Origin of the sequence: Pseudoalteromonas sp. PPB1, from assembly GCF_015356275.1 — a bacterium.
GTDB classification, from domain to species: Bacteria; Pseudomonadota; Gammaproteobacteria; order Enterobacterales; family Alteromonadaceae; genus Pseudoalteromonas; species Pseudoalteromonas rubra_D.
The window spans coordinates 1-57,671 of sequence record NZ_JACEQV010000017.1 but is presented as its reverse complement, the minus strand read 5'-3'; the positions used below and the strand labels follow the sequence as shown (position 1 = coordinate 57,671).

Here is a 57,671-nt window from a genome sequence, read left to right as displayed (position 1 = left end):
TGCGCGCGGACTTCATTTTGCTCAGGCAAGTCGCGAATAAAGCGCATTACTTGAGGGAGCTGATGAAGGCGCAAAAAAAATGGCCAGTCAGAAGGCGTTAATGGCCGCAGTAGCAGGCGGGAAGTGTCAATCATGGTGAAATCCTTTTATTGTTCGATGTTATTGGGTTTGGAGTAATTTTCTGATAGTGACGATTTGATTAATGCTGTCCATGTTGTCGCCGTGCACACAGAGGGTGTCTGCTTTGAGTGGCAAAGTCTGACCACTTGCTGTGGTTACTGTGCCATGGGCCAGCAGTTGCTTTACCTGTGCCAGTACGTTTGCCTCGTCGTGGACCGCATTGGGTAGAGTTCGCGGGCTAAGTTGCCCTTGATCTGTGTAAAGTCTGTCAGCAAAGGCTTCAAATAGTAACTCTACGCCAAATTGCTCCGCAAGGCGTGTATGATGCGCTTGCTCAGCCGTTGCTAGCAGCATTAGTTTGAGCTTAGCAGGGTACTCGGAGAGCGTTTGGATCACCTGAAGAAGCGTCGCTTCGTCGCGCATCATGTCGTTATACAAGGCGCCATGAGGTTTTACATAGCTCAAAGTCATCCCCTGCACTCGCGCCATTCCCTCCAGCGCCGCAATTTGGTAATGCAGTGTGTTACGCAGTTCGGTGTTACTCAGGGTTATGGAGCGACGTCCGAACCCTTGCAGATCGGGATAACCTGGGTGGGCACCAATACCGACATGATGTGCTTTGGCCAGTGCGAGTGTGTTTGCCATTACAGTCGGGTCGCCTGCATGGAAGCCGCAGGCAATATTGGCCAGATCAATGTGCGGCATAACATGGCTGTCCAGTCCCATTTTCCAGGCACCGTAGCTTTCGCCCAGATCGCAATTTAGTAGCATAGAATACTCTTATTTTGGGTTTTTTCAGACCTTAACATGGATTGCAGCGTCAGGGTTAGGGCTTCACGTCCAATCAAGTTCACGTCTTCTGATCATAGTTACAAAACCAGGCTGGAGTGTGTCAGCTGATGACCAGGTTTAAATCAGCTTTGTCCGTAACCAACAGATGTTGTGGGCTATTGATAATACACAGCTCAGGGGCTGCCCGGGTAATTGCAAGGTGAGCTGTGAGACTGGTTGTCCAGAAGACGGGAAGTTTATCGTTGGCTATGGGAAGCGGTTCACCAAAGTTTGGTTTATTCAGGTTGTTAATGCCGATGTCGCTTGCTTCACCGAAGTGCAGAGGGATGCCATGTGGTACCCGGCTGACTGAACCCGCCTGAATGGCTTTGATCAACTCAGGTTTACTCATTGGGCGCATGCAGACTACTTTATTGCCACTAAATGGCCCCACCTGGTTACTCTCTATATTACTGATATACATAGGTAAGGAGTGCGTTGGGTTGGCCAGTGGACTGGATATACCGAAGGAGTTGAGCACATTGTCAAAGGCGAGGTAACTGGCTAGTGCAAAAGTGACCAGGTCGTCTCGCCATAGCTGTTTGATATCTGAGACTTCCTCAGTAAGCTGGCCGTGTTTTAGGATCCGATAGCGCGGAATATCGGTACGAATATCAATGTCCTGACCTAACTGGTCGAGATGATAACACCCTGGTGAAATACTGCTTGCTAACAAAGGGCAGCAGTCAGCGTTGTGATGACAGTAAGTCATAAATTCAAACGCATAGGCTTCAGGCAGGATCAGAACATTACACTGGGCGAAGCCGGGAACAAAGCCGTTAGTTGGGCCGGAATAGTCCCCGGCCCGGATCATAGCGCGAATAGCGTTAGGTGCAGTGAGTGATGCCTTTGGGTCCATACATGTCCTCATCAGGTAACAGGCTGATTCAACAACATCTCACTCAATATTATAGGCAGCTACGATTAATCTGCCTGTTTGTCTATGGTAACGGGGAGTGTTCCTTTGGCTTTTTCATGACCTAAGATGACTTTGGCAAGCGCGGTATACGCCGGTCCGCTGACTTCACTGGCGGTTTCAACGTCAACATTATAGGCATAACTTGCCAGTACAGCCTGGCTGTAAGGGGCAAACCGGGTGATTTCATAGGGGGCACGCAAACTGATGAACACGCTTGGTTTGTGCTGAGACTGAGCAAACCGTAATAAACCTTGTAATGCGTCAGGCTGGGCCTTGGCTGCCAGAGAAAACTGCGACAGTGTAGCCAGGTCTTCCATTCCACCAATTTCTACTGCGCTTTGCGCGGGCGTGGCATGACCGGCAATGACGAAGTCTGCATTTTTTATATCTGCTTCTGCCCGGGCAGGGTCGAATCCTTGTAAACTGGACAGAGTAACCGTGAGCGGATGAGTTGCATGAGCTAACAAGGCTTGTTTCAGAGCCGTTGCTTTTTGTTTGTCCGGCATAATCACATGAATTCGCTGATTTGCTCGGGGTGCCAGTGGTAACAGCTGGTGATTCTTCACTTGTGTTATGGCCGCCAGTGCCAGCTCAGCCTCCAGTTTACGATGCTGTGGATTCCCCAGTACAGACTGAGCTATAGCCGAGGACAGCTGACGCTTTTGTGCTAAAAAACGGGCTTTGAGCGTTTGTATTCTCAGGTTAGATGTCCTTAGTTCAGAGATGCTCAGTTGCGCTGTGGCTTGTTGATAAAGTGCATCCATAAATTGTCTGAATGCGCTGATATCCTCTGTGCTGCGTATCGCAAAAGGCATCAGGGCGATGTCTACACCCGCAGCAAAGATCTCTATGACGGCCTGCTCGGGCTCGAAAAAGTCACTGATCCCGGCCATATCCAGTGCATCTGTGATGGTGACACCCTGATAGCCCAACTCTTCTCTTAATAGGTCATGCATAATTTTGCGTGACATCGTCGCCGGGCGCAGCATTTTTTCATTACGTTTGTTGAGTATTTCTGTACTATCCAGCGCTGGGTACTGGATGTGCGCCGTCATTATCATACCCGGTGCGTGGTGTTTGATGATGCTGGCAAACGGCGCAATGTCTTGCTGCTGTATCTGTTCCAGGCGATGATTTACGCGGGGTAAGCCGGTGTGACTGTCGACATTGGTATCACCATGCCCCGGAAAATGCTTGATGGCAGATATCACCCCCTGTTGCTCGAATGCTTTGACTTGTGCGGCACCCAGTTTTGCCACTATGTGTGGATCTTCGCCAAATGACCTGACATTAATGACCGGGTTATCCGGATTGGCGTTGACATCAACGGTTGGCGCGAAATTGACATTGATCCCAAGCACGGACAGCTCTTTACCTATGACTGACGCAACCTCCTGCGCATAGCGTGTACCATGCTGAGCGTAGCTGGCTCCTATGCTCATGTTGCCAGTGAAGGAGGTGGCCTCAGCACGATTAATTCTGGCAACCCGACCACCTTCCTGATCAATGGCGATAAAGGGAGGTTGCTCTGTTGCATGGTGGATCTGCTGCGTCAGTGCGACTATTTGTTCAATTTCCCGTACATTTTCGGCAAACAGGATCACGCCGCCAATCTGATAGTCATGCAGTATCTGCTTGAGCTCCGGTGGCAGGGTAGTCATTGGCTCCCGACATTTTGCCCCTTTGCCTTGTTGACAAAAGTATCGTAAATCGAGCATTAATTTTTGGCCGATCAGGGTACGTAATTCAGGTGCCGATTGAGCACTATAGCTTGGGGCTGTGAGGGTCATGAGCAAACCTATTAAGAGTATGCGAAACAAGATATTCATCATCAATATGCTAATTTATCTGGCACTCTATCACGCCTCAGCGCTAATATGGAGCCGATTCAGTTCAATATGTTATCGGTTTTTATCAGGTGCAGGTGAACGCACATTGAATGCCGAGACAATAATAAAAAAGGAAGGACGATGAAACACCATACGCTTAACTATGTAGAGTTTGCTGCTTCTGATTTACCGGCGACGCAGGCATTTTTCGAATCGGTTTTTGGTTGGCAATTTCAGTCATACGGTCCGCAGTACGTTGCGTTTAGTGAGTCTGGGCTGGAGGGGGGCTTTTTCCAAAGCGATCTCTCAGCCAGCCAGGCGCAAGGTGCCCCGCTACTGGTATTGTACAGTGATGATTTAGTACAAACACAGCAAGCCATAGAGCAGGCTGGTGCTACCATCAATAAAGCGATATTTAGCTTCCCCGGTGGCAGGCGATTTCATTTTATTGAGCCCAGTGGCAATGAATTGGCGGTGTGGAGTGATAAGTAAGCCTCAACTGGCTATGCCCACGTCCAGTTTTGCAAACCACTCAAGAAATTCAGCGACCGCTTCGCCTTTGAACAAGCGACCATGCTGAGGTGCCATAATGTCGATGTCGAGCTCTCTCACGCGGGCTATCCAGTTTGCTTTAGCGCGATTGGATGGCATCCAGCGACGATGGAAATACTCCATATGCTTAACGTGAGCCGCAAAATCGTCCACAAATATTGGAGCGTTGGTTTTTTCCAGCGCCGCACCTACATCACCACTCATCAGTATTTTTGCCAGTGGGTCATACACATGAAAATTACCTGATGAATGCAGATAGTGTGCCGGGACGAGTTTCAGGCTGATGTCATTCAGACGGATTTCGCCGCCTTCGTCTTTGATCCCCTGGTATTTGATATTGCTCATACCAAAGTGGCGGATAAACCCTTCCCACAGCCAGGGCGCATGCAGTGTGGCATCTGGCAGGGCTTTATCCCAAAGTCCCAGCGAGGATATGATGTCGGGATCCTGATGTGAGGCGAATAAGGTGGTAAGCTCTTCCAGCTCAATATGTTGCAAGATGGCAGCCAACATGGGTGAAAAGAGCTCTGTGCCTCCCGGGTCAAGCAGTACTGCTTGCCCTGTGCCTTTCACCAGATACTGGTTAGTATCAATGATCTTTTCTGGTTTGCCTTCGTCACGGCCAAACATCAACCAGGAGTGGCTCGGAGCCTGATGGAGTTGTGTTGCTTTCAATGCAGGGCGCCTCTTAGAGTATGGATTTCGTTTAAGTTTACAGTGACTGACTGCTTAATTGTTTTGGCTGCACTGGCAATAAAATCAGAGACCGACTGTAGACTGTCGCTAAATTCTCCGGCGTTTGATGCCTCAACCCGGCTGGTCACGGCAATGTATTCCGCACTGCGCATTTGCTTATTGATCTCTTCAAAAAAGCTCTCCAGATCCTGTAAAGCGATTTCCAGTTTTTTGGTCTGGTATTGCCGCTCTTGTTTTGCTTTATGTTGCAAAGCAACAACTTGAGATGTGGAGACGAGCATTGCTGCATTATTAACATGCATATCGAACTGGGTACTTCGGACTGCCTCGAGCGCAATTTTGAACAGCTGATTAGATAGCGTGGAGATATGCGTAGTGGTCTTGATGGTTTGTTCCGAAAACTCATCAATGAAGTTTGTAATGGGTTTAAAGCCAGAGGCCGAATCACCTGCTCTCAGCGCGACCACGCGGGCATTCTTGGCGGTAAGAGAGAGGTTTTTAGCTTCGGCCAAAATCGCGTCAAGATTTGCAATGATACGCGCAACGCGAATGAAGCTGTCTACTATATTGTCGTCGCTCAATGCGAAACTCCACTGTCTACGGGCTGCTTTCAAGACACTAGAATAAAAATCGCCGAAATTCCAGAAATCAGCATAATTGAGCGTTTAGTTTTTGTCTTTGCCAAAACATTAAACTCTATCATTAACAAAGGCTTCAAAAACTTCAGTTGCAGTACCAAAGTCTTGTTATTGCGACTACGCTTGATAAGAGCTGTATTTAATAGATGACCGGAGTCTGAGTGAAAACCTCTGCCTTGCAATATTTTGTAAGCCTGTGTTTGTCTGTTGTGGGGTGGCAGGCGAGCGCTGCGCCTCACAGTACTTCAGTGCTTGCGTCTTCAGCTGGTGGTACAACTAGCCCGATGATTCTGGCGCTAGTCGTCGGCGGCCTGATGGCAGCAATGGCTGGCACCGTGATTTGGTGGTTGAGTCGTCGATCGGACCAGAGACGCCATAATGGTCATGATGAAGCACACCACTTTTACCTCGAAGCATTTCAGGCCAACTCAGGCTTTGAATTTGTGTTTAGCTCTGATGCCAGTCTGATTTGTATGAGTGACGGGCTGACAACCGCGCTTGCTAAAAGTCACAAAGCGCTATTTGCCTATAACCTGCATGAATTGCTGGAACCAGATAGCTGGGCACGGCTGGCAGCCTGGCTAGAGGAACCAAAACCTGGTCAGGTGATTAAACTGACCCTGGTTAGCGCGCACAGTGAGCGTGTCACAGGACTTTTTGAGTTACAAAGCTCTGAGCACCGCAATTTGCACCTTGCCCGGTACTTACACCTTTCGCCTCATCTGGGTCAGGCAGATACAGACAGCGAACTGCTGGCAGTGACGCTTAGCTCCATCGGTGATGGTGTAATATGTTGCGATATTGATAGTCGGGTGATTTTTATGAATCCGGTTGCTGAGGCGGTACTTGCCTTACTTACCGAAGAAGTGAAAGGTAAGCCCATTACTGAGGTGATGCCGTTATATCATGAAGGGAGTGAAGGACCCATCGAAGATCAAATGGCCGTGTGTATGCGCAGTCAGCAAACGGTTAGCCTGCCGGATTCTACCTGCTTTCGAAATCACCTTGGGCTAGAGTTTGCCATTGATGATTCCTGTTCCCCGGTATACAACAATTCAGGCAAAGTCATTGGTGCCGTGATGATTTTTCAGGATGTGACTGAGTCAAGGGCACTCAAGCGCAAAATGAACCACCTGGCCCACCATGATGCACTGACGGGGTTGCCTAATCGTTTGCTGCTTCAAGATAGGCTTATCCAGGCGTGTAAACGGGCGTTGCGTAATCGCCATCAGTTTGCGGTTGTGTTTATGGATCTGAATAAATTTAAGAAAATCAATGACTCTTTGGGACATGATTTTGGCGATTTACTCCTGAAACACATTGCACAACGATTAACGGATTCTGTTCGGGCATGCGATACCGTGTCCCGGATGGGCGGTGATGAATTTGTATTGTTGCTGGATGCCATTGAAGATAAACGTCATGTACGAAGCGTGATTAAAAAAGTGCTTGATGGCGTGTGTGGTCAGTATGAGATCAAAGGCGTTGAAGTACAGGCTGCGCTGAGTGCCGGCGTTGCGCTGTATCCTGACGACGGCGATAACGCTGAATTACTGATGAAACGTGCTGACAGCGCGATGTATCGGGCAAAAAGGTCGGGCAAAGGCGGGATGCAGTTTTACTGCTCTAAATTGGATGATGAAGCTGAGCAAAATCAGGCTCTGGAGCAGGCTATTTTAGACGCTTTAGCGGCAGATAAGTTTGTACCGCATTTTCAGCCTGTTGTCTGCGCATCAGATGGTCGGCTTGTGCAGGTGGAGATGTTGGCGCGGTGGCATAAAGAAGGCACGCTTGTCGAAGCAAATCGATTTATCAATGAAGTGAGCGAAGTCGGTTGCCTGATGGCATTGCAATCTAAACTCTGGGAGCAAGCATTTAAGCACTTTGCCAGTTGGCAAGCAACAATCCCTGAACTCAGGCTGAGTATCAATGTGTCTGTGAAAACACTGCAACAGGATGAGGCATTGAGCGAACTGAACAGGCGCCTGATTGAACATCAATTGCAACCCTGGCAAGTCGAAATTGAAATAATGGAGCAGCAACTCACATTGCTGGGTACGGAGGCTGATAACGTGATAAACCATTGGCAACAGGCTGGCTTTACAATTGCCATCGATGATTTTGATGCCAGCCACACGAGTATTGGACAGTTACATGAGTTAAAAATCGACGCCTTGAAGCTGGATCCGGGATTACTATCTAGACTGGTCGACGAGGAGTCGCAGAGTTTAATAAAATCTGTATTAGTGATGGCAAAAAATATCAATGTTACTTGTTGTGCTGAGGGAGTTGAGTCAGCTGAGCAGGTAAAGGTATTGTCCGAGATGGGCTGCACCCTAATGCAAGGTTACCATGTTGGCCGGCCTGTCAGTGCTGAGCAGTTGACTGACTATCTGGCCAAGCTAAACGTACATTAATTCGAGCATACATCGACCATTTTCAATCCTTAAGGTTGTCTTAATTTTCTAAATTTAACCTGCACCTAAGTTAACATTACGGAGCAGCGTATGACAGCCCTCGTTCAAAATCTCGGAACCGAATTTGCCCCCCTGCAATTGAGCTGGGCTGAGCAAAACTCCTCTTTACGAGCAGCGTTAGAAAGCGATATTCACGCAGGTTTTCGTAAAGCATTTGATGCGCAGATCAAACATTTTTACCCCCTATTGAGTGAGTTTCGGCTGACATGCGGTCATTGCTGTTTGGGGTTGAGGCTTGCTGGCAAACATGAGTTGTTTGTCGAGCAGTACTTGCGACAAGATATTGAGCAGGCAATTCAGGCACATTCTGTTGGCCAAGAGTTCAAAGGTCAGCATATGCGCTTTGAGATAGCAGAGCTGGGCAATCTGGTCTCGACGAATCGTAAAGCGAGTTTGCTGCATTTTATCATTGTCACTCAGGCACTCACGGCCTATGGCGTTCGTTACCTTACCTTTGCTGCCACCAGCCAGGTTAGAGCTTTGCTGTCTTTGCTAAAAGTGCCTGTACACGTGCTTGCAGATGCTGCGGACGATATCGCCGTTGCAGCGGACTATGGCTCTTACTATCAGCAGCAACCCAAAGTGTGTGTTGTGGCTTTATCAGATGCAAAGCTGCTTATTCGGGAAACAGCGCTTTTCAGACGTTATGCAAATCAGTACCGCAGTGAAACTGAATATTTGCTGGAGGGGCTACGTCATGCATAAGTTTTTAGATAAGACCCCACACAGCCAGCAACAGGTTATTCTTGAAGATGAACATGGCACATGGACAAAGCACTTGTTGCAGCAGGCGAGCAACGAACTAAGCGGTGTCTTTGAAGAGCTTGAAGGAGAGTGTGTTGCATTTCAAATGGATAACTCAGCTGCCTGGATTGCCGTTGATTTCGCTTTGAATGATAGCAACAAAATTGCTCTGCCATTGCCGTTATTCTTCACCCGGGCACAGTGTGAACATGCGTTGCTAGAATCTGGTGCCAGTTGGTTACTGAGCGAGACGTTGAATTCAGATAATGTCTTGAGTAAAACGATTAACGTATGTGGTCGCACTGTTTATGTCTACCAGCTTAGTAGCAAGCCAGCAGCATATTTTGCAGGCACTCGCAAGATCACGTTTACTTCAGGCTCGACAGGCACGCCGAAAGGTGTGTGTCTGTCGGACCTTACTATGCAGCAAGTTGCCAGTAGCCTGTGTGAACGATTGGTACTGGAGAACCCAAAGCACTTGTGTTTATTACCGCTGGCTGTGTTGTTGGAAAATGTGGCTGGTGTCTACGCTCCCCTTCTGAGTGGCGGGCAGGTGATTACGCCTTCGTTAAACACACTTGGCTATCTGGGAAGTCAGCTACAAGACCCAGAAAAGATTTTGATGTGTATTAGCCAATTCGAGCCACACACTTTGATTTTGGTGCCTGAGTTGTTGCAGTTGCTTGTAGCGGCCTGCTCAGCTGGGTGGCAGGCTCCTGAGAGTTTAGTATTTATAGCAGTTGGCGGAGCGCGGGTCGATGAAAGCTTGCTCGTTAAGGCCAGGAATAGCGGTTTGCCAGTCTTTCAGGGATATGGCTTATCCGAAGCTGGCTCCGTCGTTGCATTGAGTAAAGTTGCGCCACTATCTGAGGGCGTGGGAGACGTCCTCCCCCATCTTAAATACAAGATAGAGCAAGGCCAGCTTTTCCTCAGAGGGCCCCTGTACTTAGGGTATCTGAATGGACCTGAACATTCTCCTGAACATTGGCTGGCAACCGGTGACCTGATCAGGCAAACAGAGAGTGGACTGGATATCTATGGGCGGCTTAAAAATCAACTTATTCTCAGCTCTGGGCGAAATGTTTCACCGGAGTGGCCAGAAGCGCTACTACTTAGTCAACCGGGAGTAGCTCAGGTTGTGGTTTTTGGTGATGCGAAAACGCACCTTGTGGCCTTGATTTATGCCGCCTCTCAGCTCAGTGATGATCAACTGGAACAACACATCTCTTTAATAAACAGTCAACTACCTGACTACGCCAGGATCGGAACCTGGCACAGGTTGGCTCAACCCTTATCGACAAGTAATGAATTACTGACATCAAATGGTCGGCCGAAACGTGACGTGATCGCACGTTACTATCGCACTGAATTAACCGCGCTCTACTGCGATAACGCAGAGCTGCAGGCGTAACAGCCAAAGATGATATTGGAGAAAAGTACATGAGTAATTTTTATGAGACATTACAGAGCGCAACGCAAATTGAACGTGAATATTTACTGAGCGCTCCGATTTTTAAAGCGGTATTTGAAAGTGAGATCTGCATTGAGCAGTATGTTGGATTCCTGGAGCAGGCTTATCACCACGTTAAACACACTGTACCACTTTTGATGGCGTGCGGAGCTCAATTGAGTGACGATAAGGAGTGGTTACGAGAAGCTATTGCACACTATATCGAGGAGGAACTGGGTCATCAGGAGTGGATCTTAAATGATATTGCGGCATGTGGATTCGATAAAGAAGCCGTTCGTCATAGTCAGCCGGGGTTTGCGACAGAAATGATGGTGAGTTATGCCTACGACAGCATCCAGCGTATATCGCCATTGAGCTTTTTCGGGATGGTCAATGTGCTGGAAGGTACCTCAATCATGTTGGCTGATAAAGCTGCAACACAAATTCGCAACAAACTGGGGTTGCCTCAAAAAGCCTTTAGTTATTTGACTTCCCACGGTGCGTTGGACCTAGAACATATCGACTTCTTTGCAGGGTTAATGAATCGCATAGAGGATCCACAAGAACAGCAAATGATTATTCATGCTGCAAAGCGATTTTATTGCCTGTATGGCGCCATTTTTCACGCTATTGACACTCAGGTCGGGTCTTTCGTAAAGGAGGCAAGCTAATGACATCTCAAAAATTAGCGGTACTCACAGGCGCCACGGGTGGGCTGGGGCGAGTGTTTGCACACCGTCTGCTTAAAGATGGCTGGCGCTTGCTTTTGGTTGCACGTCAAAAAGCGCCATTACAGGCGATGGTCGCGCAACTTGGGCCGGAGCATCAGGCCATTGCTGTAGATCTGAATAATGCCGAAGGTGCCTGTCAAGTTGCTCATCAGGCAGCTCTAATGGGCAATGCCAGTCTGCTGGTTAACAATGCAGGTGTGAATCGGATGGTCGCCTTTGAAGATATGAGTCAGGCTGAATTAACACGGCAGCTACAGGTGAATTTGGTTTCACCTGCATGTTTGACGCACGCGATGCTCGATCAACTGGAGGCAAATCGAGGAACAGTGATAAACATTGGCTCAGCGTTGGGTGCCATTGGGTTTCCTTATCAGAGTGTTTATTGTGCCAGCAAGTTTGGATTACGTGGTTTCAGTGAGGCTTTGTCTCGAGAATTGGATGGACGAATTGCAGTGAAGTACTTGTCTCCACGCGCTGCGGATACCGCGATCAATGACGAGTCAGTACGTTTATTGAACAAAAAGCTTGGTAACAGAATGGATTGTCCTCAGCTTGTTGCGGATGAGTTTATGGCGCTGCTGAAGAGCAAAGCTAAACGCAAAGGGATTGGGTTTCCTGAGAAGTTTTTTGCCAGGCTCAATGGCTTTGTGCCTGAACTTGTAGATGGCAGTATTATTAAACAGCGGTCGACTATCCGCGCGCATTTCGCGGCACAATCCGCAAAATTCTCTTCACGTTTGGAGGACTCTTTATGAAATCGACTTTTATCGCACTCGGTGCTTCTGTGGTTCTATTTTTCTGTGCTAAAAGCCATGCCGCGCTTGCAGACGACATAGCGCTGTTACAACAGAGTTGGGCTAAAGTTAATTATGAGCTTAAAGATGATGCGCAGGAAAAAGCATTTAAAGCCCTGATCAAAGACAGTCAAAAGGTTGTGACAAGTTATCCGGATGATGCAGAAAGCCATATTTGGCATGGCATTATTCAGTCCAGTTATGCGGGCGCAAAAGGGGGGTTGGGAGCGCTGGGGCTGGCGAAGCAAGCTAAAGTCGAATTCGAACAAGCGATAGCGATTGACCGTGAGGCGCTGAGTGGTTCTGCACTGACTAGCTTGGGTACCTTATACAGTCAGGTGCCTGGGTGGCCGATAGGGTTTGGAGATGACAGCAAAGCACGTGAATTGTTTGAACAGTCATTAGCAATTAATCCATACGGCTTGGATATCAATTACTTTTATGCCCAATTCCTATATGATGAGCGCGAATACAGCACTGCTCTGTTACACTTACAGAGGGCGCAAGCTGCGCCGAAACGTCCTGGCCGTGAAAACGCGGATCTATACCGTCAGGCAGAAGTGACCGAGCTATTAGCGCTCGTCGAGAAAAAGTTAAAGCGTAAAAAATGAGATTATTATTAGTTGAAGATGATGCCCTGCTTGCACAGGGTCTCGTCCAGTCACTGAAGAAAGAAGGGTATGCTGTCGAACATGTTGACAGCTGCGCTGGCGCATTGGCATCAATTGAAGTGGTGTTGCCCGAGTTAGTAGTGCTCGACTTGGGGTTGCCTGATGATGATGGTTTGAGTGTTCTTAAAGCACTCAAACAACATAAAGAGCAGGTAGGTGTATTGATCCTGACTGCCCGGGATGAATTAGACGATAAAGTGGCTGGGTTAGATCATGGTGCTGATGATTATCTTGCAAAGCCTTTTGAGCCACTAGAGTTATTTGCCAGATTAAGAGTTGTTGCCAGACGATTTGGAAAACAGCAGGACAGTCGTTTGAGTTGTGATCAGGTTACCCTTGACCTTGCTAGTCACCATGTTGAATTTGAACAACAAACCTTGCAGCTACCACGCAAGGAATACATGTTGCTAAAAGCTCTAATGGAAAACAAGGGACGGGTTTTGGCTAAGAGCCAGTTGGAAGACAAGTTGTATCATTGGGGCGAAGAACTTGGCTCAAATGCCATAGAAGTACATATTCATCATTTGCGCAAAAAACTACCAAGTGGGTTTATTAAAACGCTACGAGGTATCGGTTATGTAGTGGGTAGTTGAGTGTCGTTACACCCTGTTCATCGGCCTATTTCCATTAATCGCAAGCTAACTTTGATATTGGTCTCCTGTCTGATCCTGTCAACTTTCTGGGCGCTGTTGAGTGGCTATCAAGCCAGTATGGAAAAAGCAGAACAGCAACTTGATGAACAGCTTAGAGAAATGGCGACGTTACTCTTGGAAACAGAGCTCACACAGACAATTCCCACTCAGGAGATTTATTTTCAAATTTGGCAGCATGGCGTGCTGCTTGCTGCAAGCGAGCGGCTTAGTAATACTGAGTCTCGAGTTGACCTTTCATCAGGTTGGCAAACACAGAATATTGCTGCGATGCGACTACGTACTTATGTCATAGAGCGAAGAGAGCGTGTGGTATTGGTGGCCGAGCCCGTAAATAAACGTTTTTCTCTGGCTGAAAGTCTGGTGCTGTCGGCCATGATGCCGTTAGTGATCATCATGCCTATACTGGCTGTATTCATAGCTTGGTATATCTATCGTGCGCTCCGGCCTTTAACTCAATTATCATCAGAACTAAAGGTACGGCGAGCCGATGATTTTACTGCATTAAATACGTTTAGTCAGGATCGGGAAGTGGCCCCAGTGATAGCGATGATGAATGCGCTATTTGCTAAAGTTGAAGCTGCTTATTTACGGGAAAGATATTTTGCCTCTGATGCTGCACATGAGTTAAAAACGCCCATTGCAGCACTCAAAATTCATTTACATAATCTGGCAGGGGGTCCCACTGAAAGCAGTCTAAAGGGGATAACGCAAAGTACAGAGCAGCTCAATCATATTGTTGAGCAGATGCTGACACTGGCGCGAACTGAACCTCAGGTATGGCGCAGGCAATTTGACCCTATTGATACAGAAGCCGTGACTCAGCAATTGGTGGCACAAATGTATGATAAAATTGCTGATAAAGCGCAGCTGATCAGTTTGCACTCTGAGCCGCATTCCATTTTGGGCTGTCAGTTCACCCTTTCAACTTTACTTGGTAATCTTTTGAGCAATGCCATCAAATATACACCCCCGCAAGGAGAGATCCGCATTGATATCACGCGCAATGCACACCAAGTTTTATGGCAAATACAAGATTCGGGTCCAGGCATGACTCAGGCCCAAATTGACCGTGTATTTGACCGTTTTTATCGGGTTGGAGGCGATTCACACCCAAGCGGAGAAAAGGGCGCAGGATTAGGGATGGCGATCGTAAGGCAGATCTGTGAGATTTACGATGCCACACTGACATTGTCAGACTCTGAATTAGGTGGTTTGAAGGTCTCTCTGGCGTTTAAAGGAGCACAAAATGAATAACACGCATTTGGCACTTGCACTGTGCATGGTGTGTGCTCCAACATTTGCATTGGAAACTCGTAGCATTGTGCTTAAAAACCACCTCTTTAGCCCTCAATCAATTGTTGTACCAGCAAGAAAAAAGATTCGCCTGGTAATTGAGAATCAAGACCCCGCAGCAGAAGAATTTGATAGTTTTGATCTTAATCGGGAGAAAGTACTATTTCCAGGCAGAAAAAGTGTCATCTACATCGGGCCGCTTGAACCAGGTGAGTATAGTTTCTTCGGTGAATTTGCTCCTAATACGGCGAGAGGCATAGTTATCGCGAAGGAGGATAGCAATGCTCCTTAATTCTGTGGTGATCACATTGAACCAATGTTTGCCTGTAGCCGTGGTTTGCGTACTGCTTTGTGCAACCGGGAAAAGCGTTTTATCGGTAAAACAAGGCGCTTTGGGTACCTTACTAGGGGGCTTGGGTTGTATGGCCTTATTGATTCTGGCTGCAGATATTTCAGTGTGGTGGGATTATCGTGGGCTGGAGCTGATTCAGATTCTTATGCTGATAACGTTATTTGTTGGTTTAGCAGGCCATTATATCTTTGATCTTGCTTGCGCCAGGGTGATGAGCCTGGCTGCTGCACTCACTTTATACTTAAGTAACTTCCTGACTTATTTTAATGGCTACTGGCAGATGGATGAAGCCTTTGCGTTAATGCTGGGTGCTGTTTTGGGGGTCAGTATATGCGCCAGTTTCGCAGTATTGTTGTATTTTTCTTTACTCTGGGCGACGCGAAAAATGTTGTTACTGGTGACTGTGTTTGTCGCCTTACACAGCGCCAGTAAATTGGTATTCGCCAGTGATTTGGCTGCCCAGATCGATATCATCCCGGCTTATACAGCGTTGTTGGATATGCGAACTTGGGTGGATGAATACAGTGTTGGAGGTCGGATCCTGAAAGTACTATTTGGCTATGAAGCCACGCCAAGTTTGTGGTCGATATTGGCTTTGGCAGCGGGAACGGGAGTTTTTTGGTTTGTTTATAACTGGAGGCAGGGCAGTGAAGCATAATATGATGCTAAAGGCCATTATGATTGGATGCCTTGCCGGGCTTGTGGTCAAGTCAGGCCATGTTAAGGCTGACGATATGGTCGTTGATAAAGTATATCATCCTTACGTGCTGCCTCTGGAACGTGAAGTTGAATGGCGGTTATTATCCCGACAAAATGATACTGGGAATGTACTGGCGCAGCGTCTGGGATTAGGCTGGAGTTTGACGGAAACCATGACTGTTGAAGGTTACGCAATTGGTGAACGAGATCCGGATGATAACTTCGATATGGCGGGATATGAAGCTGAGGTACGCTGGCAGCTTGTTGAACAAGGGCGATACTGGGCTGATTGGGGGCTGTTGTTTGAATATGAAAAACGTCATAAAGAATCGGCTTATGAAGCGACAGTAGGTCTTTTGTTTGAGAAAGAGTTTGGCCGTAACAGTCTGACACTTAATGCTTTTATTGCCAGAGAGTGGGGCAGTATGGTCAGTAATGGGTGGGAGGCCGAGTTCCGTGCTCAATATCGCTATCGTTGGATAAGTGCTTTTCAGCCGGCAATTGAAGTTTATACCGGAGAAGACTTTGTGGGAGTGGGGCCTGCTGTGATTGGGTTACACCGTTTTCAGGGTCAAAAACAGCTCAAGTGGGAAATTGGCTTTGTCACAGAATTGAGTCAGGTGAGCAAAGATCATAGCTTTAGGCTGGCATTAGAGTTTGAATTTTAAAATGGTGTGAGCAGGCTATACTCAAAGAGCAAGTCTGACAGGCATGTTGCCAGGAAAAGGGCTTGTGAGGAGCAAGCGAGTGAACACCAATACTTTATCAGATCAGCTGGTGATGCAATGGAACGAGCTTTTAAGCCGGGTTGCCGAACTATTGGAAGTTCCGGTGGCATTGATCATGAAGCTCAACGGGCCGCATTTGAGCGTGTTCAACAAAAGCCTCAATAAAGAAAACCCGTACGAAATTGGTGACAGTGAGTGCTGGGAGCGCTCAGGGTTATATTGTGAAACCGTCATAAAGGCAGAAAGCGAACTCTGTGTGCCCAACGCTCTGGCAGACCCTGTCTGGGACCACAACCCAGATATTAAGCTCAACATGATTGCTTATCTTGGCTTACCCATAAAAAATGTTGATGACTCTGTCTTTGGCACAGTCTGTGTTCTGGACAGTAAAGAAAATACTTTTGGCACTAAGGCCAGAGCCATGCTGAGTTCCCTTAAGCACCTGTTTGAGCTACAACTCAGAATGCTGTCACAGCAAAAGGAACATGATCACAAAGAAGCTTTTAAAGAGCAAGCCCTGATGACCATGGGGCTAGCCCATGAATTGAATACGCCACTGGGGGTTAGTGTGACTTCGGCATCCATGTTGAGTGAATCAGCAGAGCAGCTTAGCCGCTTACTGCAACAAAACCCTGTGCTTTTACCTGAGGTACAAAAGCAGGCAGCATGCATTCACCAGGCTGCTGACTTATTATCACGTAATCTCCATCATATTGATGACAAAATAGACAGGCTTAAGCAGTCAATTGTTCAGGGACATGATGGTGTAACCAGGGTATGTCGCATTACCGATGTATTTAAATCACTGGAAAGTGTTTGGGAGTCTTCTTTGGCGATGCACAATGTTGTGCTGAATATTGACGTTGAGCAAAGCGCTGATGTGCTCCTGTATCTAAAGCCTGCCAGTCTCATCGAGGCGTTAAATCATCTCATTACAAACGCAATTGAACATGCATTTTCAGGGGTTGATCGGCCAACGATTACAATCGCTGTAAAAGTAAAACAAGCTGAGCTTAAGCTCAGGTTTAGTGATAATGGGGTTGGGGTTGAGTTGGTTCATCCTGAAGACATATTTGCCCCCTTTTATTCGACCAAAAAGCAAGTGGCTGGCTCAGGACTGGGTCTGGCTCACGTCAAACGCATTGCTATGAATGATCTTGGTGGGACCGTTTATGTAAATTGCAATCAAAGTGGGTTAGGTATCATGTTGCGCTTTCCTGTGACCCATGCACAATCAGAGCCCATAGAGGATTAAAATCAGAGCCCTTTTTGCGCTTTGACTGTTGAGATAGCCAGAGCAAGTTGCGCAGCAAGCCCAGCATGCTTTTTGTGCATCACATGGTAGGCTTTGGAGCGAAATAAGTGGTGCACATGTAAATGAGACAGTGAGTCTGGGAGCGGCCACTGAGTAGAAACCACAAATATTGCATAGTCAAACCGATGTACGTTCAGCAGCTCGGGCAACTTGGCCAGGTTGTTTATATGGTAAAAGGTGTTTCTGTTCGCGTGCGGATACTTATTGAGCAAAACACGTTTGGACTGATCGGTTGCGACTATGGTGCTGGGCGTTGCCACCAATACTGAGTTATCGCACGGTACATTCGCAACACATAAGAGGACAAATTCCACTTCCGTTAAAGCAGGCCCGACAGCAATAACATCTTTAAAAGGGGCGAAAATCTCTCGTGCCAGGATCACATCACCATCGGTGTGTTGTGCTGTAATTTCGTGCAGTACGCGGTGTGCTGGCATGGCTACAAAATTGGCCTTAATTCCTGCCTGGTTGTAAGCGGCCTGGATTAAAGGCAGGGCCTGATCGCGCACACTTGGATGTTGAAGGTAAGAGATTGTTAATGGTGTGGCAAATAGTGATGCACTAAAAGTACACAAGGTGATAACTTTGGCTATTAGGCTAAAAATTTTTTTGAGCATAAAAAACGCCTCGCGAGAACTTCGCAGAATTATACCCAGTTTGGATGCAAAGCATAGTCTCCAAAGGTGTTATATCAGGTTAAATTAACCACAATTTGCCCTCGATCATAGTCCCACCAATTAGCTAAAATAAAAAAGGTACACCCTTGTCTCCTCTGCCTTGAAAGCGACTTGTTAGTGTCATTAAGAATTAATAAATATGATTAAAAATTAGTTGACTTAGAGGGGCAGCCCGATAAGATGAACGTAGACAGAATTTGGGTCAGTGTTTATAAATCTCCATTACGTTGTTGTATAAGTTTTTGCTTGTAGTAGTACCGTCCTGAAGTTTTATCACCGGCAAAATTTAGGTCTATGCGCCCACATGGGCATAGGTTTGCCAGTTTTTTGTATAGAAGGATCCTTTGCAACAGGGCAGAGGTTAGCTTTTAAGGATTGGCATCATTTTAATATTCAGGATTTACTATCATGTCTAATACTTTAACAGGTACCGTAAAGTGGTTTAACGAATCAAAAGGCTTTGGTTTCATCGCTCAGGAAAATGGCCCAGATGTCTTTGCACACTTCAGTGCTATCAAAGGTGACGGCTTCCGTACACTAGCTGAAGGCGAGCGCGTTGAGTTCAAACTGACTCAAGGTCAAAAAGGCCCTCAGGCAGAAGAAATCGTTAAGCTATAATTTATGGCTTAAAAGAAAAAGCAAGCTATGGCTTGCTTTTTTTGTGCCTGTAATCCGCCATATCATACCCTTCAGCTGGCGGGTTGTGGTAAAATCGTATGATTACTCCCTGATGTGTTTTATTCCATGGATCAGACCCAATTCTGGCAGCTCATTGCCATCGATAACCAAACCAAAGATAAAGCGGCTCAATTAAAAGCCAGGCTCGAGACGCTCTCTGATACTGATGTCGCCGACTTTGATAGCCACTACAGTAAACAGCTCAGACGTTTATGGCACTGGGATATCTGGGGGGCTGCTTATGTCACGTGCGGTTGTAATAGTGAATATGACTTTCTGGATTTTTGTAACTGGTTACTGACTCAAGGCGAAGAGCTGGTAGACCAGGTGTTGGCCGAGCCAGATAGCCTGGCAAACATTGATGACATGCCCCTGCGCGACAATTTGCCCTATCCGTATTGCGACGAGTTAGATCTGACAGCAGGACTGCTCTACGAGCAAAAAACCGAGCAGGAATTGCCATATCACAACACCGTGAACTATGCGCCACAGGGTAAGCAGTTTAAAAACAAGCCCAAAGTGTTAAAGCAAACCTACCCACAATTGTTTGCAAAGTACTGGCAGGGGTAATGCGCCCCCGCTCAGACTTGGTTTTTTGGTTGTTTTTGATATCTGTACCAGTGATAAAGCGTCGGTACAGATGCAAAGCTTGCTGTACCTGGCCTATGATGGCCGCTTCAATGTATGATCACATTAACTTTTGTACACCAAACGCAGGGTTATGTTTGGTGTTTAAGTTCTAAAAAAGCAAATAGTTTCCCTTCCATGAAAACTTCGGGCCCGCTTAACTTTCTGAAGTATCAATTAACTTTTCAATCAAAGGACGCATTTATTTTTGTATAACGGAACAATCTTCTGATTGTTCGTGTAATACCAGCATACAAACTAACTAGGTTTTGAGCTTGTCTGTTTAGTCTGAGCGTGATTGAGGTGCGAGCGCGAATATGAAATTTTAACAGGTTGTTTGTTTTTTGTTTCATTTTCGGTGTTTGTAAATTACGCTTTTATGACGTAATACGTTAGGTTTGAACACCCTATAAAAAGAAGTAATTACTTCATAGTGTTAGCGCTATAGCCGGGTCACAAACTTACAAGGGAAGTCTATTTTTTAAACTATGTGTATTCAGGGAGAGAGTGAATGCCTATTAACAAAGTCCCCATGGTGGCCTTTTTGTGCTGTTTCAGTTGTCTGAGTTACGCTGATACACAATGGGTCGACAAGCACACATTACTAAATCAACAGCATCTGTGGCAGGAAATTGAGGAAGTATTGCAGGCGCAAGTCCGGGTAGAACCCTTGGCGTTGAAGACTGGACCTGCCGAAAAAGGGCTTACTTATCAGCACGTAAAAACTATAGGAGCAGCCAAACGGTTCGAGCATTATCAGGTTCTTTATCGAGAAAAGCCAGTGGTCGATGGGCAATTTGTACTCGTCAGGAACAGTGCGGGCCAGATCCTACAGGGCCTTGGGGCTGCATTGAGGGTGAAAGAGGTAAAGAAGGCTCTGGATGGTCAGTACTTTCATAGTTCCCTGTTGGAAATCAGGCAACGACTGCTTGCCGATCCAAACATAAGCCCGGAGACTCAATTTAAGGATTTCGGCCGAGCTTATATGGTTTGGCAAGGCCGCTTGATTGGTGTGTTTCAGGTCACGGCCACTTCGAAAAAGGGCATACATAGACTCACTATCAGTGCTGATACACTCAGCGTACTTCAATCTGAGCAGGGGGTTGATCATTTTTCTGATGAGGGCCGATATGTGGCTGCTGGTGGCATTGGTGGCAATGAAAAAATGGGGGCCATATGTTACTCACCGCAACCGGCGACCATGGAGGCTTGTCTTGGATATCAATACGATGAAACGACCAGCGCTTCAACTGAACTGTTGTTTAATGATGTAAGTGATACAGATAGCCCACTCATCTTCGCGGAATTCGACGGTTATCCTTTTGTGGTGAGAAAAGAAGGTGGAAGTTGTTTTTTGGAAAACCCGTATGTGCAGACTATTGATTATAGTGCGCACAACACGAACCCCTTTAACTACAATTGTGTGGGGTATTACGAGTATTTTGACGGTGCAGATGTAGATAAAGACTATTTTGACTATTTTAGCTACAGCCCATTAAATGATGCCCACTTCTACGGTGGACTGACCATGCAGTTTTTTCATCTGCAGTTAAATGAACTGTTTCCCGAACAGCAAGCCGCCTGTGTGAATGATGGATTCTGTCTAAAGGTACTCAAACAAAGAGTAAGAAACAATACTTTGGGTATGAACAAGGCCTACTGGGACGATACTTATGCTAATTATGGCACCGGATATTATGGCTACAGTCATTACTCTCATACTACTTTAAGTGTGGTTGCGCATGAGGCTGCGCACGCATTAACACACTGGAATAGCCAGCTAGGAAATAGTGGGGAAGCTGGAGCCTATAATGAAGCGTTTTCTGATATTGCCAGTGTAGCAGTATTGGATTATTTACAGCGTAAAGCTGCGGGTAGCTTTAGCTCATCTGAGGCATTTATAAAACAAGTGTTAGATGGCTCGGAACGCCCACAAACAGATAAGAAATGGTGGATCGGCTGGGATTTACGAGTCCAAGATATGGGGGAGCGTTACTTCGCTCTGCCGTCCCTTGATGGCAGTAGTATCGATCACCTTAGTGCGTTTCGCGCAAATATGTCTCACTATGACGTGGGTGGTATTTTTAGAAAAGCATTTTATGAGCTGGTAAAAACTTATGGTTGGACAATAGAAGAAGCATTCAAACTATTTTTAAACGCTAATGTATCATGTCTGCCCTCTAGTGCTAGTTTAGATGATGCTGCTGCGTGTCTTATGTTGGTTGCAGATTCAGGGGTTGTGGGTAAGCCTGAAGAGGCAGCGTTGAGGAATGTTGATGGGGCATTGCACTTGGTGGGACTGGTGGCGCAAACGTCTGAAATTTCCAGCTTGGCAGTTACTGCTGTACCACAGTACGATGAATTTAGATATTTGATTGAGACGCTGCCCATCTTTGAAATAGAGCATATTGCCGTTGAGTGGGGGGATGGAACTACTGAACAATGGGAGCGTAACGCAGGTGATGCTATTTACCCGTTTTTACAAAGGGTTCATGCTGTTGAGTCCGATTTGCTTTTTCGCTTTAAATTTAAAGTGGTTAAAAGGAATGGTGAGGAGCTATTTGCCTTCCGGGATTATTATTCACGTCCATTAGGCATGATTTGCTCACCTTGGATTGGGGATAAAAAAACGGACCTAGTGAATGATGTGACCATCAACCAGCAAAGTCTGTTGTTGGAGCCACAAAGTTACCAAGAGATTTTTGATCAGCCTCTTACTCTGTACGTTGAGCAAGAGAACTCGATTGAGTTAGGCCTCGGTTCAATTGGGCAATATGTGACCGTATTGTTGGATACTAATCGCAATGGGGTATTTGAATCGCAAGACGTTTATTTTGAAGGCCAGATAAAGAGTGATGAGCGTATATCATTAACTTTCCCTGGTGGAATATTGCCAGGCAATATAATGATGCGTGTGACTGTTGGAGATAGCTACAATCATATATATAGCTGCGGTGGCATCACTAAAGGCCAAGTTTTTGACCTAAAAATAAACGTTGTAAAGTCAAGGAAACCTACTTTCTCTGAATTTGACTTTGAAATCAAAAATGAAAATAAAGTTAAGTTTATTAATGCTCTGACGCCAAAATATTCAAATAATTCTACTGAATCAAAGCTGTCTGAGAGCTCAATTGACTCAGTGCATCTCTATTTTCCAAATGCGACTTCTTATATTTTTAGACCTCGAGCTTATTTTGACCTGAAGTCTGGAATGAATCGGCGTCTATATCAGCGTTCTGAGTTGATAATGTTCTTAAATCGTCAAACAAAAAAAGCCATACCTAAAGCTAATGTAGTTCTTCATCCGACTTAACGCGATTACTTGCAGTAGGGTTCTATTTGCATATCGCAGACGGGACCTGAGCGTTTGCTCAAAACACTCTCCATATTAAGGGAATAAAATATGAAACCTCTCTATTTATCCATTGCACTGGCATTGGGGACGGTATCCGTCATGCCTGAAGCTTTTGCAGGTCTAATCAAAGCCAACAGCAATGTCGCATATCAACAAGACATGCAGAACAAAAATGCTCGCTTGAAAGCGCGGCTAGCGCAGCACGGTCTGAGTAGAAAAAATCGACCTCATTTGTTTTCTCTGATTGAGCAAAGGTTGGAACAAAGTTCGTCAAGTGCCGAACATTTTGGTCTTCGTTCGTTACAGAACTGTACGTTTGGTAGGCCTGATTTGTGTTCTTTTTTTAAACATATGGGGGTGGAGCCAGCGACAAGTCCGTCTACAGGTGAACAATTTGTTGTACTCTCTGCCTTGAATAGTAAAACGGTGTCGACAGATTACACATTGATAGACCTTCGTCTGATCAATGAAAAAGGCGAGCAACTCACCGAGTCTGCATACAATGAATACTTTGGTGATGGCATTGAAGCTAAGCGTAAATCTGTTTACTCGTATGCTAAAACACAAAATATTCTGTCAAAACTTATAGCGTCGGAACGCATTTTTGCTGATGGCTGGATCACGGTAGTATACAAAGACTCTAATAACAGGCAGGTTGTGGAAGATCGTAACGTTGTGGTGGAGTATTCAAAAGAGACTTTGCTCGCTAAATTAGGCTACCTTAGCCAGTCTACGTCAGCTACACCTAGCGCTGCAGATTTTCCAATAGCCCCTATGGCGGCGCAAGGTGGTTTTCAAACTAAAATTGAAATGCCCACTGACAACCGCTCTGAAGCAGGTGCGGGCGTGCCGGATGGCAGGATCGTGATGTGTCTCAATCGGAACTTTGGGGATTGCGATTATGAAAATATCTATCCGACAGGAACTCCAACCAGTGAAACCAAACTAAAGGTGCCGTTCAAGGGGAGTTTCCGTGTAGTGGGTAAAGTATCTCGTATCTACTTGCCGGACTTTACTACGCTAGAGGTAAAGGAGATAAATGGCGAAATCACACTAGTTGAGCACCCCGTAGTTGACCAGCCAGTTTTCGTGAATCATGGCACAAATATATTTATTCAGACAAAAGAGGGCGGAGGTGCAGTGCCGATTGGGGGGTCTAATTATCAAGCTATTAGCGGCTTTTTTGCTAGAGAGTTAACCCTCAAGTATGAGAAGTGGAATGGTATTGATAGAACAGTTATATCCTGGGATATCCCACAAAATGAAGGTGTATTCGGAGATGCTACCTTATTTGGTAGATATCAGGATACCCACTGGATTATGCATTTTGCACTTGATCACGTAATTCGCCCTGGGAGACCGCCGCTAACGGCTTCTTTTGTTATTGGCTCCTCAGATATGGATAGTGGTTGGCAGGATATAGGTCATCCCCAGATGCAAATTGTATATAGTTGCCTGGCCGAAGGCACTTTGATCACCTTACCAAATGGTAAGCAGCTTCCAATAGAACAGCTTGAAGTGGGCGACCAGGTGTTGGGTGCCAGTGAGTTTTCACCTGCTAACCATCTAGCACTGACAATTGAGGATATTTCTGTTGGTGTTGAAACCATCCCTATGGTTCAGCTGAGAACTAAGTCAGGTAAAACACTGTTATTGACTGAGTCTCACCCTGTTGTGATGCAATCTGGTAAAGCTGTCTGGGCGAGTAAGGTTGAACAGGGTACGCAGATCTTAACTGAAAATGGGCTAGAGATGATCACTCACATAGAGGAGGTCGAGTTTACCGATAAGGTATATAACCTTCGTCTGGGTCGCGGTAATGATGATCCGGATTATCAGCCAGATGAGTCCTTCAGCATGTTTGCAAATGGCCTGCAAGTGGGTGATTTGGCAATGCAAAGTGAGCATGAGTTTAGCAATGAGATCGAAACAACTGAAGATGTGCTTAATCGTTTGCCTCAGGCCTGGCATCAGGACTATCTGAACAGTCTGAAGCAGTAGTCATGGATTGACAAATACTAAGGCCCATCAGGGCCTTTCATGGAGATATGATTATGAAAATACGTAATGTGGTTTCGATTATGTTGTTATTTGGGGTCGCCCTGTTATTGATAAAGGCACACGCTCTCGATATAGCTGTCCATGAAGTAGAGAAACGAACAAACATTGATCAGAGTAACGACCTAGTGCCGCTGGGAACGGCTTATCAGAGCAAAGGTAAGCGATTTTTAGGGCTGCAATCTGTGCTTGGCAGACGAGTTGAGCATCTGGGTAATACGCATATAGATTTCAGAGTAGGTGTTGACTTGAGCTATCAGCAAGCTCTCAAGCTTGTTGATGGTAAGGTTGATGCTGGCTTCGAATTGCCTGTGGTACGAGCGGATGCAGGTGCAAACTATGCCAAAGACATCAGTGCTGACAGGTATACGGGTACTTACACTGTCTATTCTTCAATTAAACCTAAATCGAGTATGTTGATTCCCAACAATGATTCGGGCTACCAGCCGACACTAGCCGCAAAGGAATTGGCGAAGGCATATCCCGGGAACAAGGCAAGTAACCTGGGTGATGGGTTTGTGCATGGTTTTGCGTATGGCTCAAATGTCGTCATTAATATGAAAATTGAGTACCGAAATGAAACAGACAAACGCACCATTGGGGGCTACCTGAGTGTTGACTGGATAGGCACAGTGAAAGTTGACGGTGAACTTCAGAAAATAGCTGAAGATAAGAGAAAATCAGTTAAGATCACTATAAGTGGTATCCAAAGTGGGGGAGATCCCAACAGGCTGCTACAAGTCATACCTAACGGTATTATGCACTGCACATTGTTCAACCCTGAACCCTGCTTTAACTTGTTTGAAGCGGCGATACATTATCTGAAAACGGACTACATCAATCAATTTAATTCATTGGATGATTACAATATTACTGACGTATATACAGCCAGTTATCTGGATTCTGGTGCAGATCTCCAACTGCTTATTCCTGATAACGGTTACACACCCGGTAATTACCTGACGCGATTAATCGTCAAGGAGCTGACGGCACGCTGGATAGATGAGCGATTGGTTTATCGGCGTGCAAAAAATCTGCAACGTTATTACGCAGCACAGTTTTCTGCGCAACAACTTGAGCAGCTGCAGGATATTGAGACTAAGAGTCGTGCTAACGCCAACCTATTTGCCGATTTGGTGGACTACTGTGAGCGTAACCCTGAAGGCAATCACTGCATTGATTACGAGGCCGATAATCTGGTTTATTTGCGTGATTATAGCACCATCAGTGACGTATTAAGATAAGGATATCCCATGAATATACTCAGATTTTTATTGGTTTTGTTCGTATTGCTTGTGTCTTTAGGTCTGCCAGTTCTGGCGTTAGCATCAGAGCAAAATACAAATACACACCAGCAAGCCAGGTTTAGCGAGCTGGGTGACTTACTTACGGTAGAGCAGGCTCAAGGCCGGTTTGCCTGGTTGAGTAAGTGTTACGATGGATTATTGGTTGAGCTGTGGGAGCGAATGCATGGCACGACCGATATTGTCGGTAAAGAGGAAAAACTTCGTCAGCTTAGAGAGTTATGGCTCTCTGACGCTGCGCTAGCCGCGGGGAAAGCTCAGTACCTGACCTTTGCAAACGTTGATTTTACCAATCCTTATCAATGGTATGCAGGTACCAGCGCGGGCGAAGCGTGCTCTATCTTGCCCCCAGAATATGAGCCGGTTGCCCTTAAAACGACAGTTTTGCCGAGATCATATTGTGATAATCGCAGCTATGATCACGAATGGGAGTGGATCTCTGAAGTAACAGTGGATGATTTTATTCACCAGTCTGAGAAACATGAACATAGCTTGGTTTCGGGAAAAGTGATTGTACTCAGAGCAAATCAGGTAGCGAAAGTGACCATTAAGCCGGGAAACAAACAGCCGGAGTTTCCTTCTTATGTAGCTGTTCGGGTATGGCTAGACTGGAATCACAATGGTCAGTTTGAGCAATCTGAAATGGTGTACCGTTCGGCATCATCAGGCGTTTTCAAGTTTTTGCTGGATGTGCCCACAACAGTGCCTGAAGGTTTGACGTTGATGCGTATTGCAACCGATGCTGGCGGAGGCTCGGATAACGCGTGTACTCGAATTCATTATGGTGAAGTCGAAGATTATCTGGTGACGGTTCGTTAAGGAAGATGATATGAAACCTATTTACTCTGCATTACTGACGATAAAGTTGGCGGTTGTAAGTGTTTGTACATACAGTACTGATACTCAGATGACCCATAACAGTCTTACAGGCTCTGTCATTTCGGGGCTGATCAATGATCATATAGAAGTAGGCACGGCTTATGATAGCCAAAAAAAGCGCTTTTTGAATGTACAAGCTGTCAGTGGTGTTGTTGACGAGAGCTTTGGTAATACCGAGCTGCAATTTAAAACCGGTATCGACATGAGTTACGACGATATGCTGACTATGCTTAATGGCAGTGTTGATACTGATGTGAATTTCCCTGTGGTGCGTGTATCTGCCGGGGCCTCTTTGGCAAAAGAAATGGCATCCAGCACGTATTCAAGCTCCTACACATTCAGTGCTTCCAGCACCCCGAAAAAGCGTGTGTTTTTGCCTGTGAATCAAAACACAGGATATACCCTCTCACAGGTTGGAGAAAAAATAGCGCACAATCATCAGACTCAGTTACAAGACTTGGTTGGTGATGAGTTTGTGACTGGTATTGAGTATGGTGCAAATGTCCTGGTCAATTTAAAGATTGACTATGGGAGTAATAAAGATAAGTCAGATATTGGAGGGTATCTGGATGTTGACTTATACGGGGGCGCATTTAATGTCGGCGGGCAACTTAATTACTTGCAGCACGATAAAAAATCGTCGGTCAAAATAACGGTGAGGGCGGTTCAGCAAGGAGGTGATCCCAAACAGTTGCTGAGTGTCATACCCAATAATATCATTACCTGCTCTTTGGATAACCCACAGCCCTGCTTTGATATGTTTTATGAGGCAGTTAAATATGCGAAAACGGGATTTAATGGTCAATTAACGTCACTCAGTGATTACAATGTGGTACGTTACTACACAACTCGATACGACAAATCCTCATTGCCATTACGCGCGCTGGTACCAGAATATCAGATAGTGAGAAATGCAACCAAGTGGTTGATCAGCGAACTGGAAGATGACTTCAAACAGGCTATTTTGGATGAGCAACAAGCTGCCAGTTTGCTCAACAGCTATTATGCCTATTTGCCTGAAACACAGCGCCTGGCTGTAGAGCGCATCAAGAGTCTTGCCTATGACAATGCGTGGTTTTCCTTCACCGCAGCCCGGTTTTGTCGTGATAACCCCTTTGGATATGCTTGCGAAAATAAAGTTCAGGAAATGAAAAACGCCTGTATGCAGCGCGGGAAATCTTGCCCAGCGAGCTACGATATAACTGATTTGCAGTTGCCTACCAGCGATGCTCAGGATTGGAAACAATGTGAGCTGGCGAGGCAAGAGGCTGTTCGTTCTGGTGCTGTGTCACAAGCGCACAGTGTTCTGTTTCGTAATTTGCGATGGGCACCGACTTTCATTGATTCAGCTGCACCTGCACGTGGGATTTTGAACTGGCGATTGTGTGAGGGGGCATTAAGCACTTATGGTATGGCTTTTCAGCAATAGAAATATCGTGTGTGTCTGTTAGCAGGCACACGCTTTAAAGCTTAACTTCGTCAAAGATTATGGCACCTTTGATGGTGAAATAACAACCAATGTGGACTGATTAGATTCAGGTTTATATTCGTTTACATTGGCGCGTATATCGATTTTTTTGTAATTTTTATGTTAAAGTGAGTTTGGCGTTAGCTGGGAAATGAACACGGTTTTGGTGTTGTGAATGCTTCAATTTCACTATCAAGGAGTGACTATGTACAAAGTAATGAGCGGTCTTTTATGTTTTTTGACGTGCACTGTATTGGCAAGTGACGCGCAGTACTTTTGGCGGTTTGGTGACGGTGCTGTATCTCATGATGCTGAGCCTGAGCATCAGTACGAACAACCGGGGATTTATACTGTGACCCGGGAGGTGTATCAGGGTGGCAAATTATTGGAGTCCTCACAGAAACTGGTTGATCTTATCACGCCAAAAATCTCCGGGTTGGTGATCGTGCAGCCAGAGCAAGTCGTGCAGGGCACAAATGTCGAGTTTCTGGCAAACTTGACGTCTAGTGAGCCGCTTGATTTAAATTTTCAGTGGTTTGTTGCGGGCGAGCCCATCGCTTCGGGTTCACAAACGGGCAAGTTAACTACTCAGTTTGCTGAGTCAGGTACTGTCGAGTTGTCGGTTGATGCAATGTGGCAGCAAACTGTCGTGTCGAGTGCAAGCACACAGCTATCAGTTCAAAAGCCTGAAAGTGAAAAACCTGATGGAGAAGATGGTGATGGCTCCGATGGGAGTGACAAAAACCCTGATGGCGATAACTCAGACGGTGGAAGCGATAATGACAATGGCCAGACACCAGGAAAAGAGGATGGCAGTGACAATAAAACGCCTGACACTGGAAAGTCTGGTGACGGGGGCTCTGGCGGTAGTCTTCATTTCCTGATGTTAGTCCTCGCAGGTGCCAGTATTATACGCAGGCGTCTTTAGTTAAACAGTCCTGTCAACTCGTTTAGCTGCCAACACTTTGGCAGCTAGCGACTTTCCCTTCATTATTCACTTAAATTACTTTGTCATCTTGAACTTCTATACGCTTCTATAAGCAGCATAGTATTACTTTGCTGATCTGAGTGGTTATCAGGCACATGCATTGTCGGATGGAGCGACCCGACACACCAACAACAGACAGTTACCCTTGTTATCGGCTGACTTGTTCTTGAGTAGTAAGCACTTGTGATGTGGAACGGTTTCATTTCTTTATTGCTCTGCACGACAAGAAACTACTATTTACTGATTTTGTGATCGCTGTAATTCCCAAGCACAGCGCGCGCTGCTCATTTATCAGCAAGAGAGATTGTTATCTTTGCTGGCTGGCAAGGACCATGATGTGTCAGGCAAATGCCGCCCAGTCTCTGAATTTAAGCCTGCATAATCTCAAACTATTGCATTTTTTAGTCACTGTTGGGCTAAGTTGGGGTCCCACGATATAGTTATTTTGTAACTGTAAAAGTCTAGTCCTCTGTGGCAACTGTTTGAACCACTTGTATATTTGCTGTACACTGCCTTCTCTGTACCTTTTATGGTTAATTTCTTTTTGCTAATTGTAATGCAAGGGTTAAAATGAACGTCAGGACTATAGTTTCATTTCTTATTTTTTGGGGAGTTGTGTCTTCTGCACTGGCCTCAAAAAGTGTCTATGCCGCAGGGTATGCGTATAACGCAAATGCGGGTTTTTCAGTCTCTTCATTTCCGAATGCAAGTAGTGACTTTTTAGTTATTAGTGGCACACAAAAGCTTGAACGGTTAGAGTTTTCTCAATTCAGTCAAGCCGGCAAGCCCTTGACTATCAGAGTGGCTGAAAACAGCCCCCTTGAAACTTTGGTGATAACAGCACCACATATGAAGCTAAACAGTAAAATTTCAGTCGTTGGAAAAATGATTGATGTGGTGTTTGCGACCAATTCCACCAGTTTAACTTGCCAAAGCTGTAGTTTTGATAATATGGGGCGGGTTACCCTGTTAAATGGTGCTTTTTCGGGTACTAACCTTAACTCTGGCAGCACAGGTAAAGTTGACATCAATAATCTTTTTGCACCAGGGGTCCAGTCTCTCGAAATAATCGCGAAAAGCATTGTGACCGCAGGCGTAATTGATACAAACCTGAGAGCAGAGCGTCACCCCAGAGGCGGGTTTTCAGTATCACCAGAGGGTAACTACATTATTGGTGCAGGTGGCATCAATCTATATTCGGGTGAATTTAGTATTAAGTACAGTAACCTGGATATCCTGACGGCAAAAACGACCACATCATCTTATGTTCCGGGTGGCACATTCAAAGCAGCTAGTATTGGTATCGTAGCAGCGGGCCCGGTATCCATTTCCTCACAAACTGAGCTAAATACGCTATCTGATGCACTAGCGACCAGTACCAGGTTAAACGACTTCTATGCGCCGAATGAGGGAATATTCATTCAGGTCGCTCAGAGCAACAGTGGAAATGTATTCTTATCTGGTAAATTGTATTCTGATAACATTGTAACGGTTAAAAACCGTAATACAGTCTCTGTTCAGAGCTCTTCTCATGTTATGGCAAGCACATTCAAGGTACTGACTGAGGGCACTTTTTACAACTATGGTCGAGTTGATAGCAGGGCCATAGAACTTAAGGGGGCGAGGGTAATTAACAGCGGCCGACTTGTTGGGCAGCGTATTGAAATCGATAGTGATGGCGACGTATACAACAGTTTTGGTGGCGTTATGCAAGCTGGAACCATTAAAGCTACTTTGACCAATGGTATCTTTACTAATGGTTCTCGTACGACACGGTCTTACACACCTTCTCCATTAGCGTTAAAAACACCGACTTTAGACGTGACCAGCGCTAAACATGGCCTATATCAAAATGCGACCTTCAGTGGTTCCAACAGGTCTAATCTTAGTGCTTCTATTCACGCTAATTCTTTGTCAATCAGTGCGAAAGCTATCGAGAATATAAATCCTTATTCATTGAAGAAAGGGTCAGGTGAAAGCTGGGATTCAGGCATAAAGGTTAGCACCATACAGGCTAATCAGGTACGAATGTCAGCAGAGCATGCCCTGGAACTGAAAGCGAAATATTACATTCGTAACTCCTCTGCCATTATGGCACTCAATCAGGCGGGTAATTTTGACGTAAATACGCCTAAATTCTACAACGAGCGTTACAGACTGGAAGCAACGACCTTCCTTGTGTCACAAATGTCTTACGATGCGACCGATAATGCCACCTACAAAGAAGTACAAGTTGGTACTGAATCTAAAATAACGGCGTACTCGCCCCCAGGTCGCATTATTAGCTATGGCAAGTTGAAAGTCAGTGATGGTAACAATACAGATTCCGATGAGCAATTGGTAAATGCTTTCTCATATTTTGAAGTATTTGGGCAAAGTCACTTTCATCAGCTTGAGTTGAAATCAGTGGGACTTGAACTAAGCAGAGATATTGCAACTGCTGCGGTGACGAATATGCGGCTATGCATGCTTGGAGTCCGATGTAAAACCGATACAATAACAACTTATGCTGAAGCTGAAACCCTGCTTTCGTTGCAAGGTAATGTATATGGTCTGAATGAGCAAATGCTATCAGAGACCGACTATACGCAAGAGAATATCAATGTTCAGGACCAGATCAGAAGAGAAGCGATTGATAAATATAAGGCCCAGTTTATTTGGGATAAGTCGAGTACTCATTATTCTCGGGTAACTAGTATCAAAGCTGAAGGTGACTGGCTCTCTGGTACTTACAAAGTATGTAACGGAACTAAGTACATTTTTTATGTTGGTGTCGAGGTTCCAGCTTGCGTTAATTCTTCTTTTGGAACTCGAATTTCTAAGCTCGTAGAAGAAGAAATTAAAGATAACTATGTTGGCACAACTGGCAAGACACACGCACAGATAAAGCAAGCATCCATCAATTATGTTGACACACTACCTAAAGATAATCCGACAGCCATAGAAACAATGGATAGTAAATCGTATCAGTCTTACGCATTTAGCGCCGATTATAAGACCATAACGATCGTATACATAGAATATGGCAAAACATGGACTCCTGGCTCTGGTCAGGGCTATATCAAGTATAACCGTCGGCTCAGCAAAGAATTACCATTCTCTGATCTGATTAAGCATTTATAAGGGACTTTGAATCGTATGAAAAACAATAACTTCAACCCTGAAAAGCCTATATCATTGTGGCAAAAGTGTGTCGGTTACTTAAACATTGCATTATTAGTTGGTCAGCTCGGTTTACCGACGCTTGCGCAGGCTTTCACCTTGTTCGATGCTCAGCAAGCCGCAGCTGAACTTAATGCTGATCCGGCGTTTACTAAAGTCAGCAATTCGGACAGCCAATTTGTTAAATCAGACTATGTAGTAGAGTCTTCACAGGCGCGCTCCGCACAGACGATCGAAACATTTCATGCAAAGTTGGTTGAACACAACAAGAGTGGTCTGAATCCGCCAAAGTACATTCCTATTGCTAATGACTCGATTACGGTTATTTTTCCGCACTATGAGTTGACCAAAAGAGTGGGTGACAGATTTGTGCAATCGCGCATGGTGCGAACACAAATCTATAACCAGCTTAACCGTACTTTGATCAATGGCTCGTATACCAATGAGACACAGCAAATTAATGACTTGTACAACAATGCATTTGAATTTGCAGGGTCAACTGCGACTAAGTTTGGCGATAAAGTTACAGAAAGTAACCTGAAGAGCTTCAATAAAAACTTCATCTGGCCAGAACTTCAGACTATCAATGGCGAAAAGGTATTGGTGCCAGTTGTACACCTGACTCAGAGTACCGTTGATAATCAGAGAGTTGATGGCCATGTAACAGAATTTGGTGGTTCAAGAGCTGAGTTCAGAAGCATTACAATTAATAGTGGTACGCTTAAAACTCAGCGTGACACCTTTGTAAAGACGGCCAAAGACCTTACCGTGATGCCCAAAGCAGAGATCCGCGCAGATGGCGACTTAAACCTATTTGTGGGGGGCACATTACAAAATTTGTCAGGTCGTCTTTCTGCGGCTCAAAACGTCGATATCGTGGCTGGCCAGTACGTACAAAAAACAGTATTGCACCGTTACAACACAGCTTATGGGCAGGGCACCCGACTCGGACAAATTGCTTCCGTAGATGGTCAGAATATTCGTATTCAAAGTTACGGTGACATAGTTGTTGAAGGTGGAGAAATCAATGGTAACACCATTGGCTTACGTGCCGATGGCAACATTATTTTAAAGTCTCAACAAACCACTTATTCAAGCAATAAAGAATATAAAGGCTTTAAAGAAAGCGCCTCAGAGGTAGAACATCTAACCACTAAGCTCTCTGCAAAAGACAGTATTTATCTGATGGCAGCGGGTGCGATAGAACTCAAAGCCGCAGAGCTACATGCTGACGAAGGGGTTATCGAGATTCTGGCTGGCCAGGGTATCTTTATCTCTAACGAATTTAATCAGTTCCAGAAACAATCCAGTGCCAAGTGGGGTAAAACCACGGAAGAAGAGCAGGAATTCCAGACCATTGCTATCCGCTCAGCTCTTGAGGCAGGGAAAGGCGTAATGATCGCCTCGGACTTTGGTGATGTAACGTTACAAGCAACCCAAATCACGTCAGGTACTGGTACCACTATTGATGCGCGTAATGGCAAGGTTAACTTGTTACTGGCGAAAGAGCAGGATCATTATTTCTACAATAGAGTTAAAAAAGGTACATGGAAAATAAAGACCGAAACCATTCAGGATACGGTCGATACCGCGGTATATAACGAGATCATTGGTGGTGTTAAGGTTCATGCAACGCACGGTGTGACACTGGAGCTGGGGCAGTATGAGGGGGAGACGCTCCAACAGACCCTAAACAAATTTAGCGGTAACGAAAGTCTAAGTTGGATGTCAGACTTGCACAATGATCCAGAATTTGCAGGAAATATTAATCTTGTATATCAAAAACTAGTCGAAATTCATAAGCATGATAAGACTAGCAGTTTGAGCCCGGCGGCCATGGCGATTGTAGCGATTGCAGTGTCGGTTGCAATGGGACCTGCTGGTGCTCAATTGATCGGTACTAGTGGTTCTATTGGTGCTGTTGGTTTTGTTAATGGTGCAGCAATGCAGGCTGGTGCCCTGGCGTTAGCGACACAGGCAGCAACAAGTATTGCTAATGGTGAAGGTATCGACGGTGCCATAAAGAATATTACCTCTAGTGAGGGACTGCGTTCGTTAGCCGTTTCAATGGCAACTGCGGGTGTTCTTAATAGTGAAGTATTCAAAAGCTCATCATTCTTTGCTAACGCTGACCTAGGTTCACGCTTCTTCTCGAGTGAGTGGGCAATTGATATTGCTAATCAGGCAACACAGGCTGTGGTTACTTCAACGGTAAGGGCAGGTATAACTGCAGCCATTAACGGAACAAGCTTTGGCGATTCTTTCAAAACCTCATTGATGCAGTATGGCGTTGATCAGCTTGGCGAGTATATGGCCAGTGAGATCAAAGGTTTGGCTAGTGAACATAATTGGTCAGATGCAGTTCGCTATATTGCACATGCAGGAGCCGGGTGTATTTATGGTGCAGCTTTGGCTGAGGCAAGCGGCTCGACAGCAAATGGTGTCAGCTGTGCTTCAGGTGCCGGTGGAGCAGTCGTTGGTGAAATCATCGGCGATGCCCAAAAGAAGAAAATAGAAGAGCGAGAACAGCAACTTTCAAAGCTGTTGGAAGGTGAAGCTAACTTGATGCTTGCCAATTCTAATTTGATGGGGCAAGAGGCTGAGATTGCAAAAAGCAGTATCTATTGGAAAGAAACCCTGCTATTTCGGCTGAGCTACATAGACTTAAAGCGGCAGGTGTTGACCTGGCAAAATTGGGAGCGGGTTTAGCAGCATTTGCTGCTGGTGGTGATGTTGATATTGCTGCTAGTGCCGGAAAGAATGCAGCAGAGAATAATGCATTGTTCTTGATATTTATTCCTGTTGTTTTAAAGCTAATTGATACGGCTTTGCTAGTTAATGACTTTGTAGAAGTTGCTCAGGTCTATGATGATTTCGGCCCGGAAGCTGGAGATAAAGCTCTTGCAGACACGCTCACGGCAATGGGAATAGGACTGGCTATCAGTCAGTTAGTGCCCGGATCTAAAGTTTTTGAAAAAGCCCTGGATAAGCTAAAAGCAGTTGGGCAAGATAAAGTTGCGGATAGCTTATATGCGATGGCCCAAGGTCGTCTTGATGGAGCATCGGGTTCTTCTAGAAAAACTATGGAAGAGCAGATAATAGAAGCCGGGCTGGTTGCAAAAAGTGCTGCATCAATAAAGTGGAAAGGGTTTTCGAAAGGGCAATTGAAAAAGCACTATGAAAAGCATGTAAAGAAGCAGAATGAGTTTGGCGATATATCTCAATCTGAGTACTTAAATCTTGCAAAAGACTTTGCGAAAGAGTCTGGCAATTTTAGAGAGGCAAATGTTGGTAACTTCGTAATTAAGCACGACCCTAGCTCAGGAAGAGTATTGGTGGGTCATGCGAAATCCCGAGAAATTAGGACATTTTATAAGGATGATGGTAGAGATGCTGACGCATTTAAAGCAGCAATAGAATTAGCGAAATCGTTATAATATGAAAGAAATAGATCGAAATAGAGGCATAAGGATAGTGTGTGAGAATGTATTAGCTACACTCAGTACTGAAGACAGGGAATCACATATTATTGATATGTGGGGAATTGATGAAAGTGATGAATGCTTCTCGCAGTTATCTCAACAATTACAAAGTGTAATTTTATCTTGTGAAGAATTTCCCACAGATGTAGACGAAAAAAAATACGATGAACTTATTCTATTAAGCTTATCCGGTGAATATATCGGTGTAACGAATGAATATCTTGAGGAGCAACTGTTACTGTTCACGTCAACTAAGTACAAAGTGCTTGGTTATGTTGAAGAATTAAATACATGCCCCTGTTGTGGTTTTAAGACACTGGCGGAATTGGGTCACTACGAAATATGCGGTCTTTGCGAATGGGAAGATTCTGGGGCTGTAGATTTGGATGACTATAGCACGCCCAACAGACAAACACTGAGAGGTGCTAAAGAGAAATTTTTGATGAGTAAAAAGAGTCTACCTCTAAACAAGTGGGCTAAATAGGATGTTTCTCAGAAGGAGTTTTTAAGAAGCATTCATTCAGAGCGAGGAAGCGTCTTTTGAGCATCTATTTTAGGTGGTGTTACAAGCCGCACATCAAAATGATCTAAATGTTGGCAGAGCCTGTATCACCAGGTTCTGCCATTCTCAAAGTGTAACTCCCCCATAAACTGCAACAGTTCTTGAGTAGAATTTCCATTAACAAAAGAAGGAAGTGTAACTCCCCCATACCCTGCCAGTCTCTGATTGCGCTGGGCGTATTTATTATCTTTGCTTTTACAGTGCTTTGCTTTTACAGTGCTTTGAATACGCGGTTCATTTGCTGATCGGCCTGACGGGTTGTTTCTGGCAATCGGTATTTTTGGGTGAGTTTGAGGAACCATTCTTTGGCTGTGCTCAGACTAACTTTGTTACCAACAGAGACACAGGCTGGCTTAATGTGTTCCTGAGTCCGAAAAACTGCTTGTTAATCGTATATCAGCGTTACGTTTGCTCCCCATGTTTTAACTAAGGTCTCATACGTGCCTGTGAGGCGTGTTTTAACACATCCTATGGTAGGAATATCTAGAGCAAGACCAAGGTGGAAGGCCAAATCAAAACGCCTTGGGGAGCAAGGACCTGGGCGTCACACACTATCATTTCTGGTTTATAAGATAGTTGCTCGAAAGCAGACTGCAATGGAGGTAACTCGCGGAATGAGAACAAGCCTGGAATATACGGAAAACGTACACTTTCGGTGACTACCTGAATTTCAATGATGTCCGATGTGCTGGCGTCCAGTACAACAATCGCCCTAACCAACAGATTCGTTGCGCCGTCATATGCTACGTCCGTTCCTGCAATGGTAGTGATGGAGTCAAATTGATCTTTACTTATAACCTGAGTGGCGAGCGTTTCTTGTAACGCTCGAGCTTCGGCTTTAGAGCAAGGATGCTCAATTTGCATCGTAACAACCTTATTCTTTATATTACTTTGCAGTTTTAACGTATCTTAGTTTGTTATTTATAGAGCAAAGTGGACAAACGGGTCGAGTAAAAAAGTGTTTACGCCGCAGTGATATAGGTAAGCTGACTGTTATTGGCTTTCACGAGGCGCGCTTAATTCGCTCAGGCTAAAAGTTCACGAACTTGTCTTTTGGAGCAAAAATTATGGCACTAGATTATGAAGTGATAAGAGGCGTTAGTTGTATGGTTGTCCGTGAAAATCGCAAGTTTTTTGTCAGTTATGACAGTGGTGCACACGGCTCTCGCCCCACCGTTCAACAAATTACTGAACGGGATTTCAATGCGGTGAAAAGTGGCAGCCTGAGTGTTGAAAATGTGATGAAGCGTTATCATTATCAATGAGGTGTCTTGGAGGCTTAAACAGTCTGCTGTGGAGCTGGTGCCTAACGTCAAGCAACTATTATAAATTGGCCAATGTTTTACCTGATGTGCAACCGTTTGAGCGTTATTCGAATGATTGAAAATGAAGCGCGGCAGCGATCTTATAAAGGATAGCTGCCGCGCTTAATTCTAATTAGTATGTACTAATCATGGCTATTTATTGGTATAGATAGCTCTGTCGGTTATCCACAGCCAGGTATTTTCTACGCTGTGTGGCGTGCCGAGATTTTCAGAGAACACCTGATTCTGGTTGTCTTTTACAATAAAGTAACTGGATGAGCCATCGCTCTCTTGCGCTTTATATTTTAGAACGACCTCACCATTGTCTGCTGCTGCAAGCGGAGCGGTCGGTTCGTTGAGAAGCGATACTTGCTCTAAGCCATTACTCTTCGAGAAGCGCCAAACTTTATCATCATGTTCAAAAGTAAACCATTGACGATTAGGCGAGTGATAGTGGCTCAGGTCAGTACTACCGGTGTTATAGCTACTAACAGCCAGTTGTGCATGAGACTCGGAATCAAAGAAGTACAAGCTGTAATTCGGGTCAGTGTTAAATTGGTCGAATGGAGAGGTGAGGACCACATAGTAGCCATCCATAAACTCGATTCGACGTGCGCCCGACAGGTCAAGTGCTACATCAGTCCACTCACCACCAATGGCTTTAAATTTGAAGCTTTCAAAGTGACGTACTTGCGCTCCATCATATTGTTGACAGCTATTTTGATAGTAAACCGTACCTGCATTATTCACGAAAAAGCCATCGCTATATGCATCGCACCAGTAGGTGTAGTCAGGCCAAGTTAAAGCGGTAAGTTCGTCATCGGAAATACTATACAGATAAGGCAGTGCATTCTCTTTTTGCTCGTGAGATGTTCTGAGCAATAAGTAGTTGTCAGACGCAGAAGTCAAGAAGTAGTTGGCGATGATGTTTGCGCTTAAGTCAGCCGTATCTACCTTATATGTCGTATACTGTTTCTCTGTTTGATTAGAGATACTGAAGTAGAGCATATTGTCTTTACGAACAATGGTGCTGTCCACTTCAAAGCCTTGAGGAACGTTGAGTAGATCAATCGAATGCGCTTCACTAATACTAAACTGTGAGATAAAACGTGAATCTTCCGTTTGTCTGTAGTAGTAAATGTAGTTGCCATCCATTGAGTGTACTGAGCTGGCGTCGAAGTCTGCTGCTTTTTCCCATGCGTCATTTTTATTGATCAATCGCAGGTTGACAGCACTCAGTGAGGTAGAACCCAGTTCATCTTCTGCCTGAATGTGCGCTTTGGTAGCTGTAACAGGTGGTACTTTAGTATATTGCAGCGAATTAGTGTCCGAGGTGTGAACAATTTCGTCTTCGAGTTTCAGCGATAAACGGCAGTCTCCGTTATCATCACTGCACTTAGCAGCAAAGGCTAAAGTGCTTTGCGCATCAATGGTGAAATTGTCCGCAGCAATGAGATCTTGCCCATTAATTGTGAACTCTTCAACAACAGGTCGATTATTTGGGTACATAGGTAAAGACAGCAATGCTGTTTGGCCATTCTTATCTTTAATGGTTGCCAGCAGGTGAGTCTCTTCTTGCATTTCGAACGCAGGGAAGGTGAAGCGCTTAGATGAGGTATCTACTTCGACTTGTTTTCCGTTGTAAGATACAAGGATGCTAGCCAGTTCAAATTGACTTGTAATATCAAAACGCAATGTTGCGCCATCATCGATGATAATTTTGTTGATATCCTGCACAGTGTCGAGGTAACCATAAGATGCCGTGTTCGCACTCACGTGTGCTCTTAAGGATATATTGCCGTTGATCGTAACTAAAAGCATCTGAGAGCTTGCTGTACCATCTGCAAAGTTTGCTTTCGCGGTAACAGCATAGACTCCAGGTGTGTCATACGTATTATTGACAGTAAACTCACTGCAAGAGGTCAGGTCATGGTCGAAAATACCATCGCCATTAAAGTCTAATTGGCAACTGGTAATGTCGCTATCATCTCGATTCAGTGTTCCCTGAAAAGTTACAGGAGACCCTACATCTGCAGTAATGCTGCTGAATTTGCCTTGTGAAGAGAAGTCAAATATCAATGCCGGTAGCTCTGGATCAGTATCTGTATCTTTGTCCGAATCCTGATCTGTGTCTTTATCCGCATCCTGATCGGTGTCTTTATCAGTATCTTTGTCAGTAGTCGGGTTTTGTTCTTCACCAGCGTTATTATCTGGCTGAGGTTCAGGTGTGTTATCGTCGCTGGAGCAGGCTGTGTTCATTAACACGAGCCCAGAAATGAGTAGGAGCTTAAGATTCATAAAGTTTTTTCCCTTAACTTATTTAGATTATTGCAAGAACTATTTTACACTCTTGTCCACTAGAATGTGAAGTACCTTTTTATACTATATACCATTGTGACGCGAGTTAATTGTAAACCCTAAGTATTAGTAGGCATTACAGTTTTAATGCAGAGGACTTTATCACAATAATAAGAGCAGGGTATTTTTCTTCAATTAAACAAATTTATTTTGGCGCAATGAAATCCCCTTAGCGAGCAAAATAGGTGTGCCAAATCTGCGGGCTAAAATGTAGCATAGAGCAACTGAAATAAGGCCATCGAGCCTGTCCTCAGATTATTCCTCACGTTTAGCTCTATGATGATGCGCAAGGCTTTTGAACTAAGCGCAATACTGGATAATCACCTTTTGTCTGTCTATGGTTAGAATGTGTTCACCTTCCACAGTGGTGCCGTTTGACTGCCTGTTTCAATCGTTTTTCTTATTGTCTGAAATATATCAGAGTCATTTTACTTTTGGCCCTAATAATATGTGGGTTTGCAGCGAGTGCCAGCGTGACAGGGAGCTGTCAGGAGTTGAGGGTGGGTGGACCGATAAGTTGGTGGCCTATTGGGTATGTCAATGAGCAAACGGATCAAGCAGAGGGGGTTTCGTTTGAGTTGCTCGAGTACATTGGCGAGCAGTTAAATCTACCAATATGGGTCGCGCCGCCTTTACCCTGGAAACGTGTACTAAAAATGGTGGAAGTGGGGCAGCTTGATGTTGTCTCTGGCGCCTACAAAACCGAGCAGCGCAGTGCATTATTCCAGTACAGCGCACCTTATTACCGTAATGAGATCAGGGTGTTTGTACATAAAGACAGGCCATTTGTGTTTGAGAAGCTTGAGCACCTGAAGGGGCGTGTGGGGCTAAAACCGCTCGGAGGTAGCTATGGCCAGGCATTTGATAGTTTTGTGGCCGAAAACAAATCCAGTTTCGTTAGTGTCGCTGCGCATAAAGCCACTTTTGAGGTCAATGTACTGCGACCACTTATAGAAGGACTTGCGGATTACTTTGTGCTGGATTATCAAGATGGTTTGCTGTTTTTGCAAAAAAGTGGCTTGCAGGATGAGTTTATTGCTCTGCCGCACCCCGTTGCCGTGCTCGATGTACATTTATTATTATCTCGCCACTCCTGGTGTGCCAGTCTATTGGCAGAGATTAATCAGGTCATCGCGTTGGCAAAACGCAATGGCATACTGGCGAATATCATTGCAGGTTATAGCCGGTAGCTGCGCACCTTTGCCGGCGCGTACTAAAACTGATATCGATATACAACACCCCATGTCCTCGGATTGTTCCAGTTGGCCTGGATTGAATTGGCAGGCAAACCATTAACGATTTGAGAGTGCACAACAGCGCGGTTGAGTACATTTTGGTTGGTCAGGTTTTCTACAAAGAACTGAATGTCTGTTCTGTCACTCAGGGTCCAGATAAGACGCGCATCGGCCATCAAATGAGCATTGACTTTAACTTCTGGGATGTTGGTGTCAAATGCGTAGTAGTCGTCTTTATAACTGAGCTGGATGTACGGTGTTAAATAGGACGCTTCATCCAGGTAGAAATGATAGAGCGCACTGAACCCCAGCGTGTATTCTGAGGTCATTGCTGGTTGCCAGCGGGCAAAACTAAACTGGCTGGTGTGGTCATTAATATCTTGCCTGCCATCCAGATTTCCAAGCCCAAGGAGCGGACGAAGCGCCGCATTACCAACTTTAAAGTCATCGCTGAATAGAGCATCAATCCAGGTCATATTGGCGGACAGGCGCATATCGTCCATGGGTAACCAGAACAGCGCTAGATCCAGGCCCAAAGAGGCTATATCCCCACCGTTTTCATAATATTCGAATGTGGTACTGGTGCCGTCAGTAAGGCATTGGGTCACCGTATGGCCTGAGTTAACATCATTGCAGGCAATGGCAAACAGTTGTGCTTTTACATCGCTGTACTTATTCATATATGCGGATATATTCAACTGCATTGCGCCTCCCAGGAGAGAATGCTTCATACCTAACTCAAAGGAAACAACCTGCTCATTGTTGTAAAAAGGGTCTGCGCCACGCTCGATCACGCGTGCATCATTGGCACCTCCTGTGCGATAGCCATTGGCAATGCTGGCGTAATACAATGCGTCCTCGTTGACTTTAAGTTCCACCCCCGCTTTGTACAGCAAGGCTGAATTTTGCCATTGCGGGGTCAGGTTGCCTGTGAAGTCTTTCTGATCCTTGTTGTAACGTAAACCGCCGATTAAACGAAGCTTGTCGTTTAGTGCAAACCTTAGTTGGCCAAATAGTGCTGTTGAGTGGGTGATATGAGGGTCATGCTCAGGGTTGCCCCAGGATGGCACATGAATGCTGTCTGCAATACCGTCACCATTGTTGTCTGTGTGCCACAACCACGCCCAGTCAGCTTCCTGATGAAATATGTTCAGGCCTGCAATCCAGAACAGCGGGCCTGTAGTTGCACAAGACGCTTGTAGTTCTGAGGACCAGCTATATTGTTCGTCCTGACGGCCGAACCCACCTACTTTGTCTGTACCGCCATCGCTGAAGTCATTATCGTAAAATTGTTTACCACTAAACTTGGTGTAGTTGCTGGTCCATTTATAGTGAGCCAGCGCATCGTGCCACTCTAACAGCACGGTGCCAGATAGCTCGTCTTGCTTATTAAAAGACTGTGCGTTGCGATACACATCATATGGGCCTGTGTCGTCATTTCTGACATTATCAGGCTGGTAAATGTGGCCCGGTGTGACAGTGGCTTGAGGATGAAAAATGCCGGAACCAGGATCGGTTTCACTGAGCTGATAACCATATATTTGTTGATAGCCCCAAATCGCATCTGAGTTGCCGTCTTTACTGGAGAAATCCAATCGTACGGTCATCTGAAAACCGGAGTTACTCAGAAATTTGGAGATCCAGCGCGCGTAAAATAAGTCTTTCTCTCTGAGATCGTCCTCCGGGCCTGGCAGATGATGGTTGGCAATTAAGCCCTGGTGTTGATCTGTCACCATGACCAGCCGGGTTGCAAGCGAACCGCTGATGGGCAGGTTGACCATTCCCTCATAGCGGTTTCTGTGGTAGCTACCTCTGAGCAATTTAATGCTGCCTTGCAGTGACTCAAAGTCAGGTTGTTTACTAACGATGTTAATACTTCCCGCAAATGTATTACGGCCATAAAGAGTACCTTGAGGGCCCCTTAAGACTTCTATCCGGTCAATATCAACGTAAGCGCCTATGCCTGCCGTGGTTGTTGGTACATAGACTCCATCCTGAAAAATCCCGACAACTTGTTCGGCAATCCCAGGGCCGGATACTCCTACTTCGTTGGTTCTTGCTCCGCGCATCGCCGGGCGTATTTCGGCTCCAGACTGCCCGATGCGTAATCCGGGAATGAGACCATCTAATCTGGTGATGTTGATAATACCTGCGCGCTCCATGTCTTCATCACTTAATACGGACATTGAAGATGAGACAGCCTGTGAATCTTGTTTACGGCGATTAGCCGTCACTGTAATTCGCTCTAGTTGTACTACCTTTGCATTTTGACTGGGCTTATCTTGCGCCATTGTGGATGTGCAGAGCAGGTATAACAGAGGAACTGGTAAATAAAGTGAAAACCCTTTTAAATGGGTGACATACATACTGTTCTCAAGCGCTTCAGGAGTGTTTTGAATTAAGTATAGTAAGTTACTAGTGGCCTGCCCCTATTGCCAAACAGTGATTTAACTCTTTCTCATAGTATACATCCTGAACATAAGTTGGTTGTTAACTGGAACCGTTCTTGTTAAGTCTGGCTCATGGCTTCCTGGCCATAAATTTCACGAATACCCTGTATATTTGAAATTGTCGACAATCTGCTTGGTGTTAGGTTGACGTAAACGTCAAGTAACACTATATTGTCTACAACTTTTAACAAGACCGGAAGGCGAAGACAGAATGAGCTTTATGCATGAAAGTGCCGTAACTGCTTCAGATAAAGCATTTTTCCGGCTTAGGAAAGAGATTGTTGAAGGTGATGTTCCGGCTGGCTCTAAATTGAGCGAAATGGAATTGTCGACAAAATATGAAGTAAGTCGCGCTGTTGTACGGGAAGCGATAAACCGTCTTGAGGCCTGTCATTTGGTTGAGCGTCGTCCGAATGTGGGCGCCAGAGTGGTTTCATTAAGTGAAGAAGGCTTGATGGAATTGTATCAGGTGCGTGAGGCTCTCGAAGGTATGGCCGCACGTTTGGCAGCACAGCATATGCCAGATGATGAAGTCACTAAACTCAACAGCCTGTTGAATGAGCAGTTCGATGAAGTGAAAGGCGGTGAATCCTACTATCAGGAAGCCGGAGATCTGGATTTTCATTACCGCATCATTATGGGTAGTCAGAACCAGCAGCTTATCGCCATGTTGAGTAATGGTATTTATCACCTGGCACGTATGTATCGGGTGCAGCTCGGAATGGCCGGGCCGCATGTAACGACGGCCTACGATGATCACAAACACATAGTGCGTGCTATCGCAAGCCGGGATGCCGAACTGGCAGAGATGCTAATGCGTCGCCATATTCAATATTCAAAAAATAACATTGCTACCAAGTTAACCAAACAGCACCAGTAATTATCCGGGAGACACACTTATGAGTACAGGTATCTTCAGCGCAGGTAAAAAATTCCGCGACGCGCTCAAAGCCAATCGGCCGCTACAGATTGTAGGCACCATCAATGCTTACAGCGCAATTATGGCGAAGAAGATTGGCCATCAGGCGATTTACCTCTCCGGTGGTGGCGTAGCCAACGCATCTTATGGTCTGCCAGATTTGGGTATTACGTCTCTAAATGATGTGATTGCTGATGTACAGCGCATCACCTCAGCTTGTGATTTACCTCTGATGGTTGATATCGACACTGGCTGGGGTGGGGCGTTTAATATTGCTAAAACCATTCAGGAAATGCAAAAGGCTGGTGCAGCGGCAGTGCATCTGGAAGATCAGGTAGCACAAAAACGTTGTGGTCACCGTCCAAACAAAGAGATTGTTTCGACTGAGGAAATGGTTGATCGGATCAAAGCTGCCGTTGACGCGCGTACCGATCCTGACTTCTTCATCATGGCCCGTACTGATGCGTTTGCACAGGAAGGTCTGGAAGCGGCAATTGAGCGTGCCAAAGCATATGTTGCAGCGGGTGCGGATGGGATTTTTGCAGAAGCCGTTCAGACAGAAGAACATTATCGCGCGTTTTCAGAGGCGCTGGATGTGCCTATTCTCGCAAACATCACGGAATTCGGTAAAACCGAGTTGTGGAATAAACAAGAATTGGGCGAGTGGGGCGTTGATATGGTGCTTTACCCGTTAAGTGCCTTCCGTGCTATGAACAAAGCAGCAGAAATGGTGTATCAGTCCATCTTAGAGAATGGCGATCAGAAAGCCGTCATAGACAACATGCAAACTCGTATGGACTTGTATGACTATCTTGGCTACCACGAATATGAGCAAAAGCTCGATGGGTTATTTGCCCAGGGTAAAAATAAGTAAAAGACACAAAGGATAATGAGCAAGCGCCGCTGATATGTGGCCTTTCTTATAATGAAATTAACCAGCAGGTAAAAATTCAGGAGATAACAAAATGGCTAAAGTATTAAGCGGTGCAGGCCTTCGCGGTCAGGTTGCAGGTAAAACGGCACTGTCGACAGTGGGTGTATCAGGTTCAGGCCTGACCTACCGCGGTTACGACGTGAAAGACCTGGCAGAGCATTGTCAGTTCGAAGAAGTTGCGTATCTGATCCTAAAAGGCAAACTACCGAATCAACAGGAGCTAGACAGCTACAAAGCTCTGCTGAAATCTCAGCGTGGACTGCCAGATGCGCTCAAAGAAGTACTAGAACGTATTCCGGCTGACGCACATCCAATGGACGTATTACGTACTGGTTGTTCTATGCTGGGCAACCTAGAGGGTGAGCACGATTTTGAACAGCAGCAGGCGATTACTGACCGAATGTTGGCGTGCTTCCCAAGCATCATCTGTTACTGGTATCGCTTTAGCCATGACGGCGTTCGTATTGACGTTGAAACTGATGACGATTCAATCGGCGCCCACTTCCTGCACATGCTGCATGGAGAGAAGCCAAACGAATTACATGAGCGTGTTATGCATGTTTCTCTGATCCTATACGCAGAGCATGAGTTTAACGCGTCTACTTTCACGGCGCGTGTTTGTGCGTCTACCCTGTCAGACATGCACTCGTGTATTACTGGTGCCATTGGCTCATTGCGTGGTCCTTTGCACGGTGGTGCAAATGAAGCTGCAATGGAAATGATTGAGCGCTTTGAATCTGCTGATCACGCAGAGCAGGAAATGATGGGCATGCTTGAGCGTAAAGAGAAGATCATGGGCTTTGGACATGCTATCTACTCCGAGTCAGATCCGCGCAACGAAATCATCAAACAGTGGTCAGAAAAACTTGCTGCAGATGTCGGTGACACAGTTCTTTACCCTGTTTCTGTGCGCTGTGAAGCGGTAATGTGGCGTGAGAAAAAGCTGTTCTGTAACGCAGATTTCTTCCACGCATCGGCCTATCACTTCATGAAGATCCCAACCAAGCTGTTTACACCCATTTTCGTGATGTCACGATTAACAGGATGGGCAGGTCATGTTATGGAGCAAAGAGCAGACAACCGTATCATTCGTCCGTCAGCGGATTACACGGGTGAGGAGCTACGTCCGGTTCCGCCTATGTCTGAGCGTTAATATCTAAATCAACATTTCACGTCACCTAATGACACAGATCGTCAACAACAATTATAAAGATCTGTGTCGTTGAGCCAACGAGCAATTCTGGAAGTAGTTATGAACAGCCAATTTCGCAAAAAATTACCTGACTCTTCGTTGTGTTATTACGACACCCGCGAAGCGGTCGAAGCCATTAAGCCGGGTGCTTATGATGGCTTGCCTTATACCTCTAAAGTGTTAGCAGAAAACCTGGTACGTCGCGCTGAGCCTGAAAAACTCAACGATTACCTGACTCAAATTATCGAACGTCGTCGCGATCTGGATTTCCCCTGGTTTCCGGCGCGCGTGGTTTGTCATGACATCCTCGGCCAGACTGCACTGGTAGACCTTGCTGGTCTGCGTGACGCCATAGCAGAAAAAGGCGGCGATCCGGCTAAAGTAAACCCCGTGGTCCCGACACAGCTTATTGTTGATCACAGTCTAGCGGTTGAACACGCAGGCTATGAAGAGAATGCCTTTGAGAAAAACCGGGCGATTGAAGATCGACGTAACGACGACCGTTTCCACTTTATTAACTGGACTAAAACCGCATTTAAAAATGTCGACGTGATCCCGCCAGGCAACGGTATTCTACACCAGATAAATTTAGAGAAAATGTCGCCGGTTATCCAGGCGCGTGATGGCGTGGCATTTCCGGATACCCTGGTTGGTACCGACAGCCATACGCCGCATGTTGACGCGCTGGGTGTGATCGCAGTAGGCGTGGGTGGCCTTGAAGCTGAGAGCGTCATGCTGGGACGCGCATCATATATGCGTTTGCCTGATATCGTCGGTGTCGAGCTGGTTGGTCAACGTCAGCCGGGGATCACTGCGACGGATATCGTACTGGCCATCACTGAGTTCTTGCGCCAGGAGCGTGTGGTTTCATCTTACCTTGAGTTTTTCGGTGAAGGCTGTGATGGTCTGTCCTTAGGCGATCGGGCTACTATTTCAAATATGACGCCAGAGTACGGTGCAACAGCTGCCATGTTCTATATCGATCAGCAAACTATCGATTACCTGCGTTTAACAGGTCGTGATGATGAGCAGATCAAACTCGTTGAACAATATGCGAAACACACAGGTTTATGGGCTGATGCCATGACCGGAGCGCATTATGAGCGCGTACTGAAATTTGATTTATCATCCGTTGGCCGCAACCTGGCTGGCCCATCTAACCCGCACCGACGTGTCGCAACGGCAGACCTCGCCAAGCAGGGTATTGTAGCTGACTATGAACAGCGTGATGGTGAAATGCCGGACGGTGCGGTGATCATTGCAGCCATCACCAGCTGTACCAACACCAGTAATCCACGTAACGTGGTCGCGGCGGGGCTGTTAGCACGTAATGCGAATAAACTGGGCCTGAGTCGCAAGCCCTGGGTAAAAACGTCATTTGCGCCGGGCTCTAAAGCGGTTCGTTCTTATATGGAAGAAGCGCAGTTACTCCCTGAGCTGGAGCAGTTAGGCTTTGGTATCGTTGCATTTGCCTGTACTACCTGTAACGGTATGAGTGGCGCACTGGATCCAAAAATTCAGCAGGAAGTGATTGACCGCGATCTGTATTCCACCGCGGTGCTATCTGGTAACCGAAACTTTGATGGTCGCATTCACCCCTATGCTAAACAGGCTTTCCTGGCATCACCACCGCTAGTTGTGGCCTATGCTATCGCGGGCTCAGTTCGCTTTGATATCGAAAACGGTGTTTTGGGCAATGATCAGGAAGGCAACCCGGTTACGTTAAAAGACATCTGGCCGAGCGATGAAGAGATTGATGCGGTGATTGCTCAGAGTGTGAAGCCTGAACAATTCCGTGCCGTCTATGAGCCGATGTTTGATCTCAGCGTTGATTATGGCGAAGACAATGATCCATTGTACCAGTGGCGCCCAATGAGCACCTATATTCGCCGTCCGCCATACTGGGAAGGCGCATTAGCGGGTGAGCGCACTATGAAAGGTATGCGACCACTTGCGATTCTCGGTGATAACATCACCACAGATCACTTGTCTCCGTCGAATGCAATTCTGGCATCCAGCGCCGCCGGTGAATATCTGGCGAAAATGGGCCTACCTGAAGAAGATTTTAACTCGTATGCAACGCACCGGGGCGATCACCTGACCGCACAGCGAGCTACCTTTGCGAATCCAAAGCTGCTGAACGAAATGGTGCTGGAGAACGGTGAGGTGAAGCAAGGCTCTTTAGCACGTTTAGAGCCCGAGGGTAAAGTAACCCGTATGTGGGAAGCAATCGAAACCTATATGGATCGCAAGCAGCCACTGATTATCGTAGCCGGTGCAGATTATGGCCAGGGCTCCTCTCGAGACTGGGCAGCCAAAGGCGTGCGTCTGGCTGGGGTCGAGGTGATTGTGGCAGAAGGGTTTGAGCGTATCCACCGTACCAACCTGATAGGTATGGGTGTATTACCGCTTGAATTCCAAAATGGTACAACGCGCAAGACTCTGGAACTGGATGGCACCGAAACTTATGACGTGGAAGGCACGCGCACGCCGGGTGCGACCTTAAAGTTGATCATCCATCGTAACAATGGGGTACAAATCGAAGTACCTGTATTGTGTCGTTTGGATACAGAAGAAGAAGTGTCCATTTACGAAGCAGGTGGTGTACTGCAACGTTTTGCCAAAGATTTTCTGGAAGCAAACGCATAATCGATTCCGCTCCTGCTCCGCAGCCAATGCGGAGCTTACCTGAGCCGTGGGCATTCACTGTGGGTGTCCGCGCTGCTATTTAGGATAAAAATGATGACTTTCAAACCTCAATTACGTGTGCCGGCGACTTATATGCGTGGCGGCACCTCCAAAGGTGTGTTTTTTAATCTCAGTGATCTGCCGGAAGTCGCACAGACTGCTGGTGAAGCGCGCGATAAGCTGTTACTGCGAGTAATTGGCAGCCCGGATCCTTATGGTAAACAAACGGATGGAATGGGCGGTGCGACCTCCAGCACCAGTAAAACCGTGATCTTGTCTAAAAGTAGCAAAGCTGAGCACGATGTGGACTATCTTTTTGGCCAGGTTGCCATAGATAAACCTTTTATCGACTGGAGTGGTAACTGCGGTAACCTGACCGCGGCTGTGGGGGCATTTGCGATTAGCAATGGTCTGGTTGATGCCTGCAGAGTCCCTGAAAACGGCATAGCCGTAGTAAGGATCTGGCAAGCCAACATAGAAAAAACCATTATTGCGCACATTCCCATGCTCAATGGTGAAGTTCAGGAAAGCGGTGATTTTGAGCTAGATGGTGTGACTTTTCCTGCTGCCGAAGTGGTGGTGGAGTTTATTGATCCGGCAGATGCTGATGCCGATATGTTCCCAAGTGGTAATTTAGTCGATCAACTGGTAGTGCCCGATATTGGCACTTTTGATGTGACTATGATAAATGCAGGGATCCCGACCCTGTTTTTCCGCGCAGAGGACTTGGGTTACACGGGGGTGGAGCTGCAAGAAGCCATTAATGGCGATGCAGCTTCACTGGCGCGATTTGAGCAAATCCGCGCTTATGGCGCAGTCAAGATGGGTTTGATTGAGCATATTGATGAAGCCAAAATACGTCAGCATACGCCTAAGATTGCGTTCGTGTGCGGGGCCAAAGCGTATACCGCATCCAGTGGAAAAGTGATTGCAGAGCAAGATATTGATTTATCTGTTCGCGCTTTATCTATGGGCAAGTTGCACCACGCTATGATGGGCACCGCGGCGGTTGCGATTGCCACAGCTGCTGCCATTCCTGGCACATTGGTGAACCTGGCGGCAGGTGGGGGAGAGCGTAACAGTGTTACGTTTGGTCACCCTTCAGGCACGCTAAAAGTGGGGGCTGAAGCGGAGCAAGTGAATGGTCGCTGGCTGGCCAAAAAAGCGGTGATGAGTCGCAGCGCTAGGGTGGTGATGGAGGGACATGTCAGAGTCCCACAAGAACAAGTTTAACGACGTACATCGGCCCGGTTTATCCGGGCTGATTTCTTAAGGAACGAAGTAGATGTATGAAGTGTTATTGTCGATAGCCCTGACAACGGCTTTACTCATTGGCTCTCCCGGACCCGCTCCACTGGCATTGGCTGCGGTTGGAGCCAGTTCTGGGGCTCCCCGTGGTGTACCATTTTTAATTGGTATTCTGCTGGGTTTGCTCGTTGCTATTATTGTGGCTGCTACGGGTCTGGGCGCACTGCTGTTGAGTTATCCTAATCTCAGCGCGGTATGTCAGATTGTGGCCATTGTTTACTTGTTTTACGTCGCGTATAAAATTGCAAATAATCAAAGCGGTCTGTCGGATATTGAGGGGAGTGAAGTGGGGTTCCGGGACGGGTTTATTTTGAACCTGTTAAACCCCAAAGCTTACGCAGCCTGTATTGCTATTTTTGCTAATAACAGTGTACCTGATGTCAGCCCGATGATGGGAGCCATGTTGGCAGCGATCACCTGCTTTGTTGTTGCCATTGTCGTGGATAGTCTGTGGCTGATGCTCGGCGGCGTATTGCACCGTTTCATTAAAACACCAGCACAGTTGCGTAATTTACGTTTATTTTTTGCCTTTTTGTTAACCTGTCTGCTAATTTGGATTAGTACAACCCATATCCTGAGCTGAGACTGCCATGGAGCGCTTTCATTCAATCTCCGTCGATACTGAACGCTTAAATGGCGACCTATTAATGAGTTTTAAAGCGCTGGGCAAGGTCAGTCATGCTGATTATATGGCCATTAAAGCTGTGATCGATAGTGCATTGAGAGCAGCAGTTGGTCAGAAAATCAGGGTCTTGGTGGATGTTACCGAGTTTGAGGCTGGGACCTCCATGCAGCCTGGGACGATGTAGCACTTGCACTGCGTCACAGTCATGATTTTTATAAAATTGCAGTACTGGGGAACAGTCGTTGGCAAAAATTTGCGGCCGTGGTGGGTAATTGGTTTGTTGAAGGTGAGTCTCGGTATTTTGAGGAAAAAACTCAAGCCTTGTCATGGTTAACAAAGTAAGTGACCCCGGTGACAGCGAAACATATATAATGGTCAGTGAGGCGTTAGGTAAAGGCTGAAATAAACTTATGAACACACTTTTTATCACAGGTGCAAATCGGGGGATCGGGCTTGCACTCGTTAAGCTTTATCTTGAGCAGGGCTGGCGAGTATTGGCCAGCTGTAGAACGCCGCAATCCGCAGAGGCATTGTGGCAGCTTGAGCAGCAATTTAGTCATTTGCAGATATTTGCACTGGACGTCATCCAGTATGAGCAGATGAACAAACTGGCGAAATCGCTGAGTGAGACGCCTATCGATTTAATTATTAATAATGCCGGGGTTTATGGCCCAAAAGGATATGCTTTTGGTGATTGTGATGTTGAGCAGTGGAAGCATGTGATGGAAGTCAACGTGATTGCACCTTTGAAGCTGGCCGAAGCGTTTAGCGCGCACCTTAAGTTAGGTGACGTGAAAACATTTGCTGTCCTGTCATCCAAAGTCGGCAGCATGACTAACAACACCAAAGGGGGCGGCTATATCTATCGTAGCTCGAAAGCGGCTCTAAATTCGGTGATTAAAAGCCTGTCAAATGACCTTTTGCCTGAAGGGATCAAAACCGTCGCATTGCACCCGGGCTGGGTAAAAACTGATATGGGTGGTCCCAATGCACTGATCTCACCCGAAGAATCTGCACAAGGGCTTAAACAAGTTTTGGATGAGCTTCATGAAGCGCAAAGCGGCGGATTCTATGACTATCAGGGGCTTGCCATTCCCTGGTAGGTCCCGGGTGCCTAAGCGATAGCAGGGCGCTTAAGTAGCGTTATCGCGAGATTTACTCGTCCCAAGATTGGCTACTTAATTACGCGGATTGCTAAAAATCCATCCCTGTACCAGCTGCTATTTTACGAAAACTTGTCCTGAATTTGTGCCAGGTGATAGTAACCTAGCTGGCCAAAACGGCGGAGCTGCGGAAAGGGAATTTTCGGTAAAGGCCGTTGATAAAGTGGTAAGTTAGGTACCGCATCGCTCATTGTTAGTTGAGCCAGTCGATATGCAGCTTGCGAGCTAAATGACACACCAGAACCACAATAACCCAAAATGTAGCCGACATTCTCCTCAAAAAAGACATGCGGCATATCATCCAGGGCTGCTGCAATATAGCCATGCCAGTAAAAGTCGTGTGCTATGTTAGTGAGGCACGGAAAGCACTCGGCAAGAGCCGATTTAAGATGAGTAAGGTATTTGGTTTTATGTTGATCTTTGGCGAAAACAGCACCTCGGCCACCAAATAACAGTCGATTATCTGGCAGTAGCCGGTAGTAATATTTAAGCCTGCGGGTATCCATGACGACCTGATGAGTTTTCAGGCCAGTTTGTGTCAGTTCGTCATTGCTGAGCGGACGGGTCACAAAGATACTGCTGAGGATAGGCAGATAGCGGTTGTTAATCAATGGATGACTGTGTTTGTTATTGTACGCGTTACCGGTATACAACAGCTTATCAGCGCTGATAGTTTGATCGTTAACGCTCAGTTGGTGGCGCTGGCTATGGTTAACCTCACTAACAAGGCTATGCTCGAATAAAGTCACCCCAGCCTTGATAGCCATGTTGCGATAGCCAAGTAGCAGTTTGAGTGGGTGTAAACCGAAGCCATTCTCATAGCGCATTGCACCATGAGCATGGTGATTTAACATGAACTGTGCGTCAAGCGCATCGCGGCTGAGTAGCTTGCTCGCGTCATTGCCGAAATTATCTGAGATAAACTGCGCAGCGCTTTGTAAGTTGGCATAAGCCTGAGCATTATGTGCTATTTTTAGATAGCCCGATGCTTGTACGTCACAGTCTATCTGGTGTGCTTCAATCAAAGAGCGGACTCTGTTCACACCGCCCTGAAATTCATCATAAATTCCACGGCTGACATCCATTCCCCAGCGTTTTGCATAATCGGCGTAGCCAAGCCGCCCTGAGCCAGGTAGCGCAAATCCTGCATTCCGGGCGCTCGCGCCGAAGCCAACCTGATTGGCTTCAAGGACACATACCTTCTGCTGATAAATATGGGCCAGATAATAAGCACTCAATAATCCACTAAAGCCGCCACCAATGATGGCCACGTCAAAATGCTCAGAAGCCTGAGGCGCGGAGTTTGCGACTGGCAGGGGCTGAGTTGCGGCCCAATAACTAGGCGCGAATGCTTGCCCCTGGCAGTGAGGTGCATGGAGAGGATCAAAAGCGTGCATCAGAACTCCAATACCATTTCAGCTGCCTGACAATGACATTCGTTGCCACAGACAGGGCAACAATACCCTTCGTACAAGGAGAGATCCAGCCAGCGATCATCATGGGCTTTGACAAGCTTCCCCCCAGATTTGGAGAAATATTTGACTGCACCATTGCCTGGGCTTTGCATCCACAGATGAGATACACCCGCCTTAGCTCCTTGCTGTTTCAGCACTTCAACAGATGCTTTGAGTAACTTAGGTCCAATTCCCTGTCCCTGTGCATCCGGATGAATTGCAATGCACTTAAAGTACGCCATCTGCTTTGGGTCCACCGGCCAAAGCGTTGTCGAACACCATTTATCAATGGGCCACTGGCCAGCGCTGTATGATGTTCTAAATCCAACAACTCGTTGTAACTCATCAACAGCAACGAAAGAGGCATTCAGATCATGTTGAGTGCCTCGTTGATGCATCATTTTAATACCGTCAAGATCGAGGTAATTCTCTCCGTGGACCAGATTAGCGAGTTCGATTACGGCCGGGTAATGAGTTGTGTTGAGTGGGAGGATTGAGATCATATGCGATTGCCAAGTGTCATTTACAAGGAGATCATTTTGCAGCATTTCTTAATTGAAAACAAAGCTGTTCAAAAAAACTTGTACAAAATAGGTACGAAATTAGTGTGTTTTATGTTCAACTGTTATTGACAGCGATGTCATCTTGGTAATAATTGTGACAACAGTGTGTCTGATGTAGATGTTGCAATGATCTTTATTGGCAGGCTGTGCACAACAACGATAATAAACGAAATCGGGGTGCTCGCAGAGTGTCCCACAACACAACAACATGTAAAGGATGTCCTATGAATAAACTAAACTTTGTCAGTCTTGCAGTGATTGGGGGCCTGAGTGCCCCCGCTTTAGCCCTCAATGTACAGCCCGATCCAAACAATTCAGGTGCATATTTACTTGATCGTGCGGGCCTTCAGGCTGCCGAGTCAACGCTGACTGCTAACCCTATGTATGCGGTCTGGGCAAAAGCACTACAAACACGCAGCAATGCCATCGTTGATGCAATTGTTCCGGGTGCGGCAAGCAACCCCGATAACGTAAAACGTGTAGAGCGAGTATTTGGTCAAAGTGAGTGGGATTTTTTGACTCAAATGGCGGCACCTGAGTACACCTATACACGATTTTTACGCGCAATTGGTAAGTTTCCAGCTTTTTGTGGTGATTACACTGATGGCCGCAATGCTGATGCTATTTGTAAAAAGTCTATCGTTACGGCATTTGCACACTTTGCTCAGGAAACGGGTGGCCATATTTCGAAAGACAATGTGTCAGACAACCCGCTACGCCTGGAAGAGTGGCAGCAGGCGCTGGTCCATGTGCGCGAAATGGGCTGGTCAGAAGGTCAACCCGGCTACACCACTGGGTGCGGTCAAAATGACTGGCAGAACCGTCGCTGGCCCTGCGCTGATGGCCAGGGTTACTTCGGTCGTGGTGCTAAGCAGCTATCCTACCATTTTAACTACGGTATGTTCTCTGAGGCAATGTTCAATGGTGACGCGACCGTACTGCTAAATAACCCGGCTTTGGTTGCCGACTCCTGGCTTAACCTTGCTTCTGCTATTTGGTTTTTCCTGACGCCACAGGCGCCAAAACCGGCGATGTTACATGTGATTGACCGGACCTGGGTACCGTCTCAGACAGAACTGAATGCTGGTATTGGTTACGGCTTTGGTACCACAATTAACGTTATCAATGGTGGCATTGAGTGTGGCGAGCACAACAGGAATAAAGGCCAGCCTGTTAATCGTATCCGCTATTGGGAAGGCTTGTCTCACTATTACACTATTCCAGTGGAAAGTGATGAGGAAAACACCTGCTGGCAACAAACGCCATTTGGTAGTCTGAATCTGGATGGTGCTGGCGAAGTGCTTTACACCAACTGGGAAGCAAACTGGGAGTATTACGCTGATCGTCCAGGCGGATTCTCATTTGAATGTAAACTGGTAGGTTATCAGACCGCTTACTCTGCGCTTGTTGAAGGCGATTATGAGAAATGTGTGACCAACTTCTATGGCTCTCATACCGGATGGCCGGTCGTCACAGTCGTTGACAATCTGCCGCCACCAGATGATAAGCCGCCGGTAGATAACGTAGCCGCATGGGAGGCAAATAAAGTTTATTTGCAAGGTGATAAAGCCAGCTTCAATGGCAAAGTGTATGTTGCTAAGTGGTGGACTCGTGGTGACGAGCCAAACGGGACAGGCCCATGGACGCTTGTTACCGCACCTTGATTTTTAGGCTTTAATTTTACTTCGTGACTATATCATGACCAAAGCTCTTATAACTTAGGAGCTTTGGTAGCCTGAATAGTAAATCGATATTTACCCTGGTTAACTGTTTGTTTTTTCTTTTGTTTTTGTTTTTTACTGCGTGTACGGATGAAGTTTATTTTGGCCCTTTTTAATTAACGCAAGTTACTTTTCCTACTTTTCAGCTTGTTGAGGCGCTATGACAAAAGGCTCTTAGTCTGAATTAACAGGTTGATTTTTTGTTGTTTTTGGTGGCATCTGTGTGCATTTGATGATGGTATTGTGAACTTACAATTTATTTCATGTTCCTTTTTAGGTATCATTGTACCGATAACTCTCAAATGGACATAATAAAAAATGAAATTCTCTACACTTGCTATTTCCGCTTTATTTATCACTTTCGCTGGCCAGGCTGCTGCAAGCTGCAATAAGTACAGCTGTGAAGGCGTATCAAACGTTGTATTTTCTTCGGTTGTTGCCAACACAACTCAGGTAAAAGTGAAGTTCCCTCAGGGTACCAATGCCACTTTGGCTTGTAACCTGGATCAGGAAGAAGCGGCTGCACTGAATAAAACCAGTGAAAACTATCGCAATATGCAGTCTATGCTACTGACTGCTGTTGCCGCGAACCTGCCCGTTAAGCTCACTTTTAACCAAGCTTCTGCGAACTGCCAAATCGATGAAGTTGAAGTGAAGGTGGTTGAATAACACCATCGACCAAATTGTCGATACGGTTATACCTCTGTGCTCAAGTCAGAGCACTGCATTCAGGTATCCTGATTTTGTGTTCAACAGGCTGCCTGTGTCTCTGTGACACTATCAAGGTCCCGGGTGAGAAATATGCTCATTCTGGGCTTCCCTGCGCGCGCGGTGTGTCTTCAAACTGAATGTGTGTAAATGCAGACAGGTATTAACGTCAGATAAAAATAAAAAACAAAGTGAGCAAACATGTTTAAGTACAAAGGAACCCTGGCCCTGATGCTGGGGGCTTTTAGTGTGTCGGGACAGGCCAGCCCGGTCACCCCCAGCAGCGATGTCTGGGGAGACAGTAACGGCCACCTCTA

The 57,671-nt window shown here is 46.0% G+C and carries 50 protein-coding genes and 1 pseudogene (1 of these 51 running past the window's edge); 38 read left to right on the top strand and 13 right to left on the bottom strand.

All coding sequences use genetic code 11. The features are described from left to right. From IY568_RS16780 to IY568_RS16765, 4 genes are all read right to left on the bottom strand, one after another. On the bottom strand, positions 1 to 134 hold the 5' portion of the coding sequence (locus tag IY568_RS16780) for a GNAT family N-acetyltransferase (RefSeq protein ID WP_194868174.1). Its footprint begins 388 nt before the window's first position; 134 of the gene's 522 nt are visible here — the first part of the coding sequence; it begins with the start codon at positions 132 to 134; the stop codon falls past the left edge of the window. Between the two features lie 25 nt (positions 135 to 159). Beyond that, positions 160 to 891 (bottom strand): 5-oxoprolinase subunit PxpA, encoded by a 732-nt coding sequence (locus tag IY568_RS16775; RefSeq protein WP_194868173.1) that lies wholly within the window; start codon positions 889 to 891, stop codon positions 160 to 162. A 121-nt stretch (positions 892 to 1,012) separates the two neighbouring features. Next, positions 1,013 to 1,810: a D-glutamate cyclase family protein gene (locus IY568_RS16770; protein WP_125562638.1), complete on the bottom strand. Its 798-nt coding sequence runs from the start codon at positions 1,808 to 1,810 to the stop codon at positions 1,013 to 1,015. 65 nt (positions 1,811 to 1,875) lie between these two features. Then, positions 1,876 to 3,660: a glycoside hydrolase family 3 protein gene (locus IY568_RS16765; RefSeq protein ID WP_194868172.1), complete on the bottom strand. Its 1,785-nt coding sequence runs from the start codon at positions 3,658 to 3,660 to the stop codon at positions 1,876 to 1,878. A gap of 180 nt (positions 3,661 to 3,840) precedes the next feature. On the opposite strand from IY568_RS16765, the gene IY568_RS16760 reads away from it, so the two are divergent. Beyond that, the gene (locus IY568_RS16760; protein WP_138538397.1) at positions 3,841 to 4,191 is read left to right on the top strand and encodes a VOC family protein; all 351 of its coding nucleotides are present in this window, start codon (positions 3,841 to 3,843) and stop codon (positions 4,189 to 4,191) included. Positions 4,192 to 4,194: 3 nt separating this feature from the next. Here the strand turns inward: IY568_RS16760 and IY568_RS16755 are convergent, their stop codons facing one another. Both IY568_RS16755 and IY568_RS16750 read right to left on the bottom strand, forming a co-directional pair. Beyond that, positions 4,195 to 4,926: an MBL fold metallo-hydrolase gene (locus IY568_RS16755; RefSeq protein WP_125562644.1), complete on the bottom strand. Its 732-nt coding sequence runs from the start codon at positions 4,924 to 4,926 to the stop codon at positions 4,195 to 4,197. Then, positions 4,923 to 5,528, bottom strand: a complete 606-nt coding sequence (locus tag IY568_RS16750) for a chemotaxis protein (protein WP_125562646.1) — start codon at positions 5,526 to 5,528, stop codon at positions 4,923 to 4,925. Before IY568_RS16750 ends, IY568_RS16755 begins: the two co-directional genes overlap by 4 nt. 218 nt (positions 5,529 to 5,746) lie before the next feature. Here IY568_RS16750 and IY568_RS16745 point away from each other — a divergent pair, with 218 nt between their 5' ends. The 12 genes from IY568_RS16745 to IY568_RS25330 all read left to right on the top strand — a co-directional run bounded on the left by IY568_RS16745 (position 5,747) and on the right by IY568_RS25330 (position 17,432). Then, positions 5,747 to 8,002 carry a putative bifunctional diguanylate cyclase/phosphodiesterase gene (locus tag IY568_RS16745; RefSeq protein WP_194868171.1) on the top strand — a complete coding sequence of 752 codons (2,256 nt, stop codon included), beginning with the start codon at positions 5,747 to 5,749 and terminating at the stop codon, positions 8,000 to 8,002. Between the two features lie 90 nt (positions 8,003 to 8,092). After that, positions 8,093 to 8,767, top strand: coding sequence for a thermostable hemolysin (locus IY568_RS16740; RefSeq protein WP_125562650.1), 675 nt, complete (start codon positions 8,093 to 8,095; stop codon positions 8,765 to 8,767). Further along, entirely contained in the window at positions 8,760 to 10,217 is a 1,458-nt protein-coding gene (locus tag IY568_RS16735) for an AMP-binding protein (RefSeq protein WP_194868170.1), read from the top strand. The genes IY568_RS16740 and IY568_RS16735 overlap by 8 nt, the downstream gene beginning before the upstream one ends. Positions 10,218 to 10,246: 29 nt before the next feature. Continuing rightward, positions 10,247 to 10,927, top strand: a complete 681-nt coding sequence (locus IY568_RS16730) for a TenA family transcriptional regulator (protein ID WP_194868169.1) — start codon at positions 10,247 to 10,249, stop codon at positions 10,925 to 10,927. Further along, positions 10,927 to 11,742 (top strand): SDR family oxidoreductase, encoded by an 816-nt coding sequence (locus tag IY568_RS16725; RefSeq protein ID WP_194868168.1) that lies wholly within the window; start codon positions 10,927 to 10,929, stop codon positions 11,740 to 11,742. Before IY568_RS16730 ends, IY568_RS16725 begins: the two co-directional genes overlap by 1 nt. After that, positions 11,739 to 12,392 (top strand): tetratricopeptide repeat protein, encoded by a 654-nt coding sequence (locus tag IY568_RS16720; protein WP_194868167.1) that lies wholly within the window; start codon positions 11,739 to 11,741, stop codon positions 12,390 to 12,392. The genes IY568_RS16725 and IY568_RS16720 overlap by 4 nt, the downstream gene beginning before the upstream one ends. After that, positions 12,389 to 13,045, top strand: coding sequence for a response regulator (locus IY568_RS16715; protein ID WP_125562660.1), 657 nt, complete (start codon positions 12,389 to 12,391; stop codon positions 13,043 to 13,045). Before IY568_RS16720 ends, IY568_RS16715 begins: the two co-directional genes overlap by 4 nt. After that, positions 13,046 to 14,359: an ATP-binding protein gene (locus tag IY568_RS16710; protein ID WP_323744754.1), complete on the top strand. Its 1,314-nt coding sequence runs from the start codon at positions 13,046 to 13,048 to the stop codon at positions 14,357 to 14,359. It abuts the gene before it with no gap. Between the two features lie 25 nt (positions 14,360 to 14,384). Beyond that, positions 14,385 to 14,690, top strand: a complete 306-nt coding sequence (locus IY568_RS16705) for a cupredoxin domain-containing protein (RefSeq protein WP_228553412.1) — start codon at positions 14,385 to 14,387, stop codon at positions 14,688 to 14,690. Then, the gene (locus IY568_RS16700; RefSeq protein ID WP_125562664.1) at positions 14,680 to 15,408 is read left to right on the top strand and encodes an iron transporter; all 729 of its coding nucleotides are present in this window, start codon (positions 14,680 to 14,682) and stop codon (positions 15,406 to 15,408) included. The genes IY568_RS16705 and IY568_RS16700 overlap by 11 nt, the downstream gene beginning before the upstream one ends. Before the next feature lie 4 nt (positions 15,409 to 15,412). Next, positions 15,413 to 16,117, top strand: coding sequence for a hypothetical protein (locus tag IY568_RS16695; RefSeq protein WP_416365171.1), 705 nt, complete (start codon positions 15,413 to 15,415; stop codon positions 16,115 to 16,117). Positions 16,118 to 16,196: 79 nt separating this feature from the next. Further along, complete coding sequence (locus IY568_RS25330; RefSeq protein WP_194868166.1) at positions 16,197 to 17,432, top strand: ATP-binding protein; 1,236 nt, start codon at positions 16,197 to 16,199, stop codon at positions 17,430 to 17,432. 2 nt (positions 17,433 to 17,434) lie between these two features. On the opposite strand, the gene IY568_RS16685 is transcribed toward IY568_RS25330, so the two are convergent. After that, positions 17,435 to 18,109 (bottom strand): hypothetical protein, encoded by a 675-nt coding sequence (locus tag IY568_RS16685; protein ID WP_194868165.1) that lies wholly within the window; start codon positions 18,107 to 18,109, stop codon positions 17,435 to 17,437. A 468-nt stretch (positions 18,110 to 18,577) separates the two neighbouring features. Here IY568_RS16685 and IY568_RS16680 point away from each other — a divergent pair, with 468 nt between their 5' ends. The 12 genes from IY568_RS16680 to IY568_RS16625 all read left to right on the top strand — a co-directional run bounded on the left by IY568_RS16680 (position 18,578) and on the right by IY568_RS16625 (position 36,654). Then, entirely contained in the window at positions 18,578 to 18,787 is a 210-nt protein-coding gene (locus IY568_RS16680) for a cold-shock protein (RefSeq protein WP_010380108.1), read from the top strand. 126 nt (positions 18,788 to 18,913) lie between these two features. Continuing rightward, positions 18,914 to 19,417 (top strand): DUF4240 domain-containing protein, encoded by a 504-nt coding sequence (locus IY568_RS16675; RefSeq protein WP_194868164.1) that lies wholly within the window; start codon positions 18,914 to 18,916, stop codon positions 19,415 to 19,417. A 568-nt stretch (positions 19,418 to 19,985) separates the two neighbouring features. Next, positions 19,986 to 22,787 (top strand): M4 family metallopeptidase, encoded by a 2,802-nt coding sequence (locus tag IY568_RS16670; protein WP_194868163.1) that lies wholly within the window; start codon positions 19,986 to 19,988, stop codon positions 22,785 to 22,787. Positions 22,788 to 22,877: 90 nt separating this feature from the next. Then, entirely contained in the window at positions 22,878 to 24,830 is a 1,953-nt protein-coding gene (locus IY568_RS16665; protein ID WP_194868162.1) for a Hint domain-containing protein, read from the top strand. 53 nt (positions 24,831 to 24,883) lie between these two features. Further along, on the top strand, positions 24,884 to 26,131 hold the full coding sequence (locus tag IY568_RS16660; RefSeq protein WP_194868161.1) for a hypothetical protein: 1,248 nt from the start codon (positions 24,884 to 24,886) through the stop codon (positions 26,129 to 26,131). Between the two features lie 9 nt (positions 26,132 to 26,140). Next, positions 26,141 to 27,010 (top strand): GEVED domain-containing protein, encoded by an 870-nt coding sequence (locus IY568_RS16655; protein WP_194868160.1) that lies wholly within the window; start codon positions 26,141 to 26,143, stop codon positions 27,008 to 27,010. Between the two features lie 10 nt (positions 27,011 to 27,020). Then, entirely contained in the window at positions 27,021 to 28,499 is a 1,479-nt protein-coding gene (locus IY568_RS16650) for an internalin (protein WP_194868159.1), read from the top strand. Positions 28,500 to 28,743: 244 nt separating this feature from the next. Further along, positions 28,744 to 29,466, top strand: a complete 723-nt coding sequence (locus IY568_RS16645; protein ID WP_194868158.1) for a PKD domain-containing protein — start codon at positions 28,744 to 28,746, stop codon at positions 29,464 to 29,466. A 675-nt stretch (positions 29,467 to 30,141) separates the two neighbouring features. Further along, positions 30,142 to 32,649, top strand: a complete 2,508-nt coding sequence (locus IY568_RS16640) for a hypothetical protein (RefSeq protein WP_194868157.1) — start codon at positions 30,142 to 30,144, stop codon at positions 32,647 to 32,649. Positions 32,650 to 32,664: 15 nt separating this feature from the next. Beyond that, complete coding sequence (locus IY568_RS16635; protein WP_194868156.1) at positions 32,665 to 35,397, top strand: DUF637 domain-containing protein; 2,733 nt, start codon at positions 32,665 to 32,667, stop codon at positions 35,395 to 35,397. Continuing rightward, positions 35,313 to 36,125: a VENN motif pre-toxin domain-containing protein gene (locus IY568_RS16630; protein WP_194868155.1), complete on the top strand. Its 813-nt coding sequence runs from the start codon at positions 35,313 to 35,315 to the stop codon at positions 36,123 to 36,125. Before IY568_RS16635 ends, IY568_RS16630 begins: the two co-directional genes overlap by 85 nt. A 1-nt stretch (position 36,126) precedes the next feature. Further along, a complete protein-coding gene (locus IY568_RS16625) occupies positions 36,127 to 36,654 on the top strand; it encodes a CPCC family cysteine-rich protein (RefSeq protein ID WP_194868154.1) in 528 nt (175 codons plus the stop codon). Positions 36,655 to 36,943: 289 nt separating this feature from the next. Here IY568_RS16625 and IY568_RS25445 read toward each other — a convergent pair. After that, positions 36,944 to 37,243, bottom strand: a pseudogene (locus tag IY568_RS25445) (endonuclease V). Further along, positions 37,216 to 37,596 carry an endonuclease V gene (locus IY568_RS25155; protein WP_267252138.1) on the bottom strand — a complete coding sequence of 127 codons (381 nt, stop codon included), beginning with the start codon at positions 37,594 to 37,596 and terminating at the stop codon, positions 37,216 to 37,218. Before IY568_RS25155 ends, IY568_RS25445 begins: the two are co-directional and overlap by 28 nt. A gap of 203 nt (positions 37,597 to 37,799) precedes the next feature. Here IY568_RS25155 and IY568_RS16615 point away from each other — a divergent pair, with 203 nt between their 5' ends. After that, positions 37,800 to 37,997 (top strand): hypothetical protein, encoded by a 198-nt coding sequence (locus tag IY568_RS16615; protein ID WP_194868153.1) that lies wholly within the window; start codon positions 37,800 to 37,802, stop codon positions 37,995 to 37,997. Between the two features lie 192 nt (positions 37,998 to 38,189). Here the strand turns inward: IY568_RS16615 and IY568_RS16610 are convergent, their stop codons facing one another. Continuing rightward, complete coding sequence (locus tag IY568_RS16610; RefSeq protein WP_194868152.1) at positions 38,190 to 40,334, bottom strand: PKD domain-containing protein; 2,145 nt, start codon at positions 40,332 to 40,334, stop codon at positions 38,190 to 38,192. Between the two features lie 560 nt (positions 40,335 to 40,894). Here IY568_RS16610 and IY568_RS16605 point away from each other — a divergent pair. After that, complete coding sequence (locus tag IY568_RS16605; RefSeq protein ID WP_164517592.1) at positions 40,895 to 41,584, top strand: substrate-binding periplasmic protein; 690 nt, start codon at positions 40,895 to 40,897, stop codon at positions 41,582 to 41,584. Between the two features lie 23 nt (positions 41,585 to 41,607). Here IY568_RS16605 and IY568_RS16600 read toward each other — a convergent pair whose 3' ends face one another. Further along, the gene (locus IY568_RS16600) at positions 41,608 to 43,920 is read right to left on the bottom strand and encodes a TonB-dependent receptor (RefSeq protein ID WP_228553407.1); all 2,313 of its coding nucleotides are present in this window, start codon (positions 43,918 to 43,920) and stop codon (positions 41,608 to 41,610) included. 370 nt (positions 43,921 to 44,290) lie between these two features. Between IY568_RS16600 and IY568_RS16595 the strand changes: the two genes are divergently transcribed. The 9 genes from IY568_RS16595 to IY568_RS16555 all read left to right on the top strand — a co-directional run bounded on the left by IY568_RS16595 (position 44,291) and on the right by IY568_RS16555 (position 52,848). Next, positions 44,291 to 44,959 carry a GntR family transcriptional regulator gene (locus tag IY568_RS16595; RefSeq protein ID WP_138538373.1) on the top strand — a complete coding sequence of 223 codons (669 nt, stop codon included), beginning with the start codon at positions 44,291 to 44,293 and terminating at the stop codon, positions 44,957 to 44,959. Positions 44,960 to 44,978: 19 nt separating this feature from the next. Next, positions 44,979 to 45,872 carry a methylisocitrate lyase gene (prpB, locus tag IY568_RS16590; RefSeq protein ID WP_125562711.1) on the top strand — a complete coding sequence of 298 codons (894 nt, stop codon included), beginning with the start codon at positions 44,979 to 44,981 and terminating at the stop codon, positions 45,870 to 45,872. 91 nt (positions 45,873 to 45,963) lie between these two features. Beyond that, positions 45,964 to 47,085: a 2-methylcitrate synthase gene (prpC, locus tag IY568_RS16585; protein ID WP_125562713.1), complete on the top strand. Its 1,122-nt coding sequence runs from the start codon at positions 45,964 to 45,966 to the stop codon at positions 47,083 to 47,085. Positions 47,086 to 47,184: 99 nt separating this feature from the next. Next, on the top strand, positions 47,185 to 49,773 hold the full coding sequence (gene acnD / locus IY568_RS16580; protein WP_194868150.1) for a Fe/S-dependent 2-methylisocitrate dehydratase AcnD: 2,589 nt from the start codon (positions 47,185 to 47,187) through the stop codon (positions 49,771 to 49,773). Between the two features lie 90 nt (positions 49,774 to 49,863). Continuing rightward, complete coding sequence (gene prpF, locus IY568_RS16575; protein ID WP_228553406.1) at positions 49,864 to 51,045, top strand: 2-methylaconitate cis-trans isomerase PrpF; 1,182 nt, start codon at positions 49,864 to 49,866, stop codon at positions 51,043 to 51,045. 52 nt (positions 51,046 to 51,097) lie between these two features. Continuing rightward, positions 51,098 to 51,703 (top strand): LysE family translocator, encoded by a 606-nt coding sequence (locus IY568_RS16570; protein WP_125562717.1) that lies wholly within the window; start codon positions 51,098 to 51,100, stop codon positions 51,701 to 51,703. Between the two features lie 7 nt (positions 51,704 to 51,710). Then, complete coding sequence (locus tag IY568_RS16565) at positions 51,711 to 51,929, top strand: STAS/SEC14 domain-containing protein (protein ID WP_194868149.1); 219 nt, start codon at positions 51,711 to 51,713, stop codon at positions 51,927 to 51,929. An 8-nt stretch (positions 51,930 to 51,937) separates the two neighbouring features. Then, a complete protein-coding gene (locus IY568_RS25440) occupies positions 51,938 to 52,087 on the top strand; it encodes an STAS/SEC14 domain-containing protein (RefSeq protein WP_194868198.1) in 150 nt (49 codons plus the stop codon). Positions 52,088 to 52,155: 68 nt separating this feature from the next. Further along, positions 52,156 to 52,848, top strand: a complete 693-nt coding sequence (locus IY568_RS16555) for an SDR family oxidoreductase (RefSeq protein WP_125562721.1) — start codon at positions 52,156 to 52,158, stop codon at positions 52,846 to 52,848. Positions 52,849 to 52,970: 122 nt separating this feature from the next. On the opposite strand, the gene IY568_RS16550 is transcribed toward IY568_RS16555, so the two are convergent. After that, on the bottom strand, positions 52,971 to 54,305 hold the full coding sequence (locus IY568_RS16550) for an NAD(P)/FAD-dependent oxidoreductase (protein WP_194868148.1): 1,335 nt from the start codon (positions 54,303 to 54,305) through the stop codon (positions 52,971 to 52,973). Beyond that, a complete protein-coding gene (locus tag IY568_RS16545) occupies positions 54,305 to 54,862 on the bottom strand; it encodes a GNAT family N-acetyltransferase (protein WP_125562739.1) in 558 nt (185 codons plus the stop codon). Before IY568_RS16545 ends, IY568_RS16550 begins: the two co-directional genes overlap by 1 nt. Positions 54,863 to 55,149: 287 nt before the next feature. Here IY568_RS16545 and IY568_RS16540 point away from each other — a divergent pair, with 287 nt between their 5' ends. Together IY568_RS16540 and IY568_RS16535 are read left to right on the top strand one after the other, a co-directional pair. After that, positions 55,150 to 56,589 (top strand): chitinase, encoded by a 1,440-nt coding sequence (locus IY568_RS16540; RefSeq protein ID WP_194868147.1) that lies wholly within the window; start codon positions 55,150 to 55,152, stop codon positions 56,587 to 56,589. Positions 56,590 to 56,964: 375 nt separating this feature from the next. Next, entirely contained in the window at positions 56,965 to 57,315 is a 351-nt protein-coding gene (locus tag IY568_RS16535) for a hypothetical protein (protein ID WP_125562727.1), read from the top strand. Positions 57,316 to 57,671: the final 356 nt, after the last annotated feature.

What these genes read in the sequence shown, in the direction of transcription:
- IY568_RS16775 (WP_194868173.1), bottom strand. Translation starts at nt 891, where the DNA reads ATGCTACTAAATTGCGATCTGGGCGAAAGCTACGGTGCCTGGAAAATG.
- IY568_RS16770 (WP_125562638.1), bottom strand. Translation starts at nt 1,810, where the DNA reads ATGGACCCAAAGGCATCACTCACTGCACCTAACGCTATTCGCGCTATG.
- IY568_RS16765 (WP_194868172.1), bottom strand. Translation starts at nt 3,660, where the DNA reads ATGACCCTCACAGCCCCAAGCTATAGTGCTCAATCGGCACCTGAATTA.
- IY568_RS16760 (WP_138538397.1), top strand. Translation starts at nt 3,841, where the DNA reads ATGAAACACCATACGCTTAACTATGTAGAGTTTGCTGCTTCTGATTTA.
- IY568_RS16740 (WP_125562650.1), top strand. Translation starts at nt 8,093, where the DNA reads ATGACAGCCCTCGTTCAAAATCTCGGAACCGAATTTGCCCCCCTGCAA.
- IY568_RS16735 (WP_194868170.1), top strand. Translation starts at nt 8,760, where the DNA reads ATGCATAAGTTTTTAGATAAGACCCCACACAGCCAGCAACAGGTTATT.
- IY568_RS16730 (WP_194868169.1), top strand. Translation starts at nt 10,247, where the DNA reads ATGAGTAATTTTTATGAGACATTACAGAGCGCAACGCAAATTGAACGT.
- IY568_RS16725 (WP_194868168.1), top strand. Translation starts at nt 10,927, where the DNA reads ATGACATCTCAAAAATTAGCGGTACTCACAGGCGCCACGGGTGGGCTG.
- IY568_RS16720 (WP_194868167.1), top strand. Translation starts at nt 11,739, where the DNA reads ATGAAATCGACTTTTATCGCACTCGGTGCTTCTGTGGTTCTATTTTTC.
- IY568_RS16715 (WP_125562660.1), top strand. Translation starts at nt 12,389, where the DNA reads ATGAGATTATTATTAGTTGAAGATGATGCCCTGCTTGCACAGGGTCTC.
- IY568_RS16705 (WP_228553412.1), top strand. Translation starts at nt 14,385, where the DNA reads ATGGTGTGTGCTCCAACATTTGCATTGGAAACTCGTAGCATTGTGCTT.
- IY568_RS16700 (WP_125562664.1), top strand. Translation starts at nt 14,680, where the DNA reads ATGCTCCTTAATTCTGTGGTGATCACATTGAACCAATGTTTGCCTGTA.
- IY568_RS16695 (WP_416365171.1), top strand. Translation starts at nt 15,413, where the DNA reads ATGCTAAAGGCCATTATGATTGGATGCCTTGCCGGGCTTGTGGTCAAG.
- IY568_RS16685 (WP_194868165.1), bottom strand. Translation starts at nt 18,109, where the DNA reads ATGCTCAAAAAAATTTTTAGCCTAATAGCCAAAGTTATCACCTTGTGT.
- IY568_RS16680 (WP_010380108.1), top strand. Translation starts at nt 18,578, where the DNA reads ATGTCTAATACTTTAACAGGTACCGTAAAGTGGTTTAACGAATCAAAA.
- IY568_RS16675 (WP_194868164.1), top strand. Translation starts at nt 18,914, where the DNA reads ATGGATCAGACCCAATTCTGGCAGCTCATTGCCATCGATAACCAAACC.
- IY568_RS16670 (WP_194868163.1), top strand. Translation starts at nt 19,986, where the DNA reads ATGCCTATTAACAAAGTCCCCATGGTGGCCTTTTTGTGCTGTTTCAGT.
- IY568_RS16665 (WP_194868162.1), top strand. Translation starts at nt 22,878, where the DNA reads ATGAAACCTCTCTATTTATCCATTGCACTGGCATTGGGGACGGTATCC.
- IY568_RS16660 (WP_194868161.1), top strand. Translation starts at nt 24,884, where the DNA reads ATGAAAATACGTAATGTGGTTTCGATTATGTTGTTATTTGGGGTCGCC.
- IY568_RS16655 (WP_194868160.1), top strand. Translation starts at nt 26,141, where the DNA reads ATGAATATACTCAGATTTTTATTGGTTTTGTTCGTATTGCTTGTGTCT.
- IY568_RS16650 (WP_194868159.1), top strand. Translation starts at nt 27,021, where the DNA reads ATGAAACCTATTTACTCTGCATTACTGACGATAAAGTTGGCGGTTGTA.
- IY568_RS16645 (WP_194868158.1), top strand. Translation starts at nt 28,744, where the DNA reads ATGTACAAAGTAATGAGCGGTCTTTTATGTTTTTTGACGTGCACTGTA.
- IY568_RS16635 (WP_194868156.1), top strand. Translation starts at nt 32,665, where the DNA reads ATGAAAAACAATAACTTCAACCCTGAAAAGCCTATATCATTGTGGCAA.
- IY568_RS16625 (WP_194868154.1), top strand. Translation starts at nt 36,127, where the DNA reads ATGAAAGAAATAGATCGAAATAGAGGCATAAGGATAGTGTGTGAGAAT.
- IY568_RS25155 (WP_267252138.1), bottom strand. Translation starts at nt 37,596, where the DNA reads ATGCAAATTGAGCATCCTTGCTCTAAAGCCGAAGCTCGAGCGTTACAA.
- IY568_RS16615 (WP_194868153.1), top strand. Translation starts at nt 37,800, where the DNA reads ATGGCACTAGATTATGAAGTGATAAGAGGCGTTAGTTGTATGGTTGTC.
- IY568_RS16610 (WP_194868152.1), bottom strand. Translation starts at nt 40,334, where the DNA reads ATGAATCTTAAGCTCCTACTCATTTCTGGGCTCGTGTTAATGAACACA.
- IY568_RS16600 (WP_228553407.1), bottom strand. Translation starts at nt 43,920, where the DNA reads ATGGCGCAAGATAAGCCCAGTCAAAATGCAAAGGTAGTACAACTAGAG.
- IY568_RS16595 (WP_138538373.1), top strand. Translation starts at nt 44,291, where the DNA reads ATGAGCTTTATGCATGAAAGTGCCGTAACTGCTTCAGATAAAGCATTT.
- prpB (WP_125562711.1), top strand. Translation starts at nt 44,979, where the DNA reads ATGAGTACAGGTATCTTCAGCGCAGGTAAAAAATTCCGCGACGCGCTC.
- prpC (WP_125562713.1), top strand. Translation starts at nt 45,964, where the DNA reads ATGGCTAAAGTATTAAGCGGTGCAGGCCTTCGCGGTCAGGTTGCAGGT.
- acnD (WP_194868150.1), top strand. Translation starts at nt 47,185, where the DNA reads ATGAACAGCCAATTTCGCAAAAAATTACCTGACTCTTCGTTGTGTTAT.
- prpF (WP_228553406.1), top strand. Translation starts at nt 49,864, where the DNA reads ATGATGACTTTCAAACCTCAATTACGTGTGCCGGCGACTTATATGCGT.
- IY568_RS16570 (WP_125562717.1), top strand. Translation starts at nt 51,098, where the DNA reads ATGTATGAAGTGTTATTGTCGATAGCCCTGACAACGGCTTTACTCATT.
- IY568_RS16565 (WP_194868149.1), top strand. Translation starts at nt 51,711, where the DNA reads ATGGAGCGCTTTCATTCAATCTCCGTCGATACTGAACGCTTAAATGGC.
- IY568_RS16555 (WP_125562721.1), top strand. Translation starts at nt 52,156, where the DNA reads ATGAACACACTTTTTATCACAGGTGCAAATCGGGGGATCGGGCTTGCA.
- IY568_RS16550 (WP_194868148.1), bottom strand. Translation starts at nt 54,305, where the DNA reads ATGCACGCTTTTGATCCTCTCCATGCACCTCACTGCCAGGGGCAAGCA.
- IY568_RS16540 (WP_194868147.1), top strand. Translation starts at nt 55,150, where the DNA reads ATGAATAAACTAAACTTTGTCAGTCTTGCAGTGATTGGGGGCCTGAGT.
- IY568_RS16535 (WP_125562727.1), top strand. Translation starts at nt 56,965, where the DNA reads ATGAAATTCTCTACACTTGCTATTTCCGCTTTATTTATCACTTTCGCT.